This is a genomic window from Paenibacillus sp. 01T47, assembly GCF_056398245.1.
In genome coordinates this window covers 288,358-338,367 of sequence record NZ_JBFTPA010000007.1, presented here as the reverse complement: position 1 = coordinate 338,367, position 50,010 = coordinate 288,358, and the positions used below count along the sequence as shown (strand labels likewise).

The window sequence follows — 50,010 nt, the reverse complement described above, 5'->3', positions numbered from 1 at the left end:
CAGTTAACTCTTCTTCGGTCTTTTTACGTCCACGTCCATCCTGCAGCGCATCTTGCCCGCCGTCTTGGTATTTCTTCACCCACTGATATACCTGTTGGTAGGAAACCTGATGTTGCTCCGCAGTCTTCCCATAGTCATCGTTATTTGTCAGGCAATATTGAACAATCTCTATCCGTTCTTAGGTAATCCAACACCGCTATAGGTAGCGGCCATAAGGCCTAGTTCACCACTTTCAATCTCTCCGATAATAGTAGGTTTCTCTAATACGGAATATATAACTTTAGACATGAAAATGCTCCCCTCATAGCAACAGGTTTTTTATTATTTCACCTGTCTACTATTTGGGGAGCATATCAGCTAATGAGTAGGATTAATTAGCTTTAATTGTTCTTTACCAATGAATTATAACTTTTTTGTGGTATTATTTGTAAGTTAATACATGTCTGAGAGAGTTTATACTAATAAACGATTAAGCACAAATATCCTATTGGGGGAGACCTATGACTGATATAACTTTAGACAATATCAAGATTACAGTAGACTCAAATGACACTGATTACAACCAGGTATGTAATAATTTATATGAGTACAATGTTCGTGCGACAAATGGGTTACTAAAAAAGCCAGGCAAGGATATTAATTTATATCTAAAAGATAAATCAGGCAAAGTCGTGGGCGGTTTATTTTGTGAAACCTGGTCTTACGGTTTGTATATTGATGTATTTTGGATAGCTAATGAATACAGAAACAAAGGATATGGAAAAATCATGATAGCAGAAGCTGAGCGGCTAGGGAAAGAACTTGGCTGTATATTTGCTCATACTTCCACATTCACGTATCAATCGCCGGAATTTTATAAGCGTATGGGCTATGAGATTTTTGCCGTTAATGATGAATACCCAGAAGATATAAAACAATTTTTCTTTAAGAAGAAATTATAGAATAAATATTTTTCGATTACACTAACGAGGTGAATATATTATCTGTGAATTCTTGTGAGGTTTGGAACTTGAGATAGCTGCTACCATAAAATAATAATACGAGGAGGCTTTAAAGTGAATTTAGAAAGCGAAAGAATCTATTTGCGGAAACTTGAAGAATTAGATGCACCGATCATGTTAGCTAATACAACGGATGAAGAAATACGTTATATGACAGGTACAAAACATAACTTTACTTTAGAACAAATTCAAGCTCATATATATAATATTAATAATAACCCTTCTCGCTATGATTTTGCTATTTGTTTAAAAGATGATGACCAAATGATTGGTGAATTATCTATTTCTGATATTGATGAAGAAAATAAAAAAGCAGGATTTAGAATCACAATGAATTCAATTAAATTAACAGGAAAAGGTTATGGTACTGAAGCTTTAAAAATTGTATTACGATTTGTTTTTGAAGAACTAAATTTAAATCGATTAGAGTTAGAAGTATTTAGTCATAATCTTCGGGGAATAAGAGCGTATGAAAAGGCAGGTTTTGTAAAAGAAGGAGTTTTACGTGAATCTTTATATTATGGCGGAACTTATTCTGATGAAATTATCATGGCAATAATTAAAAAAGATTACAAGAAAATGTAGTGTTTACTAAGGACCTGAACGGATAATCAGGCAAAGTCGTGGGCGGTTTATTTTGTGAAACCTGGTCTTACGGTTTGTATATTGATGTATTTTGGATAGCTAATGAATACAGAAACAAAGGATATGGAAAAATCATGATGGCAGAAGCTAAGCGGATAGGGAAAGAACTTGGCTGTATATTTGCTCATACTTCCACATTCACGTATCAATCGCCGGAATTTTATAAGCGTATGAGTTATGAGATTTTTGCCGTTAATGATGAATACCCAGAAGATATAAAACAATTTTTCTTTAAGAAGAAATTATAGTATAAATATTTTTCAAGAGGAACGATAGACTAGCGTATTGCAACCCTGGAAATTCGCTCCGCTAACGGGCAGATTAGTGGGCGTTTATCAGTATTTTGTCGAGAAGGAGATAATTTTATGACTGATCACGTGGTTCAGTTACGACCTATAACTAAAGACTACGAAACTGAGTGCATCAATTTAAAGCCCCAAAAGGAGCAGGAGGATCTGGTAGCTCCCAATGCAGATTCCATTATACACGCTACGAAAGAACCAACATCCAAGCCTTTTGGTATTTATACTGACGATACAATGGTTGGTTTCCTGCTCTTTGACTATGAAATTTATAAGGACGGGTACTATTGGATACTGCGATTCATTGTCGATGCGCGTTTCCAAAAGAAAGGCTACGGATCGTTGGCAATAAGAGAGGTCATCAAGATACTATCCGCCAGGCCTGATTGTAAGCAAATTAGGGTTAATCATGTACCACATAACACCGCCGCGAATCGTTTATATAAAAGTCTCGGCTTTCAAGAGACTGGTGAAATGGAAGACGGGGAAATTGTACTTAGTTATTGTGTCAAACGAGACATCGGTGATGATCATTAAGCTATCGGGTAACGATAGTGGTATAAAGACACGACGGCAGCCGATCAAATGATGATCAGCTGCCGTTTTCTCAACTAGCTGGATTTATCGTTAATAACTCAAACAGATGATATAATTGAAAAATGGGATTTCATGGGACAATGGAAAGGAAGGGACGTTTTTTGTTTACCAATCATGTTGGAACTGCAGCATCGTTGAAATATCCGTTTGATTGTCTTACAGATTTGATATTTGTCACTGAAGAAGAGATTATACCAGCGGATATTATCCTGGTTCCTGGTGGCAGTCACACTAAACCAATGAAGATTGCATCGGAGTTATTCCATTCAGGGATGGCAAATTACATATTACCTTCAGGTGGCTATAATGTAAAAATCGAAAAAACAGAATGGGAATTTCAAAAGGAGATTGGTATATCTTTAGGTGTTCCGGAAGATCGAATACTTAAAGAAGATCAAGCGAAAAACACATTCGAAAATGCAAGAAATTCCTGGAATGTTATCATGGAGCAGCAGATTGAAGTAAGACATGCGATATTAGTTTGTAAGTCCTTTTTCTCAAGGAGGGCACTGATGACTTATCAAACCGTATTCCCTCCGAACGTAACCTTCCAAGTTAAGCAAGATGATTTACGTTATAACAAAGAAAACTGGTTTCTTGATGAAGTTGGAATAAAAACAGTTCTCACTGAAGCAGAAAAAGTCACGAAATATTTTGGACATCACATTCCTAATTGGGTCCATCAGTAGGAACAGGTATTAAGCTAACGGGAACTCGATAGTTTAATCATGAAGGGCAGACCAGAATTTGGTCTGCCGCTTTGTCATTTAACAGTTCATATCATAGGGCTTTTTTCATTGTCTACAATATTGGGGCTTGACCATATCGTATGATGGGCTGTTTTATATGCATTCTAACCTATTTCTTCGTTAGAGCTTTTAACTCCTCGATCGCCATCGTGATGTGTTCCTCTCCCAATGTCGTTTCCGCTCCATAAAAAAACAATACATTGGCTACATGATGGGAACGATAAGACGCCAAATCCGCCGCTGCCCAGCTATTAGCAAAATCCTCTAAGCCCTTTTTAGCCTCTTTGCTTGATGAATAAATATAAATACTAATACTTTGACTTGTATTATAGTTAAATTGCTCCGGCTTTATATCGTTATAGGCTCTAGAAAATACAGCACCCGGGTTTATATCGGTTTTTGCGGTTAACGAGATGCCATGGCTTTCAAATACACTCTTTATTTGATCCAATGTTATCGTTTCTTCGTTTCTTTCGTTCGAACCGCCGCCATAAGCACAGCCTGTAACGGCTAAACAAATCATACAAACGATCATAATCATTTTCCTCATAACATCGCCCCTTTGACTGCTATGACGTGTAAATAAGGAAATAAGTTACAGGAGCTCATCCCAGCCAAGCCCTACTTCGGTAACGGTATCATGGCCTATTTGGATATCTTTTTTCGTAAAAGCCTTCGCCCCTAATCGATAGTAAAAGTTGATTGCACTATTTTTCTCCAGCACCCATACCATTAATGTTTGATAATTATGTATTCTCAAATGATCGACCACAGCGGAAAACAGTGCTTTTCCAAACCCGAGCCCCTGGTACTCCTCCAGTAAGTATATGGAATAAAGCTCTGCGCCGTAGTCGTATTGCTCACTCCTGCACTTCCCACCATTTGCGAATCCTACTATCGTACCTTCATCATTTTCAACAACGTAATTCACTTCATCAGGGTTTGAGCGATTAAATACCCATAACCAATTTTTAATACGACTTTCGATGCTAAGCTTGGACAAATAATCATCCGAGATTATCCCTTTGTAGGTGGATTTCCAGCTCTCTACGTGAACATGAGCGATATCAGGTACATCGTTAATCGTCGCCAGTCGAATCCGCATATGATCCTCTTTTCTTATCGCGCAAATGGAATGATTACACTTTATAAATCGGTTTGCCATGCCTAACAACATAAATCATAGTACTAGCCTCTCATTTTATATATATTTTCATTGGATATTATTGGAATGAGTGATACTATGATTTTAGTTGATATGACTTCTATATCGCAAGAAGGATGTAATAATGATTATGTTGAGATAAGCATGTTATGTTCAGTACATAATTAGAATGGGAGGAACCAAAATGTTAGTTGTTACTACAGAAAATATTCCTGGCTATCATATTGATAAAGTATTAGGCCACACGTTTGGTGTCGTAGTAAGAAGCCGCGGCCTTGGAGGAAATATTACAGCCTCTGTGCGAAGTATATTCGGTGGAGAAATTAAAGAATATACTGAAATGATTGAAGATGCCCGTAAGGTCGCTATAGACCGTATGATTCAAAATGCACATGCCATGGGAGCAAATGCAATCGTGATGATGCGATTTGACTCTGGTGAAATCGGACAAACGATGTCTGAAATCGTCGCTTATGGTACTGCAGTTGTGGCTGAGAAAAATTAGCGATGCCCTATTTCATGAGCATTTACTTCGCCCTTCAATTGTTGGTTATTATTATCGCTATTATTAGTACGTTTATATATCGACGTAGGCGGCTAAAGCAACGCACGCTTCAGCCTCCAGCTGGTTTCCAGAAAACGAATGAAATATTTATTGATCCAACAACGGGCGTTCAGCAGCAAGTATGGTTTAACCCTAGTACTGGAGAAAGATTTTATGAAAGAACGGATAAGAATAAAAAATAAGCTAATTCACGGTGGCTAAATCTGCCTTGAATTAGCTTATTTTTTAAAAATTCAATTAGAGTCCTGCTAAGCTCACCACAGCATGACTACTCATAAGCCCGTATTTCAACAACTTCTGCATTAGGGCATCCATTTGTAGCTTCAATTACAACGCGGATCTTATTGGTACGGATAGGCTCCAGCTGATGCGTCCGTTTACGTTTTCTATTATCCGTCTCACGCAGCAATACCTTCCACTGCTCATCGACAAAAGCCTCAATTCGATAATCCTTCACCAGCTCAGGAATAACTTCAAATGGCGTTCTATGATGGTGCAGGTTGATTAGATCCTCATTCACATCATCATTGAAGGTAATATGAATATTGGATATGGAAACAGAGGAACCCCACTCAAGAGAAAGCCACTCTGGCTTATTGCTCTCCATTCGATTAGAAACCCATGTATGAGGACCGCCATATGGTCTTGTATAGCCATCAATAGCAGATACCGCTTCGTATGCTGTAGTCTCAGGGAATGCCTTGAAGCAGAAAGGTGTTCTGTGCAGCCCCTTCATTTGCCAAGCCATGGTCTGCTGCGTATCCGAGTAACTGGAGAAATCAGCGGATGAATCAATCTTATTCTCGAAGCACAACACACCGTAAAGCGGCGTTTCAGACGTATACAATTGCAGCTCCGGGTTCGACTGAATGACAACGAATAAATTGATCGCTTCCTCCGCCTTATAATCAAGTCCAAAATCAACCCACTGCTTCGTTCCCTGTGTTACTTTCACGGTATGCTTGGAGATAAGTCCCATTGGAATATAGTTTTCTTTTTTTCCGGTAGAATGAATTTCAATCGTCATTTCTGTATTCGCCAAAGCATCAACAAGCAGAGACAGCTTGTTTAGCTCCGAATTGACCGGGAATGTTATTCCAACCGGATTCAGTAAAGAATAAGCCTTAGACGCATCATCTATATGCACGTTTCTCATCGTACTCGAAGCAGCTGCTTTGGCGCTTCTCCCCAAATCGCCGGCATCCTCATTGCGAATACCAATAATGGAAGCATCTTGTCTAAGGAGTGTTTGCTGCAGCTCTGCAAGATGAGACTGACCTAACTCTCTTGGTGTAATTCCCTTCATAGCAGAGAGGGCAGCTCCCGTCCCAGCCGCTTCTCCCATTACCGCACAGGTAGCCATTACTCTAGTCGTGCCAAAAGCAACATGTGTCGCACTAACATTTCTGCCGGCGAACAATAAATTATTAACGTTGCTGGAATACAGCGAACGGAACGGAATATGGTACGTACCATCTGCATGGAAGTGTTTGGAGCCGCTCTCTTCCGCATACATTCCCTTTGGTGGATGCAAATCGATGGACCAGCCACCGAACGCTACTCGATCCTCAAATTGCTCCTGCGCCACGATATCATTCTGATTGAGGATATAATCACCAACAAATCTCCTGTATTCCCGTTTGCCAGGAAGAGATCCTACCCATTCCAGAGTCATATTATCCGCTTCAAACTTTCCTGAGTTTTTAATATAATCCCAGATTCCATAAATAACGGACCACAGCTCATCCCGTATTCTCTCGTTCTCATGAACGGTATCCAGCTCTCCGCCCCATTCAATCCACCAGTAGTGGCAGCCCGAATCTCCGCTTCGCATTACCCGACGTACCGGTATGGAGGTTTGGGAAATATCCTTGGCAAAGCTTGGCGGGATATATTTGACTGGCTGGCCTGCATCCTTTGTATAAAATAAAATCGTGCTTCCGAGCGTGATATCATCCGCAACTTCAGGAGCCCAATCCTCCTTAAATTCATGATGCGCTTCCCGTCCAATTCGAAACTTTGCTCCTGCTAGAAAACCGACTAGACCGTCTCCGGTGCAATCTAAAAACATTTTGCTCTCGAAGCGAATTTTGCGTTCAGATCCCATCATCCAGCCTGTCACGGAATGAATCTGACGATCCACCTCTGAGCCAGTTGCCTCAACCTCATGTACATCCGTGTTGAGGAACAGCTCAATGTTTTTCTCCGCTTTAACGGCCTCTAATACGATCAAATCCCAAAGATAAGGATTGCCATCAGGATTGCGATACTGATTTTCTACGAACAATTCACCCATAATACCCGTTTCTCTGGCATAACGATTCACGCCATGGCCTGTAGCGCCGCATACCCAAACGCGCACCTCGCTGCTGGAGTTGCCGCCCAAGACAGGCCGGTTCTGTACCAAGGATACTCTCTGTCCCAGTCTTGCCGCAGCAATGGCAGCGCAAACGCCGGCGAGTCCTCCACCAATGACGGTTACTTCTGTCTTTATAATTTCAGATCTCATATCATAACGCTCCTTTTCTTTGTGAGTGATCAGCCCTTAACGGCAGAGCCCGATATGCCCTGAATAATATATTTTTGACCGATGATAAAAATTAGGATCATAGGGACAATCGCAGCGGTTGCCGCAGCCATCATGCCGTTGTAATCGACGTTATTTTCCAAAATAAAATTTTGCAAGCCAAGCGGGATCGTATATAAATTGGGGCTGGATAAAAATACGAGCGCGTTCTCAAAGTCATTCCAGTGCCACGAGAAGTCGATAATCGTAAAGGTAGCTAGTGCCGGCTTCGCTAAAGGCAGAACAAGCTTAAAGAAAATGCGAAAATGGCCGGCACCGTCTATAAAAGCAGATTCCGTAATTTCCTTCGGAATGCTCATAAAAAATTGCCTTAGCATAAACACGCCAAAAATCGAGAACAAGCCCGGCAATATAAGCGCCCAATGCGTATTGTATATATGCATCCAGTTAAACATGATGAACTTCGGAACAAAAATAACCTGTGGCGGTATCATCATCATGGACAAGTAGACGAGAAACATGGCATTCCTGCCTCTAAACTCGATTCTCGCGAAACCATAAGCAGCGAATGCGGACAGAAACACTGCGCCGACTGTGCTAATAATGGAGATTTTAAGTGAATTCAAATAATAGGTGATGAAATTATAGTCACCTGTCCAAATTCGTTCATGGCTTCTCCAATCAAGCTTAGAGGGCAGCCATCTTGTAAATACTTCGCTTGGACTCTGCAGGGACGTGCTGACCATCCATAGAAACGGAAGTATCATGAACACGCCGCAAATGAGCATGAGTACAGTTAACGGCATCTTGGTTTTGACAGAGCTGACTAGATTGTTCATTGAAAACTCCCCTTTCTAATAGTGGACCCAGCGCTTCTGGCTAATCCATTGAATAACGGTTATCCCCATAATAATAGCGAACAAGAACCATGATATCGCTGAAGCATAGCCCATTTCATAATAGCTGAAGGCTGTTTTGTAAATGTATAGCGACAAGATCGTCGTGCTTCCGCTCGGACCGCCCTGTGTAATCGCTTGAATGATGGAGAAGGATTTCATCGTCATGATTAAGCCCGTAATGAGCAGCATAAAGGTAGTCGGACTAACAAGCGGCCATACAATTCGCCATGTGACCGTCCGGCTCTTCGCGCCGTCTATCTTCGCTGCTTCCAGCAGTTCAGGCGACACTTCTTGAAGCGCAGCAAGATAAATAATCATGTTGTAGCCTAACAAGAACCAGATCTGTATGATGTCAATCGCATACATCGCAGTCTCGGTATCAGCGAACCAGCCTGGCGGCGATACAATGCCAATCCAGCGAAGTATTTCATTGATCGGCCCTTGAGAGGGTTGAAACAAGAGCATCCAAACGAATGCAACAGCTACCCCGCTAGAAATATAGGGAAGAAAAAACATCCCCCGCAGCAGCCCTTTCAGATATACATTCTTATTCAGAACGAGAGCGACGACAAAGGATAGTCCAAGCGATACTGGAACAGAAAGAAGGAATATCGCCGTATTCTTAATCGCATTATAAAACTGATCATCCTGAAACATTCGCTTTATATTGTCCATTCCCGTGAACGAGACATTTGGATTCGAAAATTGATAATCGGTAAAAATCAGTCCAAAGGAAAATAACGCAGGTACGACAAAAAACAATAATACGCCCAACATATTCGGAAGAATAAACACATAACCCAACCAGCTTTGCTTGCGCATCCAGCTCGTTTTACTCATAACAACCCGCCTTTCTTCGTTCACCCGTAAAAAAAAGTAAGAAGGACAAGGCTGCTCCTTCTTACTTTCTTTACGCAGCTTATTTCTTGATGAATTCGTTGTGCCGCTCTGCCATATTTTTCAACGTCGTGTCGATATCTTGCTTATTGAGGAAGTACTTCTCATATTCTTCTTTGCGCGCATCGATCACTTGCTGAGGCACGTTAAGCTGGAATGATTCGAATTTGCCGAATACCACTTTGTTAAGAGAATCCCGATCATAATTTTCTTCATACTCTTTTAGGAGCAAATCGATCGCTTCCGTGCTGTCTACACTTTTGGATGACGGGATGCGTCCGCCCGGAGCCATTGGGAGCATTCCGCCATCAGCGTACCATTTCACAAATTCCCAAGCCGCTTCTTGATTTTTGGATTTCGCGTTAACCGAAATCACGTCGCCCAATCCGCCTGGATATTTGAAGTTGGTTTGATCCTTGGAGATACGCGGAATTGGTGCAAAAGCAATTTTGAAATCATGCGGGAAATCGACTAGATTGTTCGCATTACGGAAAATAAATTCACCCGCTGTCAGCATCGCTGTCTCACCTTTTAGGAACATCGTATCCACCGGCATCTTGCTGGTCAGCTGCTCGCCATATTCCGGAGTTGATTTATCCTTGAACATCATGTTGTGCAAAATTTCAAAACCCTGTTTCCAATAGGCGTTATCGAAGTTCGATGTGCCGTCTGCTTTCACATAACCGTCTCCACCAATCGTACCGTCGAATTGCGTAGTAAATGCAGCATCATGCTGGAGCAAGCCCCATACATTAGGTTGTTTCAATTTTAGTGCATATTCCTGTAAATCGGACCACGTCCAATCTAGCGGAGGAATAGGCAAACCTGCCGCATCAAGCATATCTTTGTTCAACCAGATGAACGCCATGTTTTTCTTTGTAGGCATGCCGTAATACTTGTCATTAATCATCCATTGCTTAGCTTCAGGACCCATTTGCTCGTCAATGTTGTAGTCTGTCTTTGCGCTCATATCTACGGCTACGCCAGCATCTATTCTCTTTTGAAGGCGAGAGAGGGTGTAGTTTATATAAATATCTGCATCTTGCCCGGCAAGCAAAGCAGTATCCAGCTTTAAGTTGCCGGCATCATCATTAACGAACCGAACATACTCCACTTGTACATTTGGATTCTCGGCATTCCATGCGTCAACAACTGCTTGAGGTCCCGCTTCAGGAGGCACGCCGCCCCATAACGTAAGCTTAATCTTTTTGGTTGTTGTGGCGCCGCTGTTTGTTGGTGTCCCCGAAACATTATTTTTGTTGTTCCCACCGCATCCAGCGATCAGAACCATGACAAGAATAAGAGAAAGAGCACTGATCAACATTCTGTTTCTTTTCATTTCTTTGCCCCCTACAAACTTGTTTAATTGCTTAGTTAAATCTTATCACCAGGCATTTCGCGGGGTAAGGAACGATATTTGGCGATTCATGATACATTCTTTGGATCATTTATTTTGCTCTTTGCGATATTCACTTGGCGTCATGCCGCACCATCGTTTAAATATTTTAATAAAATAGTTGTCATTCTCGAATCCTACTTGCCTTGCAATCTCGCCTATCGATTGGCTTGTTTCCTCAAGCAGCATCTTTGCTGCCTCGATTCGGCGGTTCTGTACATAGTGAATAAAGGTTTGGCTCGTTTTTTTCTTAAACAAATCACTCACATAGCTTGCATCCATAGAGATGAGCTCAGCTGCACGTTTTAATGTGATTTCCTCAGCGTAATGCTCCTCAATATGGCGAATAATTTTATTCATCTCAGGATGATCCGTAGGTTCAGACGTATTCTTCTTCGGAAACCACTTGGCTGCTTTCCTTAATTGCTCTCGCTGCTCTAATTCAAGGGTTACCTTCTCTAGTGCCTGCTTCAACCCGCTCACATCCATTGAAAGCTTAAGTAAATAGCTGGACGCTCCGAACTCCAGCGACTGCCTTGCATACTCGAACTCATTCATACAGGTAAGCATAACGAATCGGCAATCAAGCCCTTCTTTCCTGACAGATTTCAGCAGCTCTACTCCATCCATCATGGGCATATCAATATCGGAAATGACCACGTCCGGCTGCAATTCTCGAATCGCCTGCAACGCTTCCTCGCCGTCATTAGCAGTGGCTATAATTTCAAAAGGAAGATTAGCTTTGCTCATCAACTTGCTGAGACTCGCTCTTGCATGCTGTTCATCATCAACGATCAATACGGTCCACATTGCTGTCAGCCTCCTTTAAATAGGGTTTCGATAATAATAGAGGGAGATGCATCATTACCTTTGTTCCCTCTTCTGATGAGGCAAGGGACAAGCCTGTACTCTGATTTTTGAAAAGAAGCTCCAAGCTTTCTCGAATATTTTGAATACCGATGCTCTTCCGCTTACGGAACACCTTCTTCTCTTTGGCACGTTCTACCCCTACTCCATTGTCCGCCACTTCAAGATACAAAAGATCATGTCTCGCCTCTGCTTTGATTTCAATTCGGCCGTCACTCCGTCTCCCTCCAAACCCATGTATAATGGCGTTTTCTACCAAAGGCTGAAGACAGAATTTCGGAACCAGTGCAAAGTTTAGCTCGTCACTTAGCTCATAGCTGACTGTAATATGCCCACCGAAGCGAGCGCTTTGTATGCGCATATAGGAATCGATAAGCGCAATCTCATCTTTCAGCAATATAAGGTCGACCTCTACATTCAATGTCGTCTCTAATATTTTTCCGAGCGAAACACAAATTTCATAAATGTCATCCTCATCCTTCTCAAGCGCTATGCTTTTAATAACATTAAGCGTATTCAAAAGAAAATGCGGGTTCATTTGAGATAAGAGAACCTGAAAGCGGACGATCTGCCTCTGACGTTCCTCTAATTGAAGCCGTTCCATTAAGCCATTTATATCGTCAATCATGGTATTGAAGCTTCGCGTGAGTGCAAGAATTTCACCTCGCCCTTGTTCTGGCAGCTTTACTTTGAGGTTAGTCTTGACCGATATCTCCATCTTTCGCTGCAGCGTTTTTAGAGGAACAGTAATCGTTGAAGAAATAAAATAGGTCATCATGACAAACACAAGCGTAATCAACCCGAAGATGGCGAAAAAGCGTTTTTTCAACGTTTCCACTTCTTCAAACAGCAAGGACAAGGGTACTTTTTTCACAATAAATCCATTTAACTGAGCAATATGGCTGAACGTATACAATACCTTCTCATCTTGGCTAACAATGGAAGCGGATGCAGAGGGCTCTTTTACTTCGAGCATCGCTGATAAAATGGCAGGATCAATCGCTTCATCGGCATCGGACTGCACCATTGATTTTCCTGTATGATCCAATAAATAATAAATGCCTTCGCGCTGCCTATCTCTCATCACCTTGTTGAACCATTGCTCATAATCGATGCTGATACGGGCATAGGCGTACTCTTTAAGATTCTCATCGCGGAGCATCTGATAGAGACTAAGCATATTTTGATTGGGTTTAATAACCGGACTCACATAATTGGTATCGCTTGCATTCCAAATGGAGCTTTCCCCTTCATTGGAGGAAAGCATCTTTACCCATGCTTCATTCGTAATCGAGGAGTAATTCAGTGGCTCACGAGGAGCAAAGGAGGTATAGGCATAACCTTGTTTATCTACCAGCGTATAATACACCGTTGCACCAGTCAGGAAGAAGCTGTTCTCAATGCTTGCGAACTTATTTTCCACCAGTTCCTTCCGCGTTAGCGGATCTTTCTGCTCCGGATTTTTCATAACCGAGCGGATGGTGTCATCCTGTTCTAATAGCAGGCCTGTCTTCATAACAAGCCCGAGCACATCTAGGAAAGACTTCTCGATATCGAGAAGCTGATCCTCGTTTTTGGCGGAGGCTTCCTCCTGCAGAACTCTTTCCGTTTCACTAAAATTATAAATAACTAATAAAACGAATGGAGCTAGCACTAGCAGCAAAAAAGCCATCAATATTCTGTTTTTGAACGTTTCTGGAGTTAAGCCTCTAATCCATTTGTTCACGCGATATGCCCCCCATGTGCTCTCATCTGTTTAAAAATTGATTCGACATACCTCTCAAGATAACGCGAATAGTCCGTAGGAGCAAGCTTGAAAATAAAGCGGATAACTCTCCTTCATCATGACATAAGCGAATGAATTGACCTAACTTGCGGTGTTTGCGCCCAGTGAAAAAAAAGAGCCCTTATGGGCTCCCTCAAATGGCGTGTTGTCGCATACCGTAAATTATCTTCTTGAAAGCACCTTCGTGCTCCGCTTAATTCTGTATTTATAGAGAATCCTTTTTTTAACGAGGCCTTCTATTCATAAAACGTTCCGTGTTTTTCATAAAGCCATACTTTTCGTATAGTCCATGACCATCGAGCGTACCAAGTAGACCCATCATTCCTTCAAATTGCTCGGTTATCACTTCTACTAATTTCTTCCCTAGCCCGGCGCCTCTATATTCCTCATCAATATAAACGTCGCACAGATAATACATAGTCGCAAAGTCCGTTACTACACGAGCAAAACCAACCTGCTTGTCCCCATCATACACGCCAAAGCAGACCGAGTTATTTATAGATTTTTTTATCATTTCTAATGACCTTTTATTCGCCCAATAGCTTCTAGCTAAGAAGCCACAAATGGTGTCAAACTTAAGCATTGATTTATCATCGCTTATTACAAACCGGTCATACAATAGCTCCATATCAACACCCAACTCCCCTATTATCCTCTTAGAAAATCAGAAGCCTTATTTTCGCGAAGCCAACTGACCATAAAGTCAAACAGCTCCACAGAATACTTGTGTTCTAGCGGTCTTGATGGCATTGTCTCTACAATTTGTTGTACATTATCTTCAATTGATACGGATTCAATGAAACTGACCAAACCCGGAATAAATGAATTTAAAGCTTCAAAATATTGCTTTTGCGGTTCAATAAATGTTAAATTCATTTCAAATCCGCCACGTCCCCTAGTTGCGTCACCTTCTTTGCGTTTACGCAGCTCAGCCTCATTTATGCTCAATAAATAATACTTATCTGGAAAGCCAATCTTACGTGCAAGCAATTGCTTATGGAAATAATCCGTTAGGAACTCAAGCGACTGTCCGCCAAAGAGAGTATACCCAAAAGCCCAGTTGTACCAGAAAGGCTGAAATAGATCGATATCAATAACAACGAAACGATGGTCCTTACTCTTTTCCTGCGCTATTCTAAAGCGATCAAGCTGACGCTCAAAAAACCATTCAGGATACTCGATTTCTGGGCGTTTCCACAACGTATTCACTTCGGGAATATGATAACCGCCGTATTTTAATGCTAATGCGCTTGAGGTGGTCGTCTTGCCAACTGCACTCGCACCTTCCATATGTATAATTGTCATGATAACACCTTCACATTCCGCTTAACTCTGCGTTTATAGAAAATCCATGAAATGAATAGCGGTTCCTCTGCTTTATGGCTTGCAACCTTATCTATGAAGTAAAAATCTTGGGGACCTACCTCTATTTTTGTAATGGGCAGCACCGGCGATTCACTAATCCACTCGTCAAAAGACACGACAGAATGACTAACCATTTTGAACGTATCCTGTGGTAAAATGTACACCATTCCGCTCGTCCAAGGTGCTTTATTTTTAGTCTCGCTAGTGATAGAGAAGAAATAATAGCTCTGAGATGCCTTCACTTTTAAACAAGCATTTCGAAAGTTGCCTACCACTTTACTCCGATCAAAAACCGCATAAAACAACGGCCAAATGCCATCTTTTGTGCCAAATATGGCTTCTACATATTTACCGTTAAAAAGCGTCTGCTTTCTTAACTCGAATTGTTCAATATTTTTATGATTTGACCCGTGCATAATGACTGGTTTCGTCATTGCAATATACTGAGCAAAACGGAATTTTGGAAAAGTGCTGGCGTACATTATTTCAGATTTATTGCGGACAGCATCCGAATACAATCTTTCATATTCATTGACCTCGTCCTCTGTGAACTTAAATACAGGGGAGCGATAAAATAGAAGTCCCAGCAGCACTGATACTACCTTGGTTACCATACAATTCCCTCTATTCGGACAGAGCCATTATTTTTTCACACTTCTTATGAAGGTATTGCCCACAACAAGCGTAACGGCGATAACAACAATAATTACTAGAGTATCTTCAGTATCATGCACACGATGGGTTAAATTGAACAGATACCCTAATTCGAAAAACAGGATAACTAACCATATAGCAAAATAATGTTTTGTGCTCATCGTATCAGCCTCTTTTTCGCTTCCAATTATTTTTCACAAGCATAAAAACGATAATCAACAAAAATAGGCCGCCGATATAAAACAGCACTGTTTTTAAATTAATTGCTTTTCCTTCATATTCGCTCCCATACGCTGCCTTAATGAAAGTACCGTCGTCCCGCTTTATCGCAATGGCCTCTTTTATCGATATATCCTTAATTGCGTAGTATTCCGTTCCTTTCGGATAAACGTTTGAGAAATTGCCAGAGTACGTTCCTTCTTTGTCTGAATAGGAAGTAACCTTACCGATTTTAGAGCCAATCTGTGCGGATTCCACCTGAGTATTTGAAACTATGTAAGACTTGCCTTCGTTCACAACGAAACGCTGCGCCCAATCCGCATGAGCAGTCCCTAACGTAATAAATGAACTTACTGCGAAAAAAATGCTCATTAAAAACATAAAATTCCTCATTTGGTCTCACCTCCCTATATTGTATCTTATTATGACGAAAAAATAGAGAGAGAGTTGCATGAGAATCATAATAAACAAATAAGGGGCTGTCTCAGAAGTAGGATTACCTACGCTTGAAACAGACCCTGCTTTGTTTTTTTGAAGGAGCATAAGCATATTTTCCCTATCGCTTACGAACCTAATCACTCTTATTTAAACCATTCGTAATGAATTAAAATTACAACGAACTCCAGAATCGTTATTTTGCGAAAAATAGATCCTAACACCTTACATAGCTTACTATAACGTCAATTAGTTTCGTTAAAATTAAACAAACGTAGTTTTTTGCATAATAAGCATAGTACAGTTCGTTAGAGTAAAGATCATGGGTTTTGGGTTGTGAATATGTGAGAGGCAGCTTCTTCCGCATAATTTAATATAAGTATACGTTGGCCATGTCCTTCTATTCGATTCACAACTTGTTTAGCCGTTTCGAAATTAAAGGTGACGCGCCCCGTGGTCTCAAATCCTTCCGGCATCGGAACGAAGCTATGAACCTTCGCAACAACAAATACGGTATACGTATCTGTTTCCGTCCAATACCAGCAGGCAACAGGTATTCTCTCCGGCATCAGCAGCAGTCCGGCTTCCTCCACCGTCTCCCGATCCAGCGCCTCGTCGATGCTCTCGCCTGGTTCAATTCTTCCGCCAACCGTCGTCAGCGTCTGCTCGTTGCGATCCCACACCATCACGATAGAGCCATCCTCGAGCAAAGGAATACTATGTATGCCAGCGATTCTTTTATCCGTCGGAAGCTCATTCACTCTCTTCAACATAAAATCCTCTCCTTCTGCCTATAGCTGCTTATCTTCTAGAAGGTGACAGACCTCTTCTAGCTTCAAACCGCGAGATCCTTTTACTAAAACAACATCATCTTTACTCAGGATTCGCATGCACTCTCCAGTTAAAGCTATTTTTGATGTGAAATGTTTGGCTTCTCCCTCAAAACCATTATCGAGAAGCGTATCCGAAATTATTTTGCTTATATGACCGTAAGTAAACACCGAGTGAATTTTTGATAAATCCACACTCCGGGCTACTTCTTCATGAAACGCTGCCTCGGCATCTCCTAGTTCGAGCATGTCCCCTAATATTAATACTTTTTTATGGAATCCCTCTAAGTTTTGAACCGTTTCAATGGCCGCCTGCATAGAAACAGGACTGGCATTCCAAGCATCGTTAATAATTAAGAAACCCTTGGCCGACCAAATCCGCTCCATTCTCATTCCTGAAATCTCTAAATTGCTCAGCCCTAATTGAATATGTTCTTCATCGATTTTAAAAAGGTTTGCAACAGCAATCGCGGCAATGGCATTGGCCACATTATGGCTACCAAGGAGCGGCAATCGGAATGGCATATGATATTGCTTTAATGTGAATAAGAGATCTGATTGCTTGTGCTCTATATTCAGAGGAAAATAATCGTTGGATGGAGATAGACCAAATCGAATGGTTGCTCCTGTCCACGGAAAGCCTCTCTCCTCCAGTCCCTTAACGAGCAGCGGCTCATCGCCATTAAACAGGAAATTCCCTTCAGAGTTTAGTCCCTCAATTATTTCCAACTTGGCCAAAGCGATTTGTTCTCTAGAACCTAGATTCGACAAGTGAGAAACGCCAATCATTGTAATTATAGCAACATCAGGCTTTGCAATTTCAGACAGAATTTTAATTTCACCTCTGTTGCTCATGCCCATTTCTAAAACAACGATTTCTGTATCATCTCTAACCTCTAATAAAGAGAGCGGAAGTCCGTACTCGCCATTGAGATTTCCACTTGTTTTCTGAACGTTAAACGTTGTACTCAATAAGGTATAGGCCATATCCTTAACCGTTGTTTTGCCATTACTGCCTGTTACAGCAATTACCTTGCAGTTTAATTGGCTTCGATACGCCATGGCGATGTTTTGCAGTGCTTTTAACGTATCTTCTACTATAATAATCGGTAAGCCTTCAGGTGGCGGGATATGATCTGCTTGCCATAAAGAAGCAACTGCCCCCTTTTCAAAAGCCTGCTTAACGTACTTGTGTCCATCGTCGATCCGTACGATTGGAATATACAAATTGCCAGGATGAATCGTTCTTGTATCAATGGATACGCCATGGACCTTTTGATCCAAGAATCCAAACAAGCTATCTTGCAACGCATAACCATCAGACATATTTATAATTTCTTCAAGGGAACGTATGATCATTAAAATCCTCCCTTTATCAGGTTTACACACTTGTATAGATACCCATATTTTACCTTAAATTAAATTACTTCGCTCGTATTTCCCTTCCGTTCCTAAATATATGCCCTGTGCTATATAAATGAACAAAAACGCTTGCGGCTATGAGCCGGCAAGCGCATTTCGAACAGCTAATATATATTTTGACTGATCCAGCGGATTGACGCCTCGCCTTACCCGTTCCGCCTTTACATCAGGCGGACATTCGCGATACCCGGCGAAGAAGGTTGCAAGCGCACCTCTGCCCTTGGTTAGTGATCCAAATCTCGCAGGAAACTCAAGAGACGTAGCAACAGGAATGATCCCTTCAATTTCCATTCTCTCCTGCCTGACGACTGGCGTATCAAACTCGCCTCGCATTAGAATGAGCTCATTCATCAGCTTGCCGCCCGTCTCTTCTGGGGCAGAGAGGCGGAAGGAGAGCATTGGCTCCAGCAGCTTTACTCCAATACGCGACAAGCCATCCATAATGCCCATTGGGGTTGCGACTGCAAAATCTAGCGGATGCGTATGCCATACATGATGTTCACCCTCAACGAGAGTAACCTTTATATCCGTTACCTCCCAGCCAAAGAGCCCCTGCTGAAGCGCTTCGGGCACACTTCTTGCCACCTCGTTCTGATAGCGGTCAAGCAGCCGCTCTGATCGGACAACGGAGCTGAACGTTATCCCGCTCCCGCGCTCACCAGGCTCAATATGAAACCGCAGAATTGCCCAGCATGGCTTCGGCATCGTATAGGCAATGAAACCCTCGCCTGATTGAGCAGGCGTCTCTTTATAGATAACCGATGGCTGATCGAATTCAGCCTTTAAGCCGTACCGATTGTTCAGCACATGCGTCAGCACCTCAATCTGAATCGGCCCCATGACTTTCAGGTGCAGCTCGCGCTGCTCCTGCAGCCATTGCAAATCGAGCAGCGGATCTTCATCCGCAAGCTCATGCAGCGCCGCAACGACAGCCGGATATTCGGCTTCGTTGCTCCAGCGCACCTGTACCGTCAGCAGCGGAACAGCCATCCGCGTCTCACCGGGAACAAACTCAGCGCTGCCTATAATGTCGCCAATGCGCGCCTGAGTCCAACCGCAGACCGCTGCAATATCGCCTGCCGCGAGCAGCCCTACATCCTCGGCCTTTTGCCCATCGATTTTGCGAATCTGCGTAATTTTCTCTTCGATCTGCTGCGTCTCATTGCGGACGGAATCACGATTGCGAATCACCCCGCTGTACAGGCGGACATAGGCGATTCTACCCATCGCTGCATCGCGCTCGATACGGAAGACGACGCCCGACACCGGACCGTCTGAGACGATTTGAGGCGGCGGCAGCAGCGTAATCATTGCTTGCATGAGAGGCTCGATGCCTATCCCACGATTCGATGCGCCAAAAAGAATTGGAAATAATTCACCGCGCTGCGTAAGCGCAGGCAGCAGTTGATTCAGTTCTGCTTTGGGCAGTGTGCCGCTGTCCAAATATTGAACAAGCAGCGATTCATCTTGCTCTGCTACGGTCTCCTCCAGCTGCTGCAAATAAAGCTGCGCTTCCTCCGTCTCACTCTCTGCTATTCCCGAAACGAGCAGGCTAACTCCACCGCTGAAACTATCCTCGATACCAAGCGGAGCCTGAACTGGCGCTGCTTGATTGGATAACAAACGCTTAATTTGCTGGATCGTTCCTATTGGATCTGCACCGATTCGGTCCAGCTTGTTCACGTAAATAAGCGTTGGAATGTTTCGTTCGCGCAGCGCATGCCATATGACTTCTGTCTGTGCCTGCACACCCTCAACTGCCGACAGAATAAGCACCGCTCCATCCATGACGCGCAGTGAACGTTCGACCTCAGAGAGAAAATCGACGTGCCCCGGTGTATCGACCAGATTAATCGTTACTCCTTGCCAAGTAAAACGGGTTGCTGCTGCACGTACCGATATGCCTCTTGAGCGTTCCACTTCTAGAAAATCCGTCTGTGACGTGCCTGCATCCACGCTGCCAAGCGAACGAATGCGACCGCTATGGAATAAAATCTGCTCTGTTGTAGTCGTCTTCCCCGCATCAACGTGAGCAAATATTCCGATGTTCCTTATATGTGTTGAAGCATTTGGCTCCATATTGCATATCCCCTTACTCTCACTAGCTGTTCCTTTCCTTATCCTACCGCTGAAAGCGTTTTACAGCAACAAAAAACGACCCACCGGGCAAATGCCCGATGAGCCGTTAATAAATATGCTTCTTAATCCATTAGCCTTGATGAATCGCTTCAATATCAATTGAAATCTTCACTTCGTCGCCAATGAGCACGCCGCCCGTTTCAAGAGCAGCATTATACGTTAAGCCGTAGTCGCTGCGTTTCAGGCTGCCCGTCGCGCTAAAGCCTACTTTATCGTTGCCCCAAGGGTCTTTGCCTGCGCCTTCGAAGCTGACTGCAAATTTCTCGGAACGTGTGACGCCATGAAGGCTCACATCGCCAACAACGGAATATTCGCCGTCGTCTGTTTTTGTGATTGCCGTTGCAGTAAATACAAGCTTCGGAAACTTCTCGATATCAAAAAAATCATTGTTGCGCAAATGTGCGTCACGATCCTTGTTGCGTGTGTCCACGCTATCAAGATCAATCGTAAGCTGGATATCAGCTGAAGTCAGGTCATTCGCATCAGCGGAAATATTGGCTTCAAACGCATGAAAAGTACCTTTTACTTTTGCGATCATCATATGCTTTACCGAGAAATCGATGCTGCTGTGCGTGGAATCAACCGTCCATTGTGATTTTGCCATTTTAAAATTCCTCCAAATAAAATATTAACTTACTTTTTAAAACTTACTAACTTATATTATGTATATTTATATCTTATTGCGTAATCCTATTTATGTCAATTGTATTTACAAAAAAAAGACACCAGTGAAGTGGTTAAACTTCTCTGATGTCCATTATTCATTATGATTTGAGCGAGCAGCTTTGCCTTAGCTCATCTTAACCCTGCAAAACTGCGGATTTCTCCTTATTATCACGCTTAACGAGCCCATATTTCTCCCATTTTCTACTCTTCCATCGGAAAAACATAATAACGGCTCGCAGCCATTCATCTGCTGCAATCGCCAGCCAAATACCAGCGAGGCCCAGATCAAGCTGGAATACGAAGAAGTAGCCAAGCGGCAAGCTCATTGCGACCATAGAACCCATTCCGATATACAGAGGGTACTTTGCATCGCCTGATGCACGCAGTGAGTTGATAAGCACGATATTAATCGTACGGCCAGTCTCCAGCACGATGCTTAGCAGGAGCACATTTATGCCCAGCCGAACAATTTCCTCATCGTCCGTAAACATTCGCATGAGCGGCTCGCGGAACAAAATAACGAGCAACACGGCAAGCAAGGTTACGGCACTTGCCCAGCGCACGCTTTTCCATACTTGACGGTAGGCAATCGTTTGCTCGCCTGCACCGACCATCCTGCCTACGATAATCGCAGTACCCATGCCAATTGCGAAGGCAAACAGGTACGTAAACATCGAAATATTATTCGCATAGTTTTTCGCCGCCAAGGAGGCCGCGCCAAGATACGTAGCATAATACAAAAATACGATTTGGCATGCCTGATACATCACTTGCTCCAATGCAGACGGAATGCCGATTCTCAGTATTTTAAGGATATACTCCTTGGACAATGCAATATAATACTTGATTTCAATCCGTACTGACATAATCCGGTACAGCATCCAGAAGAAGACGATGAGCGCTAAACCACGGCTAATGACTGATGACAACGCCGCACCTTGAACTCCCATCTCCGGAAATCCGAATTTCCCGAAAATAAGCAAATAGTTTCCGATAATATGAACGATATTCATGCCAAGCGATACGAACATCGCTTCCTTTGTAAAACCGTGTACACGAATAATGGCAGATATCGAGTTGATGATAGCTTGAAGGAAAATCATGCCGCCTACAATGGCTAAATAGCTTTTCGCATGTTCAAGTATTTCACCTTGCAAATTTAACGTTTGCAGCAAATGTCCGCCGAACAACACGAACATAAGGCTTATAAAAATCCCGACTACTAGATTGAGCGAGATTGCGAGCGCTGATATTTTGGCAGCTTCTACATACTTGCGAGAACCGATATATTGCGCAACGACTATGGATGCCCCGTTGCCGATTACCTCTAATAGTAAGATTGCTATATGCAAATATTGATTTGATGCACCAACGCCGGATACCGCATTATCCGAAATTGCACTCAGCATCAGCGTATCTGCAATACCCATCAGCATAAACAAAAAGATTTCTAAAAATATGGGCCATGTCAGAAAAAATAAGCTTAAGCCCTTCTGATCCTTTTGCCCTGTTCCATTACCAGCCTCTGCTGTTGTCATGCTGTCACCTGCTTCTATTATAAAAAGTAAAACACAAGGTATCGTAGCATATAAAATAGCTTATTGCACGTTAGAATCGTACCTTTACATAAATAATTTTTTTGTATTTCTTCTACTAAAACAATCTTCCTATAATGCCGAGTCGTTACCTTTTTAGAAGCAGAAGATTCACAGTTAGAAAGAAAAATCAACTATTAAACATGTTATAATTAGTGTCTAATTTTATTCAACGATACAGTAACAAATAAGGAGTGTACCTCATGAATTCAATATTGTTTATTGCAGCGTGGGCTATAGTTGGCATTTCTATTGGCGGTCTAATCGTGGTTTTTAAAAATAGATCTAAGAAATAAGTATAATCCAGCCTTTTTTACAATAAAAAAAGACTGTACTTGGGTCGCCAAAGCAACCTAAGAACAGTCTTTCTCTTTATAATATAAAATGATAGATATCATTATTGCTCTTCAGACTCTTCCTCAGCTTCTTCTTCCTCAGCTGACTCTTCTTCTGCTTCCTCAGAGGATTCTTCCTCCGTAGCTGCAGCAGCTTCTTCCACTTCTTCTTCCAGTTCAGCCTCAACAGCTTCTACTACTTCTTCAGCTGGAGCCTCTTCCGAAATCAGTTCAGCGGTTTCTTCCACGCCTTCTTGAACTACTTCTTCTTCTTGGCTCATGTTTATTCACCTCCTACTTCTTATTACCTTAATTGTAGCGCTTTCATAGAACTAAACAAGAGGTGTAAAATGTCGTTTCATAGGAACTATTTCCGCATTTTGTATTGTTCGATTCCATTTGCGTTTCTTCGACTTTTTTTCCCCGCCAGAGGTCTAGTACTTCGTTCCGACTTACGGCGGTTTTGCATAACAGATGAACTAGATAAGATGTATAACGACTAGTAAAATCGCTTCTATAATATAACTGTATATGGTGCTATCATTACTTTCAGGGGGCTCATTCCATGCATTATTTATTCATTTATTTTGAACTCGGCACGTTAATGCTCTTTGTCATTTTTTCATTAATAGTTGCTGCCAAAGCATCTAAACTGGCTTATAGCCAAACCGAGCAGCAGCTTAATTACAAAACACGCAAGCTGTTATTTTGGTCTGTTTGCTTAAGCTTCCTTACAGTGGGAATTGCTGGAGCAGATTTAATACTGGCTTCGATGACGCATCCTCAGTTTTGGACACATCGGCTGCTCATTCACACGCCGTTTGCCATCATTCCAGTGCTGCTCATTTGGCTTGGTTCATACCCAAAAATGCGCAGGCTCATACGGCGAACGAACGCCCGGACTGATAATGCTAATGATGTAGCACGGCGCCGCCAAGCATCCGATCCCGTACTTATTGTTCCCTTTCAGCTAGCACCGCTTTGCTCATTTGCCATGCTTTATTTTGCTTTTATTCCACCTCATTCATTCCGCTGGTCTTTCGTGACAATGACGACCACCTTCTTTTTGTTTATTGCTTGCATCGTCTGGATGCTTCAAACTCACCGCAACCAGCTTGCAGCGGAGGCACCACCTGTTTACCGCCCTTGGCTGCGCAAATTGCGCCATACTGGCGTTCTACTCGTTGTTTTAGCCATACTGGGCATTCCCTTTATGATGGCCTTTGAGGGCAATCGCCTGTCTGAGCGGCTAAGCATTATCCCCGACGGAATAGATGAAGCTTTTTCTCTGCATCCCTCGGAGCGCCAAATTGTCATCCAGCACTGACAACCCCTATGCAGAGGAGGAGTAAGTACTAGACTTTAGTCCAGCTAACCATTTTACCTACAGCAGGAGGACAGTTAATTTCAATGTATGCTATGCTGAATTCAGCTAATAAAACGTTGATTGGGGTGCAATAAAACAATGAAGCTAAAAACCATTAGCGGGTTTGTCCTCCTGCTGCTCGGAGCTGTGTTATTTCTAAACCAAGGCGAAGAATTTGGCCCAGGCAAAATATTTGCCTACTTCTGGCCATCGTTATTCGTCATACCTGTTGGGCTTTTCTTCCACTGGCTGTACTTCTCCATGATTGGCAGACGTGGATCAGGCCTATTAATTCCGGGAGGCATTTTGTTCACTGCAGGTGTCGTTTGTCAGATCGCTATGTTATTCAACAATTGGGGGTACATGTGGCCGGGCTTTATTCTCGCCGTCGCCGTTGGCTTGTTCGAATTTTATTGGTTCGGCAATCGGAACAAATGGCTGCTTATTCCCATTAACATTTTGACTGTGTTGTCTATTCTCTTCTTCGCCGTCTTCTCCATTGGCTCCCTCTACAGCAAGTTTTTACTCAGCCAGCCGATCATTGCGATCATCCTTATTCTCTGCGGCGCTGTCATCCTGCTGACGAAGAAGAAAGACATCTAACAACTCCCTCTTATGGTATGGTATAATCACATGCATCGCGAACCTAAGCACATGCTTACGAGGTGGTTTGCTGCGCAAACCTTTAGGAGGAAATAAAAGATGTTGTCTTTTGAACAAAAGCTTGCAATAATTGAAGGCTTTCCTGAATTAGAACGGAAGGATGTTTCTCTTGGCCGCACGAACTTCCATTACGAAGAAAGCGCACATGAGAAAAAGTCGGTCGTGCACCATCTGCATCCGAACGGAAACGGTTATGTTTTCGCTGGCTTAGTTAAAGGTGTAGCAACCGATGACAAAGGCCTAGTCAACATTCGCGATTTCAACGAGGAAGAGCTTCGCTCGCTTATTGAGAAATCGATCCATTCTCTATCCATCGCACCGCCAGATAAACCGGAATCGAAGAAAAAGAAAAAGCAAAAGGCACCGCAAGAAGAGCGCTGGATCGGACCGGACAATGCTGTGCTAACACTGCTGTTCGAAGAAGATCTTTGGTATCTATATGCCGACTTGAATCTGGAATCCGCTTTCGAGACCTACGAGGAAGCTGAGCAGTACTTAGAAGAAGAGCAATTCTCACGTGCCTAGCCGATACATGGCAACGAATGTTTGTTCATAGGTACCAAAATCCGTATTGCTTCATAAAAGGAGAAACGATTGCTGTTTCTCCTTTTTTCTGTGCGCCTAAACAGGATTTTTGTCATTCCGTGTCTAATTGTAAGTAGGAGCATCTTAGACCGTGGGAGGAATTATTTTTGTCGATTAAAGCTAAGCTATCCTTCTCCATATCCATAATAGTAGCTGTCATACTGACACTAAGCACCTTGCTCTATTACTACACAACAAAAACTGAAGCTGAGGCTAATCTAGAAGTTCAGTTTACTAATATTGCAAAGCAAATAAGCAGTACTGTCGAAGCGTCAGAGAACGCCCGCCAGTACATGGAGGACACGCTTGGCGACAAGCTGCGCATTGCCTCTCTAGCGGCAAAGTCACAGCTGGATCCCGAAATTAAAAATGTAACAAATGAGCAGCTCGTAAAGCTTAGCGCTCAGCTTGGCGTCGATCATATTACATTATGGCAGCGCTTTGGAAACGATGTTGTTGCGAAACGTTCCTCAGACCCCAATGAAATTAATATGAGCTCAAAAACCTGGGATTACTGGCATGTTGCCTTTTTACAGCTTTTCGACAAACAAGAAGTAAACATTGTGCAAGGTCAGAAGCTCAAAAACTTCTGGTCAGGCCCGTTTAATTTCTCAACGTCGGATCCGTCCGAAATTCGCAAATGGGGCTATTACTATGACGGTTCAACAAACTATATCATCAATCCATACGTCAACGCTCAGGTGCTGCTTGATTTCGACTATACCATTGGGACAGATGCAATCGTTAACAAGATCATTGCCGATCAATCCGATATTCTAGAAGTTACCGGATTCGACCTTGAGTTTTACGGCAAGGACAAAATTATTAAATACAAACAAGGCATTCCCGTTTACAACCTCGACGTTCGTGCCATTCCGTTTGGCGACTATAACTATCAGGATCAATCAAACGATTTTTTAAATATTCAACAAGTCAATAAAACCGGTAAGAGCCTTACTGTCAAAAGAAACATCAACGGCGTTCCGGTTATCAAAAACTTTATCCCGATTAAGACGAACAAAAACTATGTGTTTAGCGTCGTTTTTGATCAGAAAGCGATTCAAAAGCCCGTTAATCAGCTGCTGGTTATGCAATTTGTCATTTCACTTGGACTCGTGCTTATTACGATGATTGCGAGCTATTTCATAGCCGGCTTCATGCTGCGCGGTCTCAATCAAGTTATACGTAAAGTAAACGCGATTGCTGCAGGAGATTTCGGGGAAATCATTACGATTCGCAGCGAGGATGAATTAGGCTTGCTTGCCTCTCGTGTCGATACGATGGGCAATAATCTAAATCATTATACAACTCAGCTTAAAGCTGCTGCAGAAGAGCTGCAAAGCACGAAGCAGTATTTGGAATCATTCGTCAATCATACATCGGACGCCATTCACGTCACTGATTTGGAAGGCCATGTCATACAGGTCAATATCGCTTTTGAAAAAATGTACGGCTGGAGCCAAGAAGAAGCGCTTGGCATCACGCTTGATAACGTTCCGCGAGACTACTTAAGCTCACACAAAGAGCTTGAGGCTACTGTAATGCGAGGCGGCTCTGTAACGGATTATGAAACTGTGCGTTACAGTAAATCCGGCAAACTCATCGATCTCAGCATTACGATTTCACCTATTCGCGACGAGCTGGGCACCATTATTGCGATTGCCACTATATCTCGGAATATTACTTCACGCAAACAAACAGAAGAGATCATTAGGCGGTCTGAGAAGCTATCCGTCGTTGGTCAAATTGCTGCGGGCGTGGCGCATGAGGTTCGCAATCCGCTTACGACACTGCGTGGCTTTGTACAGCTGCACAAGCAGACCGGCTCGTTATCGCCAGCTCATCTTGAGATTATGCTCGGCGAGCTCGATCAGATTAATATGATCGTGAGCGAGTTTCTCGTATTCGCTAAGCCGCAGGCCACGATCTATCAGCCTGTGAATATCATCCGCCTCGTTGGCGATATTATGATGCTGCTCGATTCAGAGGCAAAGATGAGCAATGTGCAGCTTGCCCTGCTCGCGGAAGCCGAGCTTCCTGAGGTGATTGGCGAGGCTAATCAGCTGAAGCAGGTTTTCGTAAATATTATGAAAAATGGCATTGAATCGATGACCAGCGGCGGCGTACTCTCTGTGAAGGTGGCGTGTGATGCTAATAAAGTAATCATCCTGCAATTTATCGATCAAGGCTGCGGAATTTCCGAGAGTGATTTGCTTCGCCTAGGAGAGCCTTTCTTTACGAATAAAACGAGCGGAAATGGTCTCGGCCTTATGGTAAGCCAACAGATTATCGCTGCGCATAAGGGCACCATTGTGTTCCACAGCGAGCTCGGCTCAGGCACCTGCGTTGAAATATCATTGCCAACGGACAGCTAGGATAACGACCTTGCTGTCCGGTTTTATATTATTTTGTAGAAAATTAAGCTACTATGGTAAAATGTGTCCGTAGCCTATTACCCATCCATAGTTTTTTTAATAAGTACGTATTATCATTCCGCTACATTGGGAGTCGCTTATGTCATGACTATGAATTCCCCTATGTCACAGTATATTATTATTGTCATTATTTCAGGCGTTCTTAGCGTGCTGCTTGCCATATATGCTTATTACAACAAGACTAAATTTTCGGGTATGAGCGTGTTTATGTGGATGACCGCTCTATCAGCCGTATACACCTTTGCTTTCGCATTTGAGCTTGCCAGCGATTCGCTTCAAGAAATCCGCTTTTGGTTAAACATTGAATATATAGGCATGCCCTTTATCGCTCCTTGCAGCCTCCTGCTCATCATGCACTATGTTGGGCTAAATAAATTCAATACGTTCAAAAAATCATGGGTCTTATTCGTTATTCCTGCCATAACGCTGCTCATGGTCACTACCAACGAATATCATAATCTCTTTTATAAAAACTTATATTTGCGGCCTCATGTTGCTACAACAGTGGTGGATGTAGTGCCTGGCATCTGGTATTACGTGCATGGCGGATACACTTTTGGATCTATGCTCGCCAGCTTGTTTATATTGGCGCGTCATTGGCAGAAGACAAAATCCATTTATCGCAAGCAAATGCTCACACTGGCAGTAGGCATTTCGCTCCCTATGTTAGGGGCGCTTATGTATGTGCTTGGTCAAACCCCGCTTGGGATGGACCCTGTTCCGATTCTTATGTGTGTGACATCCATATTGTATGTCACATCCATATTCTCGACTGCGCTGCTGACCGTTGCTCCTATCGCGCGGGAACATATTTTTGAGAGCATGCGTGACGGCGTTCTCGTTCTTAATTTAGAAAATCAAATCATGGACTTTAATGGCGCAGCCACAACAATTATTCCTGCGCTTACTCCTTTAGCGATTGGCCAGAAGCTGGATCACATTTGGAAGCGCGGAGCCGAATCAGGCGCCTTTTCCTTCGGAATGGACGAAACCGGAGAGTACGAGCAGGAGTTCAAATGGATTCGAGGCGGGGAAACGTTCTACTACCGGATAAGAGCCTCCAACCTATTAAAGCCAAATGGCCAGCTTGCTGGCAGAACCATCGTGATGATCGATGTGACGGAGTATACACTGCTTCAGAATAAGCTGCGCCATCTCGCGGAAATTGATGGGCTTACTTCTATTTATAATCGAACCTTCTTTATGGAAAAAAGCAGACAGTTGCTTTCCTCTGCCCATCAAACGAAGCAGCCGCTTTCGTTTATTTTGATTGATATCGATTATTTCAAACAAATCAACGACCGTTATGGGCATAGCTTAGGCGATTTTGCATTACAGCATGTCGTAATGATTTGCCAGCAAACGCTCCCTGCTGATGCCTTATTCGGACGTTATGGCGGAGAAGAGTTCGCTATAAGCTTGCCGAATACATCACTTGTACAAGCTGGTCAAATCGCTGAGCAGCTACGTGCAGCCATTGCCGGAAATCCGCTCTACAGCGCGGCTAGAGCGATATCCATAACCGCTAGCTTCGGGGTCGCTGAGGCAAAATCCGCCGATGTTCCGCTTGAAGCGCTATTAAGTGAAGCAGACGTGGCACTCTACCAATCCAAGCATAGCGGAAGAAACGCTGTGCATTTGTCCAATCAGGACCGTGTACATGCAATTCAACAAAAATAACCATACTAGCATGAAAGAGATAGGTGGGATGACCTCATGTTTAAGCTTGCTGCCTTACGCGACAAATTGCGTTTTCGGCCAAGTCCTCCTCAAGTGATGACCTTCGGGTTTATATTCATTATATTGATTGGCGCCCAGCTCTTATCGCAGCCTATATCTTATTCGAATGACGTTTCGCTTTCTTATCTGGACGCTTTGTTTATGTCCACCAGCGCAATTTGCGTAACAGGACTTACTGTATTAAATCCCGGCACTCATTTTTCCACATTCGGTCAGGTTGTCATCATCGCATTAGCCCAAATCGGCGGATTAGGTTTTATGACGATGGCAACCTTATTTGCTTTGCTGTTTCGCAAGCGCATTTCGTTTCGGGAGCGGCTCGTGCTGCAAGAATCCATGAACTATGGTTCGACAGAAGGCATCGTACGCATGATTCGTAAAGTTCTACTCTACGCTCTAGTCATCGAGTTAACCGGAGCGGTACTGCTTAGCAGCTATTTCATGCTGGAAATGCCGGTCGGGAAGTCGATTTATTTTGGCATTTTCCATAGTATTTCTTTTTTCAACAATGCTGGCTTTGATTTGTTTTCCCAATTTCCCGAACGGGCAAGCAGTCTTATCCATTACGTGGAGGACCCGTTCGTTAATATCGTATCGATGCTGTTGATCTTTTTTGGCGGAATCGGGTTTATCGTTATATCAGAACTTGTGAACTATCCAAAAAATAGAAAGCTCAGCTTACATAGCAAGGTCGTTTTGTCTGTTACCGGCCTTCTTACCGCAGTTGGCGCGATTGTTATATTTGCCTTGGAGTTTTCCAATTCCAGCACGCTTCACCCGCTATCCGCAATCGGAAAAATTCTTGGCGCCTTGTTCCAATCAGTTACAGCTCGTTCAGCTGGTTTAAGTACGGTTGATCCCAGCATGCTGCGAGAGGTTACACAGTTTTTCATCATTCTGCTTATGTTTATCGGTGCGGGCCCTGGCTCAACGGGCGGCGGTATTCGTGTAACGACCTTCGCTATTCTCATTGGAGCAATCGTTGCGATGATGAGGGGAAAAGAAGATGTCGTGATGTTCCGTTATCGCATATCCAAAAACCAAATTCATCAAGCGATTATGTTCACCATGATTGCGTTCTCGATTATTTGCGGGGCGACCATGCTCCTCTCCATTACGGAGACAGGGTCTTTTCTTGCCATATTGTTTGAAGCGACCTCTGCCTACTGTACGGTTGGCATGTCAGCAGGTTTAACGAGCCACTTGAGTGAAATAGGAAAAATTATTATTATTTTGCTTATGTTTGTCGGACGGCTAGGGCCTGTCACATTGGCTTTCGCGCTTAACACTCGTTCCAAAAAAGAGCTCTACCGTTACCCTGAAGGCAAGATCACGATTGGTTAGGCTCGCATTTGCATCAATAATCTAGTGAATGATACGATAGCTAAAGGCTAGTTGTTCCGGAAGGCTACTAAAGGAGTTAACGTCATCATGATTAAAAATTCACATAACGAGTCGATACTGGAATCTCGTGAGGAATGGCGCAATAGCAGTAAACGAGTGCTGATCGTGACTGCGGTTGATGCCGAGCGCGATGCGGTTCTTCGCGGGCTAGATGGGTTAAACCGTGTCGACGTCATAACAGCTGGAGTAGGCGCAGCATCGGCGGCAGCACGCACAGCGGCGTACTTAACTGCTGCAGCGGAATCCTACGATTTGGTCATAAGCGCTGGCATTGGCGGCGGTTTTGTCGGAAAAGCAGAGATAGGCTCATTAGTCGTTGCCGATCTCATTGTAGCTGCTGACCTAGGGGCCGAGACGCAGGATGGTTTCCTTAGCTTGGACGAGCTGGGGTTCGGTTCAGCACGTATTGCCGTAAGCACGACATGGAATGATCGTTTGTATACTGCTATTCAATCAGCGGGCTTATCGGTGTGCAGCGGCGCTATTCTTACCGTTACAACAGCAACAGGTACGGCTGAGACCACTGCTGCGCTAAGCAAGCGAATCAGCGGCGCGTCTGCGGAAGGAATGGAAGGCCATGGCGTTGCAGTAGCTGCATCCGCACTTGGTATTCCAGTTACTGAAATTCGCGCGATATCCAATGCGGTTGGACCGCGGGATCGCTCCGCGTGGCGCATTGGAGAAGCATTAGCCTCATTAGAAGCAGCTAGTAAAGCCATACGGGAGGTTTTTTAAAATGAATATCGCTTATTCACCCTGTCCAAATGATACTTTTGTTTTCCATGCTTGGGCGCACGGGCTTATTCCAGGTGCACCTGAGCTGGACGTTACCTATGCCGATATCGATATTACGAACAATTGGGCAGCAAAAGGCAAAGGGCCCGAAGTCATGAAAATATCCTACGCTGCACTCCCGTGGGTATTGGAAGATTATAAACTCCTACCTTGTGGAGGCGCGCTGGGCAGAGGCTGCGGACCGCTCGTATTAACTGCCGGAGAAATAAAAAGTGCTGCGGATCTAGCAGGCAAACGAGTAGCTGTACCAAGTGAGCGCTCAACCGCTTATCTGTTATTCCGACTATGGGCGGCTCAGCATATTCCGAACGGGGATCTCGAAATTGTCGTCATGCCCTTCCACGAAATTATGCCTGCCGTTCGCGATGGTCAAATCGATGCGGGACTCGTTATTCATGAAGCCCGCTTCACTTATCCCACATATGGACTCAGCTTGCTGACTGATCTAGGCAGCTGGTGGGAATCAGACACAGGCTTGCCTATTCCGCTTGGGGCCATCATCGCTAAGCGCTCATTGGACACAGATGCGATTACCAATTGGGTTCGCGAATCCGTTGAATATGCATGGGCTAATCCCGAGGAATCTCGCCCCTATATTATGATGCATGCGCAGGAGCTCTCGCCAGACGTTGCGCAGGCGCATATCGATTTATACGTCAATGAGTTTACTGGAAACCTTGGTGACGACGGGTATGCCGCGATAACTGCCCTGCTTGGCCGTGCTGCTGAAGAAGGGCTCGTCCCAAGCTTCGACTTGTCGCTGCTGCGCTAGCGCAAAGCTATTTAGAAACGAAGGCTTCGCAGCAGACCCGCTCCCATCTACACTGCATTTTCTTGCAATGTAGCGACTCATCTGCAGCCTGCTTGTGAGCTGCACTTTTTGCAGCAAAATGAACAACAAAACCCCCAATTCCGACGAATTGGGGGTTTTCTATTATGATGGCTTCAACAGAGCAAAAGCACTGCCTTACTTTTCACTAGCCTTGTTTTCGCACGCGAACCGATCTGTTTAGTCCGCACTAAAAAAAGAGGCTGCACCTAAAGTAGAAAAATCTACGATAGGAGCATCCTCTTCTTTTACAGCCACACTTTGATCTTACTTGCTGGAATCCTTTTCTATAACCTTAGCGGGCCAAACGGGTCCGCAGAAGAATCTTCATCTGCTTCGACAAAGCGCTTAAGCGCAAACAGTTTATTCTCCCAATAACGCTCATAATAGGCCAGCCATCGCTTCAGCTCAAGGAGAGGCTCAGGGTCAAGCCGGTAACGTGTTTCCCGTCCAACCTTCCTATCCTTCACAAGTCCAGCATCCGCCAAAACACGCAAATGCTTCGAAACCGCCGTACGGCTCATCGTGAAATGACCGCTTATAACGGTAACCGGAAGCTCCTCATCCCCAAGCAAATGCAGCAGCTTGCGACGCGTTGGGTCAGCAATAGCCTGAAACACATCATGCTTTGGTGCGGGCTCAGCCATATCAGGCCTCTACATAAGTGCTAAGTTTCTGAACAAGACCAACCCAGCCGCCTGACATGCGATCACGAACCTCTGCATGCGACTGTCCGAATTCCGTAACTTTGTTCGCATCCCAGCCAGAGTGAACAAGGGTAATTTCCGTTTTACCTTCCAAATCAGACAATTCAAAGCTGAGCGACCAATCCTTGCCCCATTCAAAGGCAAGGCGCGTCGGCGGTTCAAGTACGGTTACTTTACAAGGGGAATTTCCGAAAGGCCCCGCTTCCAAATGAAATTCATAACCGAGCTCCGCTTGAAAATTGTTCGGCATAAACCATGCGGCAATCCCCTCGGATGTTGCGACAGCATTCCATACTTTTTGAATCGGCGCGTTAAGTACCAGTGTTTGTTTAATATCCGGCAGCGTATTGTTTTCCAACTCATGACCTCCATTAAATGTATCTTGGCAGTTAATAGACAACAATATGAAACCATTTGGTTTCGTAACGAAATTATATAACACCTTTTGGTTGCACGTCAAATAGGTAAACCAAGCCAATCGCTAGTTTACCCATTTAATCTTCCTTTATTTCATATCGTAGTATAGAACCTGCCTTAATTCATGAAGCGAGCCAAACGACTGCTTACTTTAAACTAAACACGCATGTCGAACGTCCGATCTGAATTTGCCACTTGCCCTATCGAAACTTTTGGCGCTACTGCGCTGACAGCTTCCTCGGAAGGAGCAGCCGAAGCAGCGCTTGTCTTCCCCTTCTGCTTTAAAATCTCCTGCTCCAGTTGCTGAATCTGCTGCTGAATAACCTGCGCTTTCTTGTCCTTGGTCGCTTGGTCATCCTTGCTGTCATTCACTTTTTTCAGCTCTGCCTGCAGGCTTGTCACCTGCTTCTCCAAGCTTGATGTATCGGTTGTGACCGCTGAATAGGATACTTTGCTGCCGCTCGTTACAGATGATAGGTTCATCGTTTACTTCCTCTCTATGCTCGCTTTACCTTTGAAAGCCAAGCATACAGAAAAATAATGAACACCATATGAACGAGCGGCAGTACTGAATTGTTTAACTCAATTTTAACGTTGTAAACGATGTAATGTGTCTTTCTGTAACTTCCTACGCCAATGTTAATGTCTCTTGTCTATCTCTGAGCGTCCACTGCCTGTTACATTTCTTGTGCTTATGCCTTCGTCATCGCTTCCGCCCATTTGCCGCCTACCAGCTTCCCGTTAGAGAAAGCCGCGGTGCGAGCTGGAGCATAAGCCAGCGCATGCTTCGCATTCAGCGCAGCCACCAGCATAAAGCTGGCAGGATCGCCTGCCTTGGGTGCAAGCGTCCCCGCGGAAATAAGCGGATAGGTTTGCAGCAGCTCGTCATCAAGTATCCAGCCGAATTTTTCTGCCAGCTTCGCACCTCTTGCTAGCAAATCGCCGTTGCCGAAAGGGCTCCAAGCATCGAGAATATTATCCGAGCCGACGTGTACGCGAACGCCTTCTGCTACAAGCTGATCTACGCGAGGCATTGGTCTATCGAGTGGAACGCTCGTAATGATCGCTACGTCATTTGCCTTAAGCTGCTGAGCGAGCTCTTTAGACTCTCCTTCGCTCACTTGCCCTAAGCAATACGCATGGCTGACTGCTGTTCTTCCGCCTTTATTCGCTTGTGCCGTCAGTTCAGCAAAGCGGCTTATCGTATATAGACCTAAGTGGCCGGGATCATGCAAGTGAAGGTCAACGCCCGCATTAAACTCTGCACTAAGCTCAAACATAGCTTCAAGACTCCGATCGACTTTGCGATCAAGCCCCGCCGGATCAACACCGCCGACATATTCGGCTCCAGCACGCATAGCTTCCTTCATCACCTGCAAGGAATCGGATCGAAGCAAACCCTGCTGCGGGAATGCAACGATCTCCATTTCCATAACTCCACGGTACTCTTCCCGCACCGTTAGCACATCCTCCAAATGTGAGATGCCGAGCTCTGGATCAACATCTACATGCGTCCGGATTTTGGTGGTGCCATGGCTGAGGAGCAAATCGATTAGACGACGCGCACGTTCGGCTGCCGTAGTCGGCAGTGAAGCCAGCATGGACTTCTCAAACGCCAATTGTCCGGGCAATGTGATAAAAGGCTGCAGCGATTTCCACGGCTCACCCAAAAAATGTTTGTCCAAATGGATATGCATATCGGTCGTCGCCGGCAAATACTGCAATCCCTCAGCATCCCTTACGCTACCCGTGTTCACGCCAGCAGAATCATTATTGCTTGGCGTTATTTTTGAAATCGTACCCTTCTGCAAGTCTAGTGTCATATCAAATAAACGATCATTAATAAGAACTCGATTTAGTTGTGTGATGTTCATTTCTTCCACCCTCTGCCATTTTATTGGATTAATATGTGCCTAGTTAGGCTGTTATCATACGAGCATCTTGTATTTATAGGACATTCTATATCAACGCTTAGGCTTGTAAAAAACCTTGCAAGCTGCTCGTGACACGAGTCTCTGCCACCTTAACACCACGTTTCCATACCGTTCTCTGCTCCGGCTTACCGAGCAGAATGTCCCGTTCGGACGGTTCTGCAAATAACACCATATCTGCTTCTGAACCCAGCTGCAGTCCATAGCTCTTGATCCCAAGCGCTCTTGCGGCTCCCACTGTCAGCATCTTAATCAATTGGCGAGCATCGCCTTCACCACCCATATATGCGGTTGTAGCAAGCAGCCATGCGATCTCCAGCGGATCGGCTTTGCCAAACGGAGTAAACGGGTTGCGTATATTGTTAACGCCAACAACAACGTTCACCCCCTTCTCAAGCAGCATACCTACCGGCGTTAGCCCGCGCCGCTGCTTCTCCTGATCACCTCTGCCGCCAATAAACAGGTCGGTGGCCGGCAGTGTCATGATATGAAGATCGGCTTCCTTAATCAGATCAGCAACAACTTCCGCTTGCCTGCGTTCCAGCGAACCGAGCGAGGTTACATGCCCTGCGGAGACAAGGCCTTGCATCCCTGCTGCAATCGTTCTGTCAGCAATTTTAACAATTGCAAGCTGTTCGGGGTTATCCGAGAAATCAGCGTGAAAATCGATCGGTTTGCCGCATTTCTCCGCAAGTTCGAATACATACTGCAGGTGCGCTTCAAGGTTATCATCCTGATACGTAATGCCGCCTACCACATCGCCTCCGGAACGCATGGCCGCATCCATGAGTTCTGCCGTACCTGGACTTTTGAATATGCCCTCTTGAGGAAACACTACAATTTGCATATCAAGGGCGTGCTTCACCTTCTCCTTCAGCTCAAGCACAGCCTCAAAGGCTGTCAAACCAAGGATAGGATCAACCTCCACATGGCAGCGCATATGCGTGACACCGCTGCGAATCGCTTCACGAATAACAGCAAGCGAACGCGACTTCATATCTGCCGGGGTGAAGTCATGCTTCATATCCGCGGTCATGCGAATCGCCCCAGATAAAGAGGCTGCTTCCTGAGTCATTCGCGAGAGCAGACAAGACTTTTCCAAATGAATATGTGGCTCTACAAAACCCGGCAGCAGCATCCCGCCAGCAGCGAGCTCTATGAGCTGTGCTTCGGGTACACATTCGCTCCCGCTTGGCGCTAGATACTCGATCTTTCCCTGCTGCACTCCAATATCCATGAGCCTTGTTTCATTCTGTAAACGAACTTGTGTGAGAAGTAAATCCAGCATTGTCCTCACCTCCGATTATCATGTGGACGATGAGACAAACCTTGCGGAGAGGCTCACCCATCAGTTGTTGTTTGGCATGTAAACCCTTGAAAAGAGCATACCTGCTTGCCTACGAACTGTCATTGTACGTTCAATACAAATCTTAATTATATTTTTAGATGAAACGTCTAACATAATCTTTACAGCATTCTTGAATACTGCTAGCTTTTATATCAGGAACTAAACCGGAGAGGGATGAATAAGAATGCTGCTCGAACAATTGCTGTTACACCCAATATTTTCTGGATCAACGGTCATTGCAGGCCACAGCGGCTTATCCCGTGTCGTTGAAACCGTTAATATTATGGATGCCCCCGACATCATTCATTTCTTAAAGCCTGGCGAGCTGCTGCTTACAAACGGCTACTTTATGAAGGAAAATCCTGAAGCTCTACTCGATCTGATATTGAAGATGAATCAATTGAAATGCTCTGGCCTGGCGGTAAAGACGAGACGTTTTGCCCTCGACATTCCCCAAGAGATCAAGGATGCGGCCGATCGTATCCCGTTTCCGATTATCGAAATCTCTTCGGTTGAACATTCGCTCGGAGAAATCTTGCAGCGCTCGACCAGCGTTATTTTAGATAATAAAAATGATGAACTGCAGCATTCGCTGACCGTCCACAAACAATTTGCTTCAATGATCATGAAAGGAAACGGTATTCCCGAAATTGTAACTGCCCTTACGCAGCTGCTTCACTCGCCTGTTGTGCTGCTTAACAGCAAGCTGCAGGTTACGTCTCACTCGCATCACTTCAAGCTGCCTAAGTTTCTGCCTCTCGTATCAGCAGTCGAAACCATTCTAAGCAGCCGGCCCTCTCTTCAAACTGCAGCACACCACTGCTTGCTTGATCCCGCTTTACACGAATACCGCCATGTAGCGATCTATCCGATATTCACCTATAGGCATGAGGGTTATTTGATTACCTTTCAGCCAAAACAAGCCCCATCAAACCAACATGACTTAACGCTAGAGCAGGCCTCGAACGTCATAGGCATGGAGATGTCGAAGCTGCAGGCGGTAAAGGAGCGTTCACGTCGGTACAAAAATGAATTTTTCTCCGATTTAATTGATGGTTTTATCGGTTCTGAACAAGAGGCTTTGCATCGCGGCAAAAAATACGGCCTTAAGCAAAAAGGGAAATATCTGCTTTTAGCTGCAAAGAAGGATGAGCAGACAAATCCTAGAGAGAGCCAAACAACTAATGCTGCGGCTCTGTTCGACGAGCGCCTGATCTCTGAGCGGGATGTGCAATATGAGCTGATTAAGCGCCATTTTTCCTTGCTGGGTGAAGTGTTTGTTATGTTTACCAAAAATGATTTGTTTGGGATGCTCTTGTTCATTCAAGAGTCCAAGTGGGAGGAGGATACGTTCCTCAAGCATTTATCCGCTATGACGTCTTTGCTGTTTGAGCAATCCCAGCTTAGCATCTCGCTTGGCGTCGGCAATCCGGTTACTAACGTACTTGATATCGGGCTGTCGTATAATGAGGCAGTCAAAGCGCTGCAAATCGGTTACCAAATGAAAAAAACGAGGTTTGTTCAGTCCTATCAATCCAAGGATATCAGCTATCTCTTCCGTATGATTCCCGATGACGAGCTGAAGCAGTTTTACGAGGAAACGTTTCAGTGCTTCTCTTCTATTGATGAAGCCGAGCAAAAGGAGCTGACGCGGACGCTGAATATGTATTACGATACACAATGCCAGCTCGTCGAAACGTCTAAACGGCTTTTTGTGCACCGCAATACGGTTATTTATCGATTGGACAAATGCGAGAAGCTGATGGGCATCAAGCTCAAAGATCCCACTGAAAGCCTTCGCTTCCGTATCGCCTTCGCTATCGAGCCGCTATTGCGAATAGATCCTAGTCGTTAGAAAGTTAGAAATAAAAAAAGGGACGATCCCCGGCCGCATTGCGCCCTAGAGAAAGTCCCTTCTAAACTACAGCTATTCTAAATTCGCATGATTGCCATACATCGCTTGTCCGCTTAACGCCTGCTTCTCCATCAATCGCAAAATAATAGCGTCGCATACAATCAGCAGCATTTGCTCAAATAATGAGCCCATCGGCTGAATCGTAGCCGCTTCATTCGCTGCCTGATCCTTCGGGGCGCCAGGCAGCTTGACGACGATGTCAGCCAAATTGCCGATCGTCGATGCCGGCGAGAGGGTTAACGCGCCTACCGCAGCTTCCAAGCTTCGCGCTTTCTCCGCCATCGGCACCAGCGATTTTGTCTCGCCAGAGCCGGAGCCAATTAGAAGCAAATCACCTTTGCTCAAGCTGCGCGTAACCGTCTCACCAACGACATACACATCCAAGCCGAGATGCATCAGTCTCATCGCGAACGCCCGCATCATCAGTCCCGAGCGGCCAGCTCCTGCCACGAATACGCGTCTTGCCGAGCCAACAGCTTCAGAAAACAGCTCCAATTGATCCTCTGACAGCTGACCCGAGGCTTGATTCAGCTCCTGCATGATAGCAGCTAGATTATTCTCTTTTGGCATCCTTCGAATTAACCTTGCTTAATCAATTGCTGCATTTCGGCAGCTGCTGCTTTAATATCGGCTTGTCCCGTAATGCCGCCGCCTACGATGACAAGATCAGGACCAGCAGCGATAACTTCCGGCAAGGTGTTCAGCTTAATGCCGCCTGCCACAGCTACCTTCGCATTTTTTACCACTGCTTTAATAGTGCGCAAGTCCTCGAAGGAGTTCTGACCAGCCGCTTGCAGATCGTAGCCCGTATGAACACAAATATAATCAACGCCGAGTGCATCGACTTCAGCCGCACGCTCCGCCAAGTTTTTAACGGCAATCATATCAACCAATATTTGTTTTCCTTGTTTCTTCGCTTCATCGACGGCACCCTTGATGCTCGCATCCTCTGCAACACCAAGAATTGTTACGATATCCGCACCAGCCTCAGAAGCTTTCATCACTTCGTAGCCGCCTGCGTCCATGATTTTCAAATCCGCAAGTACGGTCAGGTTAGGAAAAGCTTCCTTAAGCGCTTTGACCGCATGCAAGCCTTCATTGATTACGATTGGCGTACCAATTTCCACGACATCTACATAAGATTCAACCTGCTTCACAACTTCAATAGCCCCTTGAATATCAACAAGATCCAGCGCTAATTGCAATTTCATCTATATTCACTCCTCATAGGTTCTGTTTGTTTCACTGACAAGGCCTATTCTAGAGGATTACGGATGAAAAAAAAAGTACGCACTTTTATGTAACGTAGTACCCATTCGGGAACTATGAGCAGCCATTTCTGTCATTTTTCGTGCAGCTCAGCCGTTCTTTCTTGATGCTGCTCGCCCCATTTCGACATGACGTTCAGCAGCTCCTTCACCGTTAAGCCGTACTCTGTTAAAGAGTACTCTACCTTAGGCGGCACCTGAACATACACCTTGCGATCAATGATCGCGTCTTCCTCTAATTCTCGCAGCTGCTGCGTAAGCATTTTTTGGGTAATGGCCGGCATCTCCCGCTTCAGCTCGCCAAATCGATGCGTTCCTGCAGTCAAATGACAAAGAATAACTGGCTTCCATTTCCCGCCTATGACTTTCAAAGTCAACTCTACAGTTTCTTTAAAATGCTGATCTCCCAATGTGAGCGGCTCCTTTCGTCAAAACATTATACAAATCTACATATACAATCACTACGCTGCCCGTCTAATTCACCAGAAAATCGCATGATAACTGGCATTATGAGAAAGCGCCATCATCATTCTGTCCTATTTTCAAATTTAAAGTTGGTACTTGCAATCCTTAGAATATAGCTCAATAATAAGACACAACGTAGTAAATTCCTTGTTATGAGGATATCATATCTATGCCGCTTCACACGAATCAAGCAATCTACAATGAATTGAGGAGAGATAATCATGGAATTAAAAAATAGATCAGCTATCATTACCGGCGCAGGAAAAGGCATCGGCAAAGCGATTGCTGTTGCTTTAGCTGCAGAGGGTGTCAACCTTGGCATCATTGCTCGTACAAGCGCCGACTTGGAAGCATTGAAAGATTCCCTTTCAAGCACTTACGGGGTTAAGGTTTTCATTGCAACTGCTGATATCGCTGTTAAATCGGATGTCGATCAAGCGATTGCATCACTCAAAGAGAGCTTAGGCTCCATCGATATTCTAATTAACAATGCAGGAATCGGTACGTTCGGCACACTGCTTGAAATGGATCACGAGCAGTGGGAGCGTATCATCCAAACGAATGTGCTCGGAACCTACTATGTAACTCGTGCTGCACTTCCAACTATGCTGGAGCAAAGCGGCGGAAGCATCATCAATATCGCTTCTACGGCTGGCGAACGCGGTTTTGCAACCGGCTCCGCTTACTGTGCTTCCAAGTTTGCTGTCATGGGCATGACTGAGGCGCTTATGCAAGAAGTCCGCAAATCCAATATTCGTGTAACTGCCCTAACGCCAAGCACAGTCAACACAGAGCTTGCTTCAAACGCTGGCCTGAAGATTGGTGACGAGGATCGCATGATGCAAGCTGAGGATATGGCTGCGCTGGTTCTTGCAACGTTGAAGCTGCCTGACCGCGTTTTTATTAAAGCCGCAGGAATCTGGACAACAAACCCACAATAATAGACTTAAGCATATTGCCCCACGCCCTTGCTGGCGCTGGGGTTTTAAACTATCCGTACAGCAGCATCCCGCTGTGCGCTACATGGGAGGTAAATTCAACGATGTCTATACACAATATTCCCTTTTCGATATTAGATCTTGCACCAATCGTAACCGGCAGCTCGCCCGCTCATTCGTTCCGCAACACACTTGAGCTAGCCCAGCACGCTGATAAATGGGGCTACAATCGGTTCTGGCTGGCAGAGCATCATAATATGCCCGGCATCGCAAGCTCAGCCACTTCAGTTGTTATCGGCTACGTAGCTGCTGGAACAGAAAAAATCCGCGTGGGCTCTGGCGGCATTATGCTTCCGAATCACGCACCGCTCGTCATTGCCGAACAGTTCGGTACGCTCGAATCCATGTATCCAGGCCGTATCGACCTTGGGCTTGGAAGAGCGCCAGGCTCTGATCAAGTGGCTGCCCGCGCGCTGCGCCGCGGACTTGGCAGCAACGGCGAGGATTTCCCAGAGCAGCTGAACGAGCTGCGCCATTACTTCCATCCCAGCGCTGAATCACGCGGCGTATTGCCAAGGGCTGTTCCCGGCGAGGGTCTAGATGTTCCGATCTGGCTGCTTGGCTCCAGCGGCTTTAGTGCACAGCTTGCTGGTCACCATGGCCTCCCGTTTGCTTTTGCCAGCCATTTTGCGCCGGATTTCCTGCTGCCCGCATTGAAGCTGTATCGCGACAACTTCCGTCCATCGGAGGTGCTGGATAAGCCATATGCGATGGTTGGCTTGAACGTCATTGTCGCTGATTCCGATGAAGCCGCTAAATTCCTAGCTACCTCTCAGGAGCAAGCCTTCCTGAACCTGATAAGAGGACGCATGGGACAGCTGAACCCGCCAGTTGACAGCATGGATGGCCTATGGAACGAGCAGGAGAAAATGATCGTTCAAAAGCAGCTCAGCTTCACCATTGCCGGCACCAAAGAAACGGTTAGGGACAAGCTGAACGCATTAATTGAACAGACTGGCGCTGACGAGTTAATTGTCGTTAGCCAAATTTATGATCAAGCGGCACGCCTTCGCTCCTATGAGCTGCTCGCTGAAATTTTTAATGAAAGCTCAGCAGCACAATAATCAAACCAAGAGCAGTATCCGAGGCGTAAAACGCTTTGGATGCTGCTTTTTCTATGCTCACCTGTACTCCCATGGATACCAGCGACAATTCTGTGGTGTAGTTTTTGGACTATTCAGCAATACTAAGTAAATCATTGTTGAAGGTGGGAGAACATGGGGCCTATATTCGCTATTTACGCCAAAGATCTTCGCAGTATTTTCCGGAACAGCGCAGCTGCCATCGTCATCGTCGGACTCGCTTTTTTGCCGTCTTTATATGCTTGGTTCAACATTGAAGCGTCTTGGGACCCATACGGCCAGACCAGTTCACTTGCTATTGCCGTCGTGAACAACGATGAAGGCGCTGTGCTGCATGGGACGCCCATCAAAGTTGGAGACGAAATTATAGCCTCCTTGAAGGAAAATAAAAAAATTGGCTGGGTGTTCGTAGAGGGCAACAAGGCCATTGAAGGCGTTAAGCACGGCGACTATTATGCCAGCATCACCATTCCGCCCGATTTTTCTGCCAAAATGGCCACAGTGCTATCGAACAATCTTCAACAAGCAGAGCTCGATTACGCGGTAAATGAGAAGATCAATGCCGTATCGCCAAAAATCGCCCAGAAGGGTGCGAGCGGCATCATTGAGCAGGTACGCGCAAGCTTCGTCAAAACCGCTAACGAAACGATTTTTCGTATATTCAATCAAATAGGCATTGAGCTCGAGGAGAACAAACCAGCGATTGAGCAGGTTCGCAGTACTGTATTCAAGCTGGAAACCTTATTTCCTCAGATTAATGACGCCGTCGCACTAGCGGTTACCGATATTGAAAAATCGAAAAAAATCGTTGCAACCGTTCAAACGGAGCTACCAAAAGCTGCCCAGCTCGCCAAGGACGGCGAAGCTTTCTCCAAGCAGCTTGGTACTTTTTTTGACCAAAGCAAATCGTCCCTCGACACGGCTGGCCCGCTGATTAAGCAGGATTTGCAGCTGCTGCTGCAAACGGCCAATTCGGTGGAGGAGCTTGTCGGCATATTACAAGATACGAATATAGATCCTGAAGTGGTAAAAAAGAGCTTGGAGCTGGCAGAGCAGCGCCTGACAAGCTCCATCATCGTCATTGATGGGATGCTGAATTTGCTCGATCGCTTGAATGATTTGGCACCAAGTAAAGTAATCGTGTCGACCATCGATCGACTAAAACAGGTGAACACAAGGTTTCAGCAGCAGCTTACGATTGTTAAGCAAATCCGGTCAGCAGTCGAAAAGGGCGAGAAGCCAGCGCAAACGCTAATTGATCGTCTCGGCACCTTATCCAAGGAAACCTCTTCGTTCTTAACGGATGTGCTAGGCCGTTATGACAGTGAAATTTTGCCGCATATCAAACAAGCAGCTGACAAAGCGAAAAAATCAGCTGCAACCGCAGAGTCCATATTAGCGGAAGCAAACAAGGTCATTCCGAGTGCTGCATCCATCGTAAGCGACGCCGCTAAGGGACTAGAGCTTGGCGGCAAGGAAATGGCCAACATTCAAAAAAACTTACCCGCAGCAGAGCAAAAAATCAGAGGGCTCGCACAGCGGATTCGTGACTTGGAGAAGGAAGGCAATTTAAATGAGCTTGTTGATTTGCTCAAAAATGACGCCGAACGCGAGGGTGCTTTTTTCGCTGAGCCGGTTATATTGAAGGAGAACCGCCTATATCCGATACCGAATTACGGTTCAGCCATGTCCCCATTTTTCACAACGTTATCGCTATGGGTTGGTGCGCTGCTGCTCGTTTCACTGCTTAGTGTGGACGTCCATTCGACAGCAGAAACCGCATACCGCAGCTATCACGTCTATTTTGGGCGTTACCTAACCTTCCTTACGATTGCGATTGTACAGTCGCTGCTTGTTACGATCGGCGATATATGGCTGCTAAAGGCTTATGTCGCCGACAAAATATGGTTTGTGCTGTTTGGCGTTATTTTGAGCGCGGTGTTCATGTTGATTGTGTACACGCTTGTATCCGTATTTGGCAATGTCGGCAAGGCGATGGCTATTGTTCTGCTCGTGCTTCAGCTTGCAGGATCTGGCGGCACGTTCCCAATTCAAGTTACACCGCCATTTTTTCAAGCGATTCACCCCTTCCTGCCCTTCACCTACGCGATCAGCATGATGCGCGAAGCGGTGGGCGGTATCTTATGGGATATCGTTGCCAGAGATTTAATTGCTCTTGCCCTTTTTGCTGGTGCTGCACTGCTGATTGGCCTAGCTCTGAAGAAATGGATTAACCGCTATTCTACCAAAATGCTGGAAAAAGCAAAGCAGAGCGGATTAATTCACTAGTAAAACATTTGACTAGCCCCCTTTTTCTATGAATAATAAAATAAACAATAGAAAAACGATCTTGGGTTAGGAGGCAATTATATGTCCATGGTTCCGCAAATATTGGAGTTTAATAAGAAATTTGTAGAGGAAAAACAATATGAAGCCTATTTGACTGACAAATTTCCCGATAAGAAGATTGCAGTCCTTACTTGTATGGACACTAGACTTGTAGAGCTTCTGCCAAAAGCATTAAATTTAAAAAATGGCGATGCCAAATTTATTAAAAATGCTGGCGCCATTCTGACTCAGCCGTTCGGAAGCGCGATGCGCAGTATCCTCATCGCCGTGTACGAGCTTGGGGCTCGCGAGGTTCTCGTTATTGGCCATCACGGCTGCGGTATGACCAACCTCAATACAGAAGGCATGGTCAGCAAATTCCAAGATCACGGCATCGATCCGCTTGCCATTGAAACGCTCGAAAATTCAGGCATACGCATGGATAAATTTTTGCGGGGCTTCGCAAGTTCCGAAGAAGGCGTCATGCACAGCGTCAAATTGATTCGTAAGCATCCTCTCTTCCCAAAAGCCATTCCAGTTCACGGCTTTATACTCGACCCCGAAACGGGCGCTCTGGAGCTTCTCGTTCAGGATTATCAAGCAGAGTAATTGAACCATCAGCAAAGAATACAAAAAACGGTTGTCCTTTCAGCTGAATCAGCCAATAGGACAACCGTTTTTTTATTTTATCGCAATGTAGATATCGACTTCGGCATTCGCAGGGTCAAATGTCCGGCCGTCATACAGCTCGTAATCGCCGCCATAAGTGCGCTCAATAGACGAATGCTCAAAAAACGCCCAAATCTCGCCCCATGCTTGCGCTACAACCTCATAAACGGGACCCTTCTTCGTTTTAAAAACCATAAATTTAGCCTCTGGAACCGTCGCTTGCTCTAGTCCATCCGGCAGCTCGACTTGTGCATCTGCACCCTCATGCCCAATAAGCACCGTATAGGCACCACTAGCATCACTTTCATAATCCGTATACAGCGCATAGATAAGATGACCGTTATTCACCTGTGCTCGTTCTGAGATACCGCTCGTGAAATAAGAATCCCATAGACTGGACAAAAGTCCGTTTGCTCCCGCTTCCTGGGCATTCGTCGTGCGCGTTGTTACCCCTATAAGCGTAACTGCTGGTTTTACTGCAATGGTATCATTCATCTGCTGTTTCCCCATTTCCTTGGTATGATCTTATTTTACCGCAGGAAACTGGACAGCTGTCTGTCTTAGTTCTTATAACGGTTAACAATATTTTGAGCTCGCATAATAATTTCCTCCACGAGAGCCTGAGGCTGCTCAACCTTAACCTGATCGCCGTAGCTTAGCAGCATCCCATAAAACCAGTCATCTAACGTATGCTTGCCTTCTACACGCAAGCTTCCATCCGCTAATACAGTCACTTGATCCGGATGGAAAGCATCTCCTACACGGTGGCGCACCTGCGGCTGGAAAATAAGCGTTACGATGGTATCGGCATTTTTCGACCATTCTACATCCCATGCGTAACTGTCCAGCGAAGGAGTCTCACGGCGTTCAAATTGCTCAAACAATAGATTCAGCTTCTGTATGCGCGATAAACGGAACACGCGAAACTGCTCGCGAAGCGTGCAATAAGCCTGCAAATACCATATGTTTCCCTTCAAAATGAGCGCATACGGCTCAATCACTCGCTCCGTTTCCGTGCCGTTCATGTTAATGTAGCTGAGCTCCGCCTTCCGCGTCTCTTCAATCGCCTTCTTGAACAAGTTTACCTTGTCGCGCGCTGCTGGTCCCTGCCCCCAAGGGTTCAAATCAAAAACCAAGCTATCTCCAAGGTGATCGTTCTGAAGCTTATCCGATTTGTGCAGCAATGCTCTTACCTTCTCATGCAAACCAGCATAGGTCGCATCATCTAATGCGGTACCTATGCCTTTGACGGCTGCTATAAGCGACGAGATTTCTGCTAATGTTAAATAGTGACGAGACAGCGTATATTGCTCCATAATCTCGAACCCGCCCGTTGTCCCTTGATGAGCCAATACCGGAATGCCGGACTGGCTTAACGTATCCATGTCGCGGTAAATTGTTTTTGTTGATACTTCAAAACGATCCGCCAGCTCCTTGGCGCTTATTCGTCCCCGGTTAAGAAGCAGTACCGTCATCGCGAGTAAACGATCAATCTTCAAATCAGTTCCTACTTTCTAAGCTTTTGCATCTACATAAATCTAATTTCAGCAATCGGCCCACTCTGGACAAAACCTATATTTTGATAAACTTTGTTAGCAGCAGGGTTTTTATTATCCGCATACAGCATCGGCTCCCTGTTCTCTTCCTCCAAAATTTCACAAATTCCCGCTACAACCGCACTGGCATAGCCATTTCTCCGAAGTACTGACGGCGTATAAACCGCATTGATCCGTCCATGCCGCGGAGATCGATGTGCGATGTTGGCCATCGCTACTGGCAGCTCATCAACAGACCAGAAATATAAATTGCCTCTCATAACCATTCCCTCTGCAGCGGGCATCTGACTGGCAGGTATAACCGACGCCCCATACGCATCCTCAGAGAAGCCAGCCAAAAACTCAGCGACAAGCTCTACATGCTGGCGTGTTGCTTGAATCATTTTCCCTTTTACCTTCATGGGCTTAATCACCTTTGGGCATGAATAAGCAGTCATCAACATATAAGCACGATATTGCAGCTGGTTCACCTCCGCATACATTTTCGCGAACGGTTCTGCCGTAGACGGAGCTCCGCATATACCCGGCAAATCCGTTCCTTCGTAATAAGCGATAAGCTCCTGCATAAGCATGTCTCTGCGCTCTTCCGTCATATCCTCCGATAGCCATAACCAAGCGTTATGCCCAGGCGAACCTGCAAAGAGCAGCCGTCCGTCAGACGTCTTCAAGCTCGTTGCGCCTTCCAATGCCGTAATCAAATGAATCAGATTATATTGCAGCTCATCTCGCATAAATGGAAATTGATTTAGAACATGATCGTCTGGATGCAGTTTTTCTAACATATGATCCCTCCTTTTCTCGCTGATAATTAACACTCTCTATACTTTTAGAGCCGTCTAATTAATTCAGTCCAACACCAATACCCATAATGAGTAGGGATGTAACAACGATGTCTATTAACTGATCCTTATTTTAGCAAAAAAACCTTAATAGGTATAACGATATTGCTGCGTTTATACACGCTCACTTCAGCTGCTAAAATCCAAAATCCTGATGCGACAAATCGGTATTGACCCCAATGGCAGCTTTGCTGCCTTCGCCGGCTGCGACAACCAGCTGTGCAGGTACAATAATAGAAGAATCACCGGCTGCATATATGCCCCTTATGCTCGTTCTGCCGTAATCGTCCGTAACGAAGCCGCCTGCCTGTGTCATCGCACAGCCAAGCACCTCTCCGAAGTGCGCTGCTTGGCCCCATGATGGCGTAACAAAGCCGCCTGTGCGCTCAATCTCGGTGTTATTCGCAAATACGATACGATGAAGATGGCCATTCTCGCCATGGAGAGCTTTAATTTTTTGCTGCGTTACTTGAATCCCTCTTTGGCCTAGTTGACCGATTTGCTGCGAGCTAAGGCTGTTCATTCCATTCGTACAAACGACTACATTGCGACTCCAGTTAAACACCGTTTTCGCCAAATTGAAAATATTCGAGCCCTCCGAAATGACGACGAGCGGTTGATCACGCAGCTCCCAGCCATCGCAGTATGGGCAGCTGAACAAGCTTCTGCCATAAAAATCTCGTATGCCGGGGATAGCAGGCAAAGATTCCTTCAGACCTGCTGCCAAAATAAGCGTGCGAGCGTGATAAATAACACCGTTGCTTGTCATCAGATGGAAGCCCATCTCGCTTCGCTGCACCTCCGTCACTTTGTCAGGCTTAATGGTAACCGAAGGATACCTAGCAATATCTGCATGGGCTAATCGACGAAGCTCGCGCGGCTCAATGCCATCTCGCGTGATGAACCCATGCGACTCATGGGTTACCGCGTTTCTAGGCTTATTGTGATCAAATACAATAACAACTCTTCGCGATCTGCCCAGCACGAGCGCTGCATTTAAACCAGCAGGCCCGCCGCCGATGATGGCACAATCCAGATTCATATCTATCGCTCCCTTATCAGTTGAACTATTAACAAGCCGATACGTTTAAACAAATTATCGCTTATCTTTATTCAATCTGGGCAGGAAGGATGCATCTTGATTATGTAATGAAGGGCGTGCTGCAGGCAGCTTCTAAAGATTAATATCTTCTCACTTATGTAATCTCCAATCGACAATTTTCTTCACGAATTGTATAATTCTGTTGTTCCTTCATTAACTAACGGTGGTGACTATTATTTTATATGCAATCTCTTTGTTAGTTTCCTTTGCTATCGTTTATTTCTTAATTCCTCCGTTTGCAAAGCTGGCTTTCCGTCTTGATTTTGTGGACAAGCCCCGCAAGGATGTTGAGCGAAAAATTCATAGGGAACCGATCCCTCTTACTGCTAGTTATGTTATTTTCATCGGATTTTTCTTTACTTATTTGCTCGTCACAAGAGATTTCTCCCTGCAAACTGGCGCCATATTTCTAGGCGGCGTACTGCTTCTCTTCATCGGCACGGTAGATGATTGGTACAAGACGAAAGGCAAAGACTTTCCGTCGCTTCCTAAATTTATCGTCCAAATATCAG

53 protein-coding genes (1 of these 53 only partly in view) are annotated in these 50,010 nt (G+C 44.9%); 21 read left to right on the top strand and 32 right to left on the bottom strand.

The window, feature by feature from the left end; all coding sequences use genetic code 11:
* On the bottom strand, positions 1 to 151 hold a 151-nt coding region (locus AC1DOV_RS17340; protein WP_477550589.1), incomplete at its 3' end, for a helix-turn-helix domain-containing protein.
* 349 nt (positions 152 to 500) lie between these two features.
* Between AC1DOV_RS17340 and AC1DOV_RS17335 the strand changes: the two genes are divergently transcribed.
* From AC1DOV_RS17335 to AC1DOV_RS17315, 5 genes are all read left to right on the top strand, one after another.
* Positions 501 to 941 carry a GNAT family N-acetyltransferase gene (locus tag AC1DOV_RS17335; RefSeq protein ID WP_477550578.1) on the top strand — a complete coding sequence of 147 codons (441 nt, stop codon included), beginning with the start codon at positions 501 to 503 and terminating at the stop codon, positions 939 to 941.
* 114 nt (positions 942 to 1,055) lie between these two features.
* Positions 1,056 to 1,586, top strand: a complete 531-nt coding sequence (locus tag AC1DOV_RS17330; RefSeq protein ID WP_477550577.1) for a GNAT family N-acetyltransferase — start codon at positions 1,056 to 1,058, stop codon at positions 1,584 to 1,586.
* 38 nt (positions 1,587 to 1,624) lie between these two features.
* On the top strand, positions 1,625 to 1,894 hold the full coding sequence (locus tag AC1DOV_RS17325) for a GNAT family N-acetyltransferase (protein ID WP_477550576.1): 270 nt from the start codon (positions 1,625 to 1,627) through the stop codon (positions 1,892 to 1,894).
* 117 nt (positions 1,895 to 2,011) lie between these two features.
* Entirely contained in the window at positions 2,012 to 2,485 is a 474-nt protein-coding gene (locus AC1DOV_RS17320) for a GNAT family N-acetyltransferase (protein ID WP_477550575.1), read from the top strand.
* A gap of 161 nt (positions 2,486 to 2,646) precedes the next feature.
* Complete coding sequence (locus tag AC1DOV_RS17315) at positions 2,647 to 3,234, top strand: YdcF family protein (RefSeq protein ID WP_477550574.1); 588 nt, start codon at positions 2,647 to 2,649, stop codon at positions 3,232 to 3,234.
* A 169-nt stretch (positions 3,235 to 3,403) separates the two neighbouring features.
* Here AC1DOV_RS17315 and AC1DOV_RS17310 read toward each other — a convergent pair whose 3' ends face one another.
* Positions 3,404 to 3,844 carry a hypothetical protein gene (locus AC1DOV_RS17310; protein WP_477550573.1) on the bottom strand — a complete coding sequence of 147 codons (441 nt, stop codon included), beginning with the start codon at positions 3,842 to 3,844 and terminating at the stop codon, positions 3,404 to 3,406.
* Between the two features lie 45 nt (positions 3,845 to 3,889).
* A complete protein-coding gene (locus AC1DOV_RS17305) occupies positions 3,890 to 4,399 on the bottom strand; it encodes an N-acetyltransferase family protein (protein WP_477550572.1) in 510 nt (169 codons plus the stop codon).
* A gap of 244 nt (positions 4,400 to 4,643) precedes the next feature.
* Here AC1DOV_RS17305 and AC1DOV_RS17300 point away from each other — a divergent pair, with 244 nt between their 5' ends.
* Both AC1DOV_RS17300 and AC1DOV_RS17295 read left to right on the top strand, forming a co-directional pair.
* On the top strand, positions 4,644 to 4,964 hold the full coding sequence (locus AC1DOV_RS17300; RefSeq protein ID WP_076266362.1) for a heavy metal-binding domain-containing protein: 321 nt from the start codon (positions 4,644 to 4,646) through the stop codon (positions 4,962 to 4,964).
* Positions 4,965 to 4,978: 14 nt separating this feature from the next.
* Positions 4,979 to 5,206, top strand: a complete 228-nt coding sequence (locus tag AC1DOV_RS17295; RefSeq protein ID WP_339205518.1) for a hypothetical protein — start codon at positions 4,979 to 4,981, stop codon at positions 5,204 to 5,206.
* Positions 5,207 to 5,292: 86 nt separating this feature from the next.
* Here the strand turns inward: AC1DOV_RS17295 and AC1DOV_RS17290 are convergent, their stop codons facing one another.
* The 17 genes from AC1DOV_RS17290 to AC1DOV_RS17210 all read right to left on the bottom strand — a co-directional run bounded on the left by AC1DOV_RS17290 (position 5,293) and on the right by AC1DOV_RS17210 (position 23,337).
* Positions 5,293 to 7,533, bottom strand: coding sequence for an FAD-dependent oxidoreductase (locus AC1DOV_RS17290; protein WP_477550571.1), 2,241 nt, complete (start codon positions 7,531 to 7,533; stop codon positions 5,293 to 5,295).
* 29 nt (positions 7,534 to 7,562) lie between these two features.
* Positions 7,563 to 8,390 (bottom strand): carbohydrate ABC transporter permease, encoded by an 828-nt coding sequence (locus tag AC1DOV_RS17285; RefSeq protein WP_076266365.1) that lies wholly within the window; start codon positions 8,388 to 8,390, stop codon positions 7,563 to 7,565.
* A gap of 15 nt (positions 8,391 to 8,405) precedes the next feature.
* Positions 8,406 to 9,290 carry a carbohydrate ABC transporter permease gene (locus AC1DOV_RS17280; RefSeq protein ID WP_339205520.1) on the bottom strand — a complete coding sequence of 295 codons (885 nt, stop codon included), beginning with the start codon at positions 9,288 to 9,290 and terminating at the stop codon, positions 8,406 to 8,408.
* A 79-nt stretch (positions 9,291 to 9,369) separates the two neighbouring features.
* Positions 9,370 to 10,686: an ABC transporter substrate-binding protein gene (locus AC1DOV_RS17275; protein WP_477550570.1), complete on the bottom strand. Its 1,317-nt coding sequence runs from the start codon at positions 10,684 to 10,686 to the stop codon at positions 9,370 to 9,372.
* A 105-nt stretch (positions 10,687 to 10,791) separates the two neighbouring features.
* On the bottom strand, positions 10,792 to 11,553 hold the full coding sequence (locus AC1DOV_RS17270) for a response regulator transcription factor (RefSeq protein WP_076266368.1): 762 nt from the start codon (positions 11,551 to 11,553) through the stop codon (positions 10,792 to 10,794).
* Complete coding sequence (locus AC1DOV_RS17265; protein WP_477550569.1) at positions 11,531 to 13,336, bottom strand: sensor histidine kinase; 1,806 nt, start codon at positions 13,334 to 13,336, stop codon at positions 11,531 to 11,533. Before AC1DOV_RS17265 ends, AC1DOV_RS17270 begins: the two co-directional genes overlap by 23 nt.
* A 283-nt stretch (positions 13,337 to 13,619) precedes the next feature.
* Entirely contained in the window at positions 13,620 to 14,024 is a 405-nt protein-coding gene (locus tag AC1DOV_RS17260; RefSeq protein WP_477550568.1) for a GNAT family N-acetyltransferase, read from the bottom strand.
* A 20-nt stretch (positions 14,025 to 14,044) separates the two neighbouring features.
* Positions 14,045 to 14,701 (bottom strand): ATP-binding protein, encoded by a 657-nt coding sequence (locus AC1DOV_RS17255; RefSeq protein ID WP_477550567.1) that lies wholly within the window; start codon positions 14,699 to 14,701, stop codon positions 14,045 to 14,047.
* The gene (locus AC1DOV_RS17250; RefSeq protein WP_477550566.1) at positions 14,698 to 15,375 is read right to left on the bottom strand and encodes a hypothetical protein; all 678 of its coding nucleotides are present in this window, start codon (positions 15,373 to 15,375) and stop codon (positions 14,698 to 14,700) included. The genes AC1DOV_RS17255 and AC1DOV_RS17250 overlap by 4 nt, the downstream gene beginning before the upstream one ends.
* A gap of 27 nt (positions 15,376 to 15,402) precedes the next feature.
* Positions 15,403 to 15,576 (bottom strand): hypothetical protein, encoded by a 174-nt coding sequence (locus tag AC1DOV_RS17245; protein ID WP_477550565.1) that lies wholly within the window; start codon positions 15,574 to 15,576, stop codon positions 15,403 to 15,405.
* A gap of 4 nt (positions 15,577 to 15,580) precedes the next feature.
* Complete coding sequence (locus AC1DOV_RS17240) at positions 15,581 to 16,027, bottom strand: hypothetical protein (protein ID WP_477550564.1); 447 nt, start codon at positions 16,025 to 16,027, stop codon at positions 15,581 to 15,583.
* Between the two features lie 362 nt (positions 16,028 to 16,389).
* Positions 16,390 to 16,842, bottom strand: a complete 453-nt coding sequence (locus tag AC1DOV_RS17235) for an NUDIX domain-containing protein (protein ID WP_441874585.1) — start codon at positions 16,840 to 16,842, stop codon at positions 16,390 to 16,392.
* Positions 16,843 to 16,860: 18 nt separating this feature from the next.
* Positions 16,861 to 18,258, bottom strand: a complete 1,398-nt coding sequence (locus AC1DOV_RS17230) for a UDP-N-acetylmuramoyl-tripeptide--D-alanyl-D-alanine ligase (protein ID WP_441874584.1) — start codon at positions 18,256 to 18,258, stop codon at positions 16,861 to 16,863.
* A 138-nt stretch (positions 18,259 to 18,396) separates the two neighbouring features.
* Complete coding sequence (locus tag AC1DOV_RS17225) at positions 18,397 to 20,400, bottom strand: GTP-binding protein (RefSeq protein WP_441874583.1); 2,004 nt, start codon at positions 20,398 to 20,400, stop codon at positions 18,397 to 18,399.
* 130 nt (positions 20,401 to 20,530) lie between these two features.
* Positions 20,531 to 21,064, bottom strand: a complete 534-nt coding sequence (locus AC1DOV_RS17220) for a YceI family protein (RefSeq protein ID WP_441874582.1) — start codon at positions 21,062 to 21,064, stop codon at positions 20,531 to 20,533.
* 196 nt (positions 21,065 to 21,260) lie between these two features.
* The gene (locus AC1DOV_RS17215; protein WP_339205531.1) at positions 21,261 to 22,664 is read right to left on the bottom strand and encodes an MATE family efflux transporter; all 1,404 of its coding nucleotides are present in this window, start codon (positions 22,662 to 22,664) and stop codon (positions 21,261 to 21,263) included.
* Positions 22,665 to 23,118: 454 nt separating this feature from the next.
* On the bottom strand, positions 23,119 to 23,337 hold the full coding sequence (locus AC1DOV_RS17210) for a hypothetical protein (RefSeq protein ID WP_441874581.1): 219 nt from the start codon (positions 23,335 to 23,337) through the stop codon (positions 23,119 to 23,121).
* Positions 23,338 to 23,621: 284 nt separating this feature from the next.
* Here AC1DOV_RS17210 and AC1DOV_RS17205 point away from each other — a divergent pair, with 284 nt between their 5' ends.
* The 8 genes from AC1DOV_RS17205 (at position 23,622) to AC1DOV_RS17170 (ending at position 32,816) form a co-directional block, all read left to right on the top strand.
* On the top strand, positions 23,622 to 24,383 hold the full coding sequence (locus tag AC1DOV_RS17205) for a hypothetical protein (RefSeq protein ID WP_441874580.1): 762 nt from the start codon (positions 23,622 to 23,624) through the stop codon (positions 24,381 to 24,383).
* Between the two features lie 138 nt (positions 24,384 to 24,521).
* Entirely contained in the window at positions 24,522 to 25,025 is a 504-nt protein-coding gene (locus AC1DOV_RS17200) for a hypothetical protein (RefSeq protein ID WP_076266378.1), read from the top strand.
* 99 nt (positions 25,026 to 25,124) lie between these two features.
* Positions 25,125 to 25,610, top strand: a complete 486-nt coding sequence (locus tag AC1DOV_RS17195; protein ID WP_477550563.1) for a hypothetical protein — start codon at positions 25,125 to 25,127, stop codon at positions 25,608 to 25,610.
* Between the two features lie 167 nt (positions 25,611 to 25,777).
* Positions 25,778 to 28,045 (top strand): PAS domain S-box protein, encoded by a 2,268-nt coding sequence (locus AC1DOV_RS17190; protein WP_477550562.1) that lies wholly within the window; start codon positions 25,778 to 25,780, stop codon positions 28,043 to 28,045.
* Between the two features lie 144 nt (positions 28,046 to 28,189).
* The gene (locus AC1DOV_RS17185) at positions 28,190 to 29,785 is read left to right on the top strand and encodes a histidine kinase N-terminal 7TM domain-containing diguanylate cyclase (protein ID WP_477550561.1); all 1,596 of its coding nucleotides are present in this window, start codon (positions 28,190 to 28,192) and stop codon (positions 29,783 to 29,785) included.
* A gap of 36 nt (positions 29,786 to 29,821) precedes the next feature.
* Entirely contained in the window at positions 29,822 to 31,189 is a 1,368-nt protein-coding gene (locus tag AC1DOV_RS17180) for a TrkH family potassium uptake protein (RefSeq protein WP_477550560.1), read from the top strand.
* An 87-nt stretch (positions 31,190 to 31,276) separates the two neighbouring features.
* The gene (locus AC1DOV_RS17175) at positions 31,277 to 31,984 is read left to right on the top strand and encodes a futalosine hydrolase (protein ID WP_477550559.1); all 708 of its coding nucleotides are present in this window, start codon (positions 31,277 to 31,279) and stop codon (positions 31,982 to 31,984) included.
* 1 nt (position 31,985) lies between these two features.
* Positions 31,986 to 32,816 carry a 1,4-dihydroxy-6-naphthoate synthase gene (locus AC1DOV_RS17170; protein WP_477550558.1) on the top strand — a complete coding sequence of 277 codons (831 nt, stop codon included), beginning with the start codon at positions 31,986 to 31,988 and terminating at the stop codon, positions 32,814 to 32,816.
* A gap of 344 nt (positions 32,817 to 33,160) precedes the next feature.
* On the opposite strand, the gene AC1DOV_RS17165 is transcribed toward AC1DOV_RS17170, so the two are convergent.
* From AC1DOV_RS17165 to AC1DOV_RS17145, 5 genes are all read right to left on the bottom strand, one after another.
* Positions 33,161 to 33,520 (bottom strand): ArsR/SmtB family transcription factor, encoded by a 360-nt coding sequence (locus AC1DOV_RS17165; RefSeq protein ID WP_477550557.1) that lies wholly within the window; start codon positions 33,518 to 33,520, stop codon positions 33,161 to 33,163.
* 1 nt (position 33,521) lies between these two features.
* Positions 33,522 to 33,938 (bottom strand): SRPBCC family protein, encoded by a 417-nt coding sequence (locus tag AC1DOV_RS17160; protein ID WP_477550556.1) that lies wholly within the window; start codon positions 33,936 to 33,938, stop codon positions 33,522 to 33,524.
* Between the two features lie 215 nt (positions 33,939 to 34,153).
* On the bottom strand, positions 34,154 to 34,480 hold the full coding sequence (locus AC1DOV_RS17155; protein ID WP_477550555.1) for a FlxA-like family protein: 327 nt from the start codon (positions 34,478 to 34,480) through the stop codon (positions 34,154 to 34,156).
* A gap of 209 nt (positions 34,481 to 34,689) precedes the next feature.
* Complete coding sequence (locus tag AC1DOV_RS17150; protein ID WP_477550554.1) at positions 34,690 to 35,871, bottom strand: amidohydrolase family protein; 1,182 nt, start codon at positions 35,869 to 35,871, stop codon at positions 34,690 to 34,692.
* 97 nt (positions 35,872 to 35,968) lie between these two features.
* On the bottom strand, positions 35,969 to 37,216 hold the full coding sequence (locus AC1DOV_RS17145; protein ID WP_477550553.1) for an amidohydrolase family protein: 1,248 nt from the start codon (positions 37,214 to 37,216) through the stop codon (positions 35,969 to 35,971).
* A gap of 244 nt (positions 37,217 to 37,460) precedes the next feature.
* Here AC1DOV_RS17145 and AC1DOV_RS17140 point away from each other — a divergent pair, with 244 nt between their 5' ends.
* Positions 37,461 to 39,131 carry a PucR family transcriptional regulator gene (locus tag AC1DOV_RS17140; protein WP_477509496.1) on the top strand — a complete coding sequence of 557 codons (1,671 nt, stop codon included), beginning with the start codon at positions 37,461 to 37,463 and terminating at the stop codon, positions 39,129 to 39,131.
* A gap of 72 nt (positions 39,132 to 39,203) precedes the next feature.
* Here the strand turns inward: AC1DOV_RS17140 and hxlB are convergent, their stop codons facing one another.
* The 3 genes from hxlB to AC1DOV_RS17125 all read right to left on the bottom strand — a co-directional run bounded on the left by hxlB (position 39,204) and on the right by AC1DOV_RS17125 (position 40,869).
* Positions 39,204 to 39,761, bottom strand: a complete 558-nt coding sequence (gene hxlB / locus AC1DOV_RS17135) for a 6-phospho-3-hexuloisomerase (protein WP_477509497.1) — start codon at positions 39,759 to 39,761, stop codon at positions 39,204 to 39,206.
* 8 nt (positions 39,762 to 39,769) lie between these two features.
* Positions 39,770 to 40,402 (bottom strand): 3-hexulose-6-phosphate synthase, encoded by a 633-nt coding sequence (hxlA, locus tag AC1DOV_RS17130; RefSeq protein ID WP_477509498.1) that lies wholly within the window; start codon positions 40,400 to 40,402, stop codon positions 39,770 to 39,772.
* 131 nt (positions 40,403 to 40,533) lie between these two features.
* Complete coding sequence (locus AC1DOV_RS17125) at positions 40,534 to 40,869, bottom strand: winged helix-turn-helix transcriptional regulator (protein WP_441910001.1); 336 nt, start codon at positions 40,867 to 40,869, stop codon at positions 40,534 to 40,536.
* A 276-nt stretch (positions 40,870 to 41,145) separates the two neighbouring features.
* On the opposite strand from AC1DOV_RS17125, the gene AC1DOV_RS17120 reads away from it, so the two are divergent.
* The 4 genes from AC1DOV_RS17120 (at position 41,146) to AC1DOV_RS17105 (ending at position 45,941) form a co-directional block, all read left to right on the top strand.
* Complete coding sequence (locus AC1DOV_RS17120) at positions 41,146 to 41,865, top strand: 3-ketoacyl-ACP reductase (protein WP_339205548.1); 720 nt, start codon at positions 41,146 to 41,148, stop codon at positions 41,863 to 41,865.
* A gap of 101 nt (positions 41,866 to 41,966) precedes the next feature.
* Positions 41,967 to 42,986 carry an LLM class flavin-dependent oxidoreductase gene (locus AC1DOV_RS17115; RefSeq protein ID WP_477550552.1) on the top strand — a complete coding sequence of 340 codons (1,020 nt, stop codon included), beginning with the start codon at positions 41,967 to 41,969 and terminating at the stop codon, positions 42,984 to 42,986.
* A gap of 153 nt (positions 42,987 to 43,139) precedes the next feature.
* Positions 43,140 to 45,293, top strand: coding sequence for a YhgE/Pip domain-containing protein (locus AC1DOV_RS17110; protein WP_477550551.1), 2,154 nt, complete (start codon positions 43,140 to 43,142; stop codon positions 45,291 to 45,293).
* A gap of 81 nt (positions 45,294 to 45,374) precedes the next feature.
* On the top strand, positions 45,375 to 45,941 hold the full coding sequence (locus AC1DOV_RS17105; protein ID WP_477550550.1) for a beta-class carbonic anhydrase: 567 nt from the start codon (positions 45,375 to 45,377) through the stop codon (positions 45,939 to 45,941).
* A gap of 72 nt (positions 45,942 to 46,013) precedes the next feature.
* Here the strand turns inward: AC1DOV_RS17105 and AC1DOV_RS17100 are convergent, their stop codons facing one another.
* From AC1DOV_RS17100 to AC1DOV_RS17085, 4 genes are all read right to left on the bottom strand, one after another.
* Positions 46,014 to 46,496, bottom strand: a complete 483-nt coding sequence (locus AC1DOV_RS17100; RefSeq protein ID WP_441878455.1) for a GyrI-like domain-containing protein — start codon at positions 46,494 to 46,496, stop codon at positions 46,014 to 46,016.
* Between the two features lie 65 nt (positions 46,497 to 46,561).
* Entirely contained in the window at positions 46,562 to 47,500 is a 939-nt protein-coding gene (locus tag AC1DOV_RS17095) for a helix-turn-helix transcriptional regulator (protein ID WP_477550549.1), read from the bottom strand.
* A gap of 29 nt (positions 47,501 to 47,529) precedes the next feature.
* On the bottom strand, positions 47,530 to 48,339 hold the full coding sequence (locus AC1DOV_RS17090) for a GNAT family N-acetyltransferase (protein ID WP_477550548.1): 810 nt from the start codon (positions 48,337 to 48,339) through the stop codon (positions 47,530 to 47,532).
* A gap of 193 nt (positions 48,340 to 48,532) precedes the next feature.
* Complete coding sequence (locus tag AC1DOV_RS17085; protein ID WP_477550547.1) at positions 48,533 to 49,438, bottom strand: NAD(P)/FAD-dependent oxidoreductase; 906 nt, start codon at positions 49,436 to 49,438, stop codon at positions 48,533 to 48,535.
* 226 nt (positions 49,439 to 49,664) lie between these two features.
* Here AC1DOV_RS17085 and AC1DOV_RS17080 point away from each other — a divergent pair, with 226 nt between their 5' ends.
* Positions 49,665 to 50,010: the 5' portion of an MraY family glycosyltransferase gene (locus tag AC1DOV_RS17080; RefSeq protein ID WP_477509507.1), read on the top strand. The gene runs 623 nt beyond the window's last position; only the first 346 of its 969 coding nucleotides appear in the window; its start codon is at positions 49,665 to 49,667; its stop codon lies off the right edge, out of view.

Coding starts and splice junctions, on each gene's coding strand:
- AC1DOV_RS17335 (WP_477550578.1), top strand. CDS start 501: ATGACTGATATAACTTTAGACAATATCAAGATTACAGTAGACTCAAAT.
- AC1DOV_RS17320 (WP_477550575.1), top strand. CDS start 2,012: ATGACTGATCACGTGGTTCAGTTACGACCTATAACTAAAGACTACGAA.
- AC1DOV_RS17310 (WP_477550573.1), bottom strand. CDS start 3,844: ATGAGGAAAATGATTATGATCGTTTGTATGATTTGTTTAGCCGTTACA.
- AC1DOV_RS17305 (WP_477550572.1), bottom strand. CDS start 4,399: ATGCGGATTCGACTGGCGACGATTAACGATGTACCTGATATCGCTCAT.
- AC1DOV_RS17300 (WP_076266362.1), top strand. CDS start 4,644: ATGTTAGTTGTTACTACAGAAAATATTCCTGGCTATCATATTGATAAA.
- AC1DOV_RS17295 (WP_339205518.1), top strand. CDS start 4,979: ATGAGCATTTACTTCGCCCTTCAATTGTTGGTTATTATTATCGCTATT.
- AC1DOV_RS17290 (WP_477550571.1), bottom strand. CDS start 7,533: ATGAGATCTGAAATTATAAAGACAGAAGTAACCGTCATTGGTGGAGGA.
- AC1DOV_RS17285 (WP_076266365.1), bottom strand. CDS start 8,390: ATGAACAATCTAGTCAGCTCTGTCAAAACCAAGATGCCGTTAACTGTA.
- AC1DOV_RS17280 (WP_339205520.1), bottom strand. CDS start 9,290: ATGAGTAAAACGAGCTGGATGCGCAAGCAAAGCTGGTTGGGTTATGTG.
- AC1DOV_RS17275 (WP_477550570.1), bottom strand. CDS start 10,686: ATGAAAAGAAACAGAATGTTGATCAGTGCTCTTTCTCTTATTCTTGTC.
- AC1DOV_RS17270 (WP_076266368.1), bottom strand. CDS start 11,553: ATGTGGACCGTATTGATCGTTGATGATGAACAGCATGCAAGAGCGAGT.
- AC1DOV_RS17260 (WP_477550568.1), bottom strand. CDS start 14,024: ATGGAGCTATTGTATGACCGGTTTGTAATAAGCGATGATAAATCAATG.
- AC1DOV_RS17255 (WP_477550567.1), bottom strand. CDS start 14,701: ATGACAATTATACATATGGAAGGTGCGAGTGCAGTTGGCAAGACGACC.
- AC1DOV_RS17250 (WP_477550566.1), bottom strand. CDS start 15,375: ATGGTAACCAAGGTAGTATCAGTGCTGCTGGGACTTCTATTTTATCGC.
- AC1DOV_RS17245 (WP_477550565.1), bottom strand. CDS start 15,576: ATGAGCACAAAACATTATTTTGCTATATGGTTAGTTATCCTGTTTTTC.
- AC1DOV_RS17240 (WP_477550564.1), bottom strand. CDS start 16,027: ATGAGGAATTTTATGTTTTTAATGAGCATTTTTTTCGCAGTAAGTTCA.
- AC1DOV_RS17235 (WP_441874585.1), bottom strand. CDS start 16,842: ATGTTGAAGAGAGTGAATGAGCTTCCGACGGATAAAAGAATCGCTGGC.
- AC1DOV_RS17230 (WP_441874584.1), bottom strand. CDS start 18,258: ATGATCATACGTTCCCTTGAAGAAATTATAAATATGTCTGATGGTTAT.
- AC1DOV_RS17225 (WP_441874583.1), bottom strand. CDS start 20,400: ATGGAGCCAAATGCTTCAACACATATAAGGAACATCGGAATATTTGCT.
- AC1DOV_RS17220 (WP_441874582.1), bottom strand. CDS start 21,064: ATGGCAAAATCACAATGGACGGTTGATTCCACGCACAGCAGCATCGAT.
- AC1DOV_RS17215 (WP_339205531.1), bottom strand. CDS start 22,664: ATGACAACAGCAGAGGCTGGTAATGGAACAGGGCAAAAGGATCAGAAG.
- AC1DOV_RS17210 (WP_441874581.1), bottom strand. CDS start 23,337: ATGAGCCAAGAAGAAGAAGTAGTTCAAGAAGGCGTGGAAGAAACCGCT.
- AC1DOV_RS17205 (WP_441874580.1), top strand. CDS start 23,622: ATGCATTATTTATTCATTTATTTTGAACTCGGCACGTTAATGCTCTTT.
- AC1DOV_RS17200 (WP_076266378.1), top strand. CDS start 24,522: ATGAAGCTAAAAACCATTAGCGGGTTTGTCCTCCTGCTGCTCGGAGCT.
- AC1DOV_RS17195 (WP_477550563.1), top strand. CDS start 25,125: ATGTTGTCTTTTGAACAAAAGCTTGCAATAATTGAAGGCTTTCCTGAA.
- AC1DOV_RS17185 (WP_477550561.1), top strand. CDS start 28,190: ATGACTATGAATTCCCCTATGTCACAGTATATTATTATTGTCATTATT.
- AC1DOV_RS17180 (WP_477550560.1), top strand. CDS start 29,822: ATGTTTAAGCTTGCTGCCTTACGCGACAAATTGCGTTTTCGGCCAAGT.
- AC1DOV_RS17175 (WP_477550559.1), top strand. CDS start 31,277: ATGATTAAAAATTCACATAACGAGTCGATACTGGAATCTCGTGAGGAA.
- AC1DOV_RS17170 (WP_477550558.1), top strand. CDS start 31,986: ATGAATATCGCTTATTCACCCTGTCCAAATGATACTTTTGTTTTCCAT.
- AC1DOV_RS17165 (WP_477550557.1), bottom strand. CDS start 33,520: ATGGCTGAGCCCGCACCAAAGCATGATGTGTTTCAGGCTATTGCTGAC.
- AC1DOV_RS17155 (WP_477550555.1), bottom strand. CDS start 34,480: ATGAACCTATCATCTGTAACGAGCGGCAGCAAAGTATCCTATTCAGCG.
- AC1DOV_RS17150 (WP_477550554.1), bottom strand. CDS start 35,871: ATGAACATCACACAACTAAATCGAGTTCTTATTAATGATCGTTTATTT.
- AC1DOV_RS17145 (WP_477550553.1), bottom strand. CDS start 37,216: ATGCTGGATTTACTTCTCACACAAGTTCGTTTACAGAATGAAACAAGG.
- AC1DOV_RS17140 (WP_477509496.1), top strand. CDS start 37,461: ATGCTGCTCGAACAATTGCTGTTACACCCAATATTTTCTGGATCAACG.
- hxlB (WP_477509497.1), bottom strand. CDS start 39,761: ATGCCAAAAGAGAATAATCTAGCTGCTATCATGCAGGAGCTGAATCAA.
- hxlA (WP_477509498.1), bottom strand. CDS start 40,402: ATGAAATTGCAATTAGCGCTGGATCTTGTTGATATTCAAGGGGCTATT.
- AC1DOV_RS17120 (WP_339205548.1), top strand. CDS start 41,146: ATGGAATTAAAAAATAGATCAGCTATCATTACCGGCGCAGGAAAAGGC.
- AC1DOV_RS17115 (WP_477550552.1), top strand. CDS start 41,967: ATGTCTATACACAATATTCCCTTTTCGATATTAGATCTTGCACCAATC.
- AC1DOV_RS17110 (WP_477550551.1), top strand. CDS start 43,140: ATGGGGCCTATATTCGCTATTTACGCCAAAGATCTTCGCAGTATTTTC.
- AC1DOV_RS17105 (WP_477550550.1), top strand. CDS start 45,375: ATGTCCATGGTTCCGCAAATATTGGAGTTTAATAAGAAATTTGTAGAG.
- AC1DOV_RS17100 (WP_441878455.1), bottom strand. CDS start 46,496: ATGAATGATACCATTGCAGTAAAACCAGCAGTTACGCTTATAGGGGTA.
- AC1DOV_RS17090 (WP_477550548.1), bottom strand. CDS start 48,339: ATGTTAGAAAAACTGCATCCAGACGATCATGTTCTAAATCAATTTCCA.
- AC1DOV_RS17085 (WP_477550547.1), bottom strand. CDS start 49,438: ATGAATCTGGATTGTGCCATCATCGGCGGCGGGCCTGCTGGTTTAAAT.